Source organism: Candidatus Competibacter denitrificans Run_A_D11 (assembly GCF_001051235.1).
Lineage (GTDB): Bacteria > Pseudomonadota > Gammaproteobacteria > Competibacterales > Competibacteraceae > Competibacter_A > Competibacter_A denitrificans.
On record NZ_CBTJ020000040.1, the window covers coordinates 1 to 57,671 of the forward strand.

The 57,671-nt window shown below is 59.1% G+C and carries 49 protein-coding genes; 23 read left to right on the forward strand and 26 right to left on the reverse strand.

What is annotated here, in order from left to right; translation table 11 throughout:
• Window positions 1-374 precede the first annotated feature (374 nt).
• The 6 genes from BN873_RS08375 to BN873_RS08395 all read left to right on the forward strand — a co-directional run bounded on the left by BN873_RS08375 (window position 375) and on the right by BN873_RS08395 (window position 7,432).
• On the forward strand, window positions 375-2,315 hold the full coding sequence (locus BN873_RS08375; protein ID WP_048672821.1) for a DUF4178 domain-containing protein: 1,941 nt from the start codon (window positions 375-377) through the stop codon (window positions 2,313-2,315).
• A gap of 27 nt (window positions 2,316-2,342) precedes the next feature.
• Entirely contained in the window at window positions 2,343-2,483 is a 141-nt protein-coding gene (locus BN873_RS20370; RefSeq protein WP_171820440.1) for a hypothetical protein, read from the forward strand.
• 221 nt (window positions 2,484-2,704) lie between these two features.
• Window positions 2,705-4,192 carry an efflux transporter outer membrane subunit gene (locus tag BN873_RS08380; RefSeq protein ID WP_048672824.1) on the forward strand — a complete coding sequence of 496 codons (1,488 nt, stop codon included), beginning with the start codon at window positions 2,705-2,707 and terminating at the stop codon, window positions 4,190-4,192.
• Between the two features lie 2 nt (window positions 4,193-4,194).
• Window positions 4,195-5,505, forward strand: a complete 1,311-nt coding sequence (locus BN873_RS08385) for an efflux RND transporter periplasmic adaptor subunit (RefSeq protein WP_048672827.1) — start codon at window positions 4,195-4,197, stop codon at window positions 5,503-5,505.
• Window positions 5,502-6,224: an ABC transporter ATP-binding protein gene (locus tag BN873_RS08390; protein ID WP_048672830.1), complete on the forward strand. Its 723-nt coding sequence runs from the start codon at window positions 5,502-5,504 to the stop codon at window positions 6,222-6,224. Before BN873_RS08385 ends, BN873_RS08390 begins: the two co-directional genes overlap by 4 nt.
• Window positions 6,224-7,432, forward strand: a complete 1,209-nt coding sequence (locus tag BN873_RS08395; protein ID WP_048672832.1) for an ABC transporter permease — start codon at window positions 6,224-6,226, stop codon at window positions 7,430-7,432. The genes BN873_RS08390 and BN873_RS08395 overlap by 1 nt, the downstream gene beginning before the upstream one ends.
• A 17-nt stretch (window positions 7,433-7,449) precedes the next feature.
• Here the strand turns inward: BN873_RS08395 and BN873_RS08400 are convergent, their stop codons facing one another.
• Window positions 7,450-8,028, reverse strand: coding sequence for a TMEM175 family protein (locus BN873_RS08400; protein WP_048672834.1), 579 nt, complete (start codon window positions 8,026-8,028; stop codon window positions 7,450-7,452).
• A 456-nt stretch (window positions 8,029-8,484) separates the two neighbouring features.
• Here BN873_RS08400 and BN873_RS08405 point away from each other — a divergent pair, with 456 nt between their 5' ends.
• The 3 genes from BN873_RS08405 to BN873_RS08415 are packed head-to-tail and all read left to right on the forward strand — an operon-like array spanning window position 8,485 to window position 11,447.
• On the forward strand, window positions 8,485-9,516 hold the full coding sequence (locus BN873_RS08405; RefSeq protein ID WP_048672837.1) for an efflux RND transporter periplasmic adaptor subunit: 1,032 nt from the start codon (window positions 8,485-8,487) through the stop codon (window positions 9,514-9,516).
• 3 nt (window positions 9,517-9,519) lie between these two features.
• The gene (locus tag BN873_RS08410; RefSeq protein WP_048672840.1) at window positions 9,520-10,764 is read left to right on the forward strand and encodes an ABC transporter permease; all 1,245 of its coding nucleotides are present in this window, start codon (window positions 9,520-9,522) and stop codon (window positions 10,762-10,764) included.
• Window positions 10,761-11,447, forward strand: coding sequence for an ABC transporter ATP-binding protein (locus tag BN873_RS08415; protein WP_048672842.1), 687 nt, complete (start codon window positions 10,761-10,763; stop codon window positions 11,445-11,447). The genes BN873_RS08410 and BN873_RS08415 overlap by 4 nt, the downstream gene beginning before the upstream one ends.
• A gap of 26 nt (window positions 11,448-11,473) precedes the next feature.
• Here the strand turns inward: BN873_RS08415 and BN873_RS08420 are convergent, their stop codons facing one another.
• The 24 genes from BN873_RS08420 to BN873_RS08535 form a co-directional block, all read right to left on the reverse strand.
• Window positions 11,474-12,007: a DUF2802 domain-containing protein gene (locus tag BN873_RS08420; RefSeq protein ID WP_048672845.1), complete on the reverse strand. Its 534-nt coding sequence runs from the start codon at window positions 12,005-12,007 to the stop codon at window positions 11,474-11,476.
• 47 nt (window positions 12,008-12,054) lie between these two features.
• Window positions 12,055-13,035: a flagellar motor protein MotD gene (motD, locus tag BN873_RS08425; protein WP_048672847.1), complete on the reverse strand. Its 981-nt coding sequence runs from the start codon at window positions 13,033-13,035 to the stop codon at window positions 12,055-12,057.
• Window positions 13,036-13,045: 10 nt separating this feature from the next.
• Window positions 13,046-13,789 carry a flagellar motor protein gene (locus BN873_RS08430; RefSeq protein ID WP_048672849.1) on the reverse strand — a complete coding sequence of 248 codons (744 nt, stop codon included), beginning with the start codon at window positions 13,787-13,789 and terminating at the stop codon, window positions 13,046-13,048.
• Window positions 13,790-13,814: 25 nt separating this feature from the next.
• Window positions 13,815-14,540, reverse strand: a complete 726-nt coding sequence (locus tag BN873_RS08435; RefSeq protein ID WP_048672850.1) for an RNA polymerase sigma factor FliA — start codon at window positions 14,538-14,540, stop codon at window positions 13,815-13,817.
• The gene (locus BN873_RS08440; protein ID WP_048672972.1) at window positions 14,537-15,421 is read right to left on the reverse strand and encodes a MinD/ParA family protein; all 885 of its coding nucleotides are present in this window, start codon (window positions 15,419-15,421) and stop codon (window positions 14,537-14,539) included. The genes BN873_RS08435 and BN873_RS08440 overlap by 4 nt, the downstream gene beginning before the upstream one ends.
• On the reverse strand, window positions 15,414-16,736 hold the full coding sequence (flhF, locus tag BN873_RS08445; RefSeq protein ID WP_048672851.1) for a flagellar biosynthesis GTPase FlhF: 1,323 nt from the start codon (window positions 16,734-16,736) through the stop codon (window positions 15,414-15,416). The genes BN873_RS08440 and flhF overlap by 8 nt, the downstream gene beginning before the upstream one ends.
• Window positions 16,737-16,796: 60 nt before the next feature.
• Window positions 16,797-18,878 carry a flagellar biosynthesis protein FlhA gene (gene flhA, locus BN873_RS08450; RefSeq protein ID WP_048672854.1) on the reverse strand — a complete coding sequence of 694 codons (2,082 nt, stop codon included), beginning with the start codon at window positions 18,876-18,878 and terminating at the stop codon, window positions 16,797-16,799.
• Window positions 18,879-18,890: 12 nt separating this feature from the next.
• Window positions 18,891-20,012, reverse strand: coding sequence for a flagellar biosynthesis protein FlhB (flhB, locus tag BN873_RS08455; RefSeq protein WP_048672856.1), 1,122 nt, complete (start codon window positions 20,010-20,012; stop codon window positions 18,891-18,893).
• Window positions 20,012-20,791, reverse strand: a complete 780-nt coding sequence (gene fliR, locus BN873_RS08460; protein WP_048672858.1) for a flagellar biosynthetic protein FliR — start codon at window positions 20,789-20,791, stop codon at window positions 20,012-20,014. Before fliR ends, flhB begins: the two co-directional genes overlap by 1 nt.
• A gap of 5 nt (window positions 20,792-20,796) precedes the next feature.
• Complete coding sequence (fliQ, locus tag BN873_RS08465; protein WP_048672860.1) at window positions 20,797-21,066, reverse strand: flagellar biosynthesis protein FliQ; 270 nt, start codon at window positions 21,064-21,066, stop codon at window positions 20,797-20,799.
• Between the two features lie 15 nt (window positions 21,067-21,081).
• A complete protein-coding gene (gene fliP, locus BN873_RS08470; RefSeq protein WP_277921589.1) occupies window positions 21,082-21,861 on the reverse strand; it encodes a flagellar type III secretion system pore protein FliP in 780 nt (259 codons plus the stop codon).
• Entirely contained in the window at window positions 21,842-22,243 is a 402-nt protein-coding gene (gene fliO / locus BN873_RS08475; RefSeq protein WP_048672861.1) for a flagellar biosynthetic protein FliO, read from the reverse strand. The genes fliP and fliO overlap by 20 nt, the downstream gene beginning before the upstream one ends.
• A gap of 14 nt (window positions 22,244-22,257) precedes the next feature.
• On the reverse strand, window positions 22,258-22,602 hold the full coding sequence (fliN, locus tag BN873_RS08480) for a flagellar motor switch protein FliN (protein WP_082161177.1): 345 nt from the start codon (window positions 22,600-22,602) through the stop codon (window positions 22,258-22,260).
• Window positions 22,603-22,642: 40 nt separating this feature from the next.
• The gene (gene fliM, locus BN873_RS08485) at window positions 22,643-23,674 is read right to left on the reverse strand and encodes a flagellar motor switch protein FliM (RefSeq protein ID WP_082161178.1); all 1,032 of its coding nucleotides are present in this window, start codon (window positions 23,672-23,674) and stop codon (window positions 22,643-22,645) included.
• Window positions 23,675-23,678: 4 nt separating this feature from the next.
• Window positions 23,679-24,263, reverse strand: a complete 585-nt coding sequence (locus tag BN873_RS08490; RefSeq protein ID WP_048672865.1) for a flagellar basal body-associated FliL family protein — start codon at window positions 24,261-24,263, stop codon at window positions 23,679-23,681.
• A 423-nt stretch (window positions 24,264-24,686) separates the two neighbouring features.
• Window positions 24,687-25,244 carry a YiiX/YebB-like N1pC/P60 family cysteine hydrolase gene (locus BN873_RS08495; RefSeq protein WP_048672867.1) on the reverse strand — a complete coding sequence of 186 codons (558 nt, stop codon included), beginning with the start codon at window positions 25,242-25,244 and terminating at the stop codon, window positions 24,687-24,689.
• Between the two features lie 25 nt (window positions 25,245-25,269).
• Window positions 25,270-25,662: a hypothetical protein gene (locus tag BN873_RS08500; protein ID WP_048672869.1), complete on the reverse strand. Its 393-nt coding sequence runs from the start codon at window positions 25,660-25,662 to the stop codon at window positions 25,270-25,272.
• 383 nt (window positions 25,663-26,045) lie between these two features.
• Window positions 26,046-26,534 (reverse strand): hypothetical protein, encoded by a 489-nt coding sequence (locus BN873_RS08505; RefSeq protein ID WP_048672870.1) that lies wholly within the window; start codon window positions 26,532-26,534, stop codon window positions 26,046-26,048.
• Window positions 26,535-26,627: 93 nt separating this feature from the next.
• Window positions 26,628-26,996 (reverse strand): response regulator, encoded by a 369-nt coding sequence (locus BN873_RS08510; RefSeq protein ID WP_048672873.1) that lies wholly within the window; start codon window positions 26,994-26,996, stop codon window positions 26,628-26,630.
• 67 nt (window positions 26,997-27,063) lie between these two features.
• Window positions 27,064-27,900: a CheR family methyltransferase gene (locus tag BN873_RS08515; protein ID WP_048672874.1), complete on the reverse strand. Its 837-nt coding sequence runs from the start codon at window positions 27,898-27,900 to the stop codon at window positions 27,064-27,066.
• A gap of 30 nt (window positions 27,901-27,930) precedes the next feature.
• On the reverse strand, window positions 27,931-29,106 hold the full coding sequence (locus BN873_RS08520) for a protein-glutamate methylesterase/protein-glutamine glutaminase (RefSeq protein ID WP_048672876.1): 1,176 nt from the start codon (window positions 29,104-29,106) through the stop codon (window positions 27,931-27,933).
• A gap of 44 nt (window positions 29,107-29,150) precedes the next feature.
• Window positions 29,151-31,412, reverse strand: coding sequence for a methyl-accepting chemotaxis protein (locus BN873_RS18755; RefSeq protein WP_053085272.1), 2,262 nt, complete (start codon window positions 31,410-31,412; stop codon window positions 29,151-29,153).
• Between the two features lie 72 nt (window positions 31,413-31,484).
• Complete coding sequence (locus tag BN873_RS08530; protein WP_048672878.1) at window positions 31,485-31,946, reverse strand: chemotaxis protein CheW; 462 nt, start codon at window positions 31,944-31,946, stop codon at window positions 31,485-31,487.
• A 3-nt stretch (window positions 31,947-31,949) separates the two neighbouring features.
• Window positions 31,950-34,391: a chemotaxis protein CheA gene (locus tag BN873_RS08535; RefSeq protein WP_048672880.1), complete on the reverse strand. Its 2,442-nt coding sequence runs from the start codon at window positions 34,389-34,391 to the stop codon at window positions 31,950-31,952.
• A gap of 984 nt (window positions 34,392-35,375) precedes the next feature.
• Between BN873_RS08535 and BN873_RS18760 the strand changes: the two genes are divergently transcribed.
• Genes BN873_RS18760 through BN873_RS08590 form a run of 11 tightly spaced genes read left to right on the forward strand, consistent with a single transcriptional unit; the run spans window position 35,376 to window position 47,046 of the window.
• Window positions 35,376-37,373, forward strand: a complete 1,998-nt coding sequence (locus tag BN873_RS18760; protein ID WP_053085273.1) for a methyl-accepting chemotaxis protein — start codon at window positions 35,376-35,378, stop codon at window positions 37,371-37,373.
• 9 nt (window positions 37,374-37,382) lie between these two features.
• Entirely contained in the window at window positions 37,383-37,667 is a 285-nt protein-coding gene (locus tag BN873_RS08545) for an STAS domain-containing protein (protein ID WP_048672882.1), read from the forward strand.
• 41 nt (window positions 37,668-37,708) lie between these two features.
• Window positions 37,709-38,074, forward strand: coding sequence for a response regulator (locus tag BN873_RS08550; protein WP_048672884.1), 366 nt, complete (start codon window positions 37,709-37,711; stop codon window positions 38,072-38,074).
• Window positions 38,075-38,081: 7 nt separating this feature from the next.
• Complete coding sequence (locus BN873_RS08555; RefSeq protein WP_048672886.1) at window positions 38,082-40,127, forward strand: chemotaxis protein CheA; 2,046 nt, start codon at window positions 38,082-38,084, stop codon at window positions 40,125-40,127.
• A gap of 8 nt (window positions 40,128-40,135) precedes the next feature.
• Complete coding sequence (locus BN873_RS08560; protein WP_082161179.1) at window positions 40,136-40,699, forward strand: chemotaxis protein CheW; 564 nt, start codon at window positions 40,136-40,138, stop codon at window positions 40,697-40,699.
• A gap of 53 nt (window positions 40,700-40,752) precedes the next feature.
• Window positions 40,753-41,586 carry a CheR family methyltransferase gene (locus BN873_RS08565; RefSeq protein WP_242434398.1) on the forward strand — a complete coding sequence of 278 codons (834 nt, stop codon included), beginning with the start codon at window positions 40,753-40,755 and terminating at the stop codon, window positions 41,584-41,586.
• A gap of 11 nt (window positions 41,587-41,597) precedes the next feature.
• Window positions 41,598-42,260, forward strand: coding sequence for a chemoreceptor glutamine deamidase CheD (gene cheD, locus BN873_RS08570; protein WP_082161180.1), 663 nt, complete (start codon window positions 41,598-41,600; stop codon window positions 42,258-42,260).
• Window positions 42,260-43,354, forward strand: a complete 1,095-nt coding sequence (locus BN873_RS08575) for a protein-glutamate methylesterase/protein-glutamine glutaminase (RefSeq protein ID WP_048672890.1) — start codon at window positions 42,260-42,262, stop codon at window positions 43,352-43,354. Before cheD ends, BN873_RS08575 begins: the two co-directional genes overlap by 1 nt.
• Window positions 43,351-44,421 (forward strand): methyl-accepting chemotaxis protein, encoded by a 1,071-nt coding sequence (locus BN873_RS08580; RefSeq protein ID WP_048672892.1) that lies wholly within the window; start codon window positions 43,351-43,353, stop codon window positions 44,419-44,421. Before BN873_RS08575 ends, BN873_RS08580 begins: the two co-directional genes overlap by 4 nt.
• A gap of 42 nt (window positions 44,422-44,463) precedes the next feature.
• Entirely contained in the window at window positions 44,464-46,029 is a 1,566-nt protein-coding gene (locus tag BN873_RS08585) for a methyl-accepting chemotaxis protein (RefSeq protein WP_048672894.1), read from the forward strand.
• 42 nt (window positions 46,030-46,071) lie between these two features.
• Window positions 46,072-47,046, forward strand: a complete 975-nt coding sequence (locus BN873_RS08590; RefSeq protein ID WP_053085274.1) for an extracellular catalytic domain type 1 short-chain-length polyhydroxyalkanoate depolymerase — start codon at window positions 46,072-46,074, stop codon at window positions 47,044-47,046.
• Here the strand turns inward: BN873_RS08590 and BN873_RS08595 are convergent.
• Window positions 47,035-48,519: an aminotransferase class V-fold PLP-dependent enzyme gene (locus tag BN873_RS08595; protein WP_171820441.1), complete on the reverse strand. Its 1,485-nt coding sequence runs from the start codon at window positions 48,517-48,519 to the stop codon at window positions 47,035-47,037. The two genes, BN873_RS08590 and BN873_RS08595, sit on opposite strands and share 12 nt — an antisense overlap.
• 215 nt (window positions 48,520-48,734) lie before the next feature.
• Here BN873_RS08595 and BN873_RS08600 point away from each other — a divergent pair, with 215 nt between their 5' ends.
• From BN873_RS08600 to BN873_RS08610, 3 genes are read left to right on the forward strand one after another with little or no spacing between them, the layout of a single operon-like run.
• Window positions 48,735-51,929 (forward strand): response regulator, encoded by a 3,195-nt coding sequence (locus tag BN873_RS08600; RefSeq protein ID WP_048672897.1) that lies wholly within the window; start codon window positions 48,735-48,737, stop codon window positions 51,927-51,929.
• Window positions 51,892-55,170 carry a poly-gamma-glutamate biosynthesis protein PgsC/CapC gene (locus BN873_RS08605; RefSeq protein ID WP_048672899.1) on the forward strand — a complete coding sequence of 1,093 codons (3,279 nt, stop codon included), beginning with the start codon at window positions 51,892-51,894 and terminating at the stop codon, window positions 55,168-55,170. Before BN873_RS08600 ends, BN873_RS08605 begins: the two co-directional genes overlap by 38 nt.
• On the forward strand, window positions 55,167-57,662 hold the full coding sequence (locus BN873_RS08610) for a hypothetical protein (RefSeq protein WP_048672901.1): 2,496 nt from the start codon (window positions 55,167-55,169) through the stop codon (window positions 57,660-57,662). The genes BN873_RS08605 and BN873_RS08610 overlap by 4 nt, the downstream gene beginning before the upstream one ends.
• The last annotated feature ends 9 nt before the right edge of the window (window positions 57,663-57,671 follow it).

Below are 57,671 nucleotides of genomic sequence, written 5' to 3' on the forward strand. Positions count from 1 at the left end.
TTTACCGGTTGACTTCTTATGGAAGAAATTTCTGGGGCTTTACCGATAGCTTTGGCCTGTGCCCACTTGTGTTCGATGGGACGATAAAACTGCCATCCATGTTGAGTATTTTTTGATCAATTTGTACCTTTGATATCAACCTGCGGTTTTTTCTGGTCGTCCCGGTTATGGTCTAGTGCTCGCTGTAGAGTTATCCACAGTTTTTGTGGATAACTTGTCACCCTCCTCCCGATGCCTTGATGTGATTTTCAGGTGACGACCGGGATTTTGGCTGCTAACTTTCCCTAATTGCTGGGCTTTGGTTAGATTGGTATAAAGATGATGATATAAAATCTACATTTCCTTAATTGACTCCCTGCTATGTTGACCTGCTTATGAAAACCGCCAACTGCCCCTCCTGTGGGGCCGCCGTCAACTTCCAGTCAGCGGTTTCGCTGCTGGCAATCTGCGCCTACTGTAAAAGCACGCTGATCCGCCACGATCTGGAGTTGCAAAACATCGGCAAGATGGCGGAATTGCTCCCCGACAGTTCCCCGATCCAGCTTGGTACGGAAGGCGTTTATCGCAAGGCCCGGTTTAGCGTGGTCGGCCGTATCCAACTGCGTTACGGCCAGGGGATTTGGAACGAATGGTATCTGCTGTTTGAGAATCAGCGCGGCGGTTGGCTTGGGGAAACCTTGGGCAATTATGCCCTGACCTTTATTATTCATCCCCCAGAGCCACTGCCGCCGTTTTCCGAGCTACGCGCCGGGCAAAACGTGACCCTCAAGGGCCGTTTATTTCAGGTCAGTAACATCGAAACCGCCCGCTGTATCGCCGGCGAAGGGGAATTACCGATTCGGGTCGGCGCGGGCTACGAGGCGCCCGTGGTTGATCTGCAAGGTCAGGGCAACATCTTCGCAACGCTTGATTACAGCGAAGATCCGCCGCTGGTGTTTGTGGGTAAGCAGGTGCCTTTCAACGACCTGCAATTGACGCATCTACGCCAAGTGATGCCCGCTGGCTGGGAACCCGATCAAGGGATTGCAGCCGAGGCGTTCCAGTGTCCGGGCTGTGGCAGCTCGCTGACTGTCCGGGCCAAAGGTCATACCGAGTCCCTGGCGTGTGGTACTTGCGGGGCCATCATTGATATTACCGATAATAACTTTCGGATTCTCTCGACCTTCAAGGCGCAAATCAACTATGAGCCGGTCATTGCGCTCGGCACCCACGGACGCCTGGAGGATATCGATTATGAAGTCATCGGCTATCTGCGCCGCCGGATTAGCGTCGATGGCATCCATTACGAATGGAGTGAATACCTGCTCTTTCACCGTGAACAGGGCTTCCGTTGGTTGGTGGAATATAACGGCCATTGGAGTTGGGTGAGCACCCTCAACGAGCCGCCGTTAGTAACCGGCTACGGCGCCAATAGCCGCGCGTCTTTTCACCAACACAGCTACCGGTTATTCCAAACGGCTGAGGCTGAAGTCAGCTATGTGCTCGGCGAGTTTTACTGGCGGGTGCAAGTGGGAGAGCGCTGCCTGATCAGCGATTACATCGCCCCGCCCTTTCAGTTGAGCCAGGAACGCACCGATAAGGAAATGGTCTGGTCGCGCGCCGAATACCTCGAGCCGGAGACGATTCAAAAGACCTTTCAGATCGCAGAAACCCTGCCGGTGCGGATTGGTATTGGAGCCAACCAGCCTTCGCCCTACGAAGCGCAACGGCCCAAGTTTCGCCGACTCCGCTGGCTGTTTTTAGGCTTGCTGATCATTGGCCAAATCATCGTGATCAGTTTGTCCAGCAATGCGCGCATCCATCAACAAACCTTATTGTTTGATGCCAGTACGCAGAATAAAGCGCTGACCAGCGAACCGTTTACCGTCAGTGGCAGAACGAGCAACATCGAGATTCGTACCCAGACCAATCTCAATAACAATTGGATCTATCTCGAAATGACCCTGATCGAACGCGATAGCGGTGCCAGTCATACCATCAACCAGGAGATCAGCTACTACCAGGGGATCGATGAAGGCGACGCCTGGTCCGAAGGCAGTACTGAGGATCTGGCGGTGCTTTCAGGCATTCCAGCCGGTACTTATTATTTGAGCGTTGAGGGTGAATTAGCGCCCAACTCCCCCACCGTCACCTGCACCTTTACCTTCTTCCGCGATACCCCAAGCTGGAGCAATTTCTTTTTCGCGTTACTCGCTTTGCTGATTTTTCCGCTGATCTTTAGCTGGCGGGCACGCGCTTACGAACGGGCGCGCTGGGCGGACAGCGATCCGATACCCTCCAGTAACGATGAGTATGACAGCGATGATGACGATTAATCGGCCGGAAAGGGAGCGGGTGAAACCATGCTATACCGCAGCTATCTAATCAGCGGCATTTTGATCCTTGCGCTGTTTGGGATTGCGCAATATCGAGGTTGGAGCCTGGTTGGCACCAGTGAGGCCAAAAGCCCAGCAGGGATGGGCCAGGGTATTTATCACAAATAATCTCCCCGTTACCAACCGCAGGACACCGGTAAAAAACCGTTGGGATGGCATATCACTATCCTACTCGGCAGCGGCTCGGCAGCACTCCATCCTACAGCTCGCGGCGAGGGTACGCACCATTGCCGATAGATAGTTGTCTTCATATTCAGCCTCCCCTCACGGAGCATGGCGAATTATTCGGCTGAAATTGGCCCGTCTATCCGCAATCGGAGCAGCGTATATTGAAAACAGCCGTTGGCTGGCGGTCAGCCACTAAACCTGCCGCATTATGGCAGCGCGATACGGTGTTATTAGTTGCAATTGCTGGGCTGCTGGGTGGCTGCGCGGCAGTTGGGCCGAACTACAGCGCACCCGTTCCGACCGCTCCGGCGACATGGCAAAGCGCCGCAGCGGCGCGGGTCGGGCTTGTTCGGGCCACGCCAGAGGAATTGGCCCACTGGTGGCGCCAACTGGACGATCCGGTGTTGACTGAACTGGTCGAACAGGCGTTGCAAACCAGCCTCGATCTCCGTACCGCTCAGGCCAAACTGCGCGAAGCTCGCGCCCGCCGCGCGCTGGTCGTAACCAACCGCTTTCCGACCGTCACCGCTTCCGGTACGGCCAATGTCTCAAAAGGCAGCGCCGAGACCGGCGCCGGTAAAACCCGCGAACTGTACAGCGCCGGTTTCGACGCCAGTTGGGAGCCGGATGTATTCGGCGGGCTGCGACGCAACGAGGAAGCCGCCCAGGCTGATCTGGAAGCCACGGCGGAGAATCTCTACGCCGTACAAGTCTCCCTGACCGCCGAAGTGGCGGTGAATTATGTGGAGCTGCGCGCTTATCAGGAGCGGCTGGCTATCGCTCAGGCCAACGTCGCTTCACAGGCGGAAACTCTGCAACTGGCGCAATGGCGGGCGCAGGCCGGTCTGGTTTCCACGCTGGACGTGGAGCAGGCCCGCGCCAATCTGGCCCAGACCCGCGCCCAAATCCCGACGCTCGAAACCGGTTTCGCGCAAGCCCAACACCGGCTGGAAATCCTGCTCGGCCAAACCCCCGGCGCACTGGCGGGGCGGCTGACTGAGGCGAGAAACATCCCGCAAGTGCCGGCGCGGGTGACCGTCAGCATTCCCGCCGACACCCTGCGCCAACGACCGGACGTGCGCGCCGCCGAACGCAAATTGGCGGCGGAAACGGCGCGGATCGGCGTGGCGCAGGCGGCCCAATATCCCAGCTTTAAGCTCAGCGGTTCGCTGAGCCTGGACGCTTTAAGCCTCGGCGCGCTGGCCGGGGCTGACGCGCTGGCGCGTGGGATCGTGGGCAGCATCGCCGCGCCGATTTTCGACGCCGGGCGCATCCGCCAGCAGATCGAGATTCAAACCGCCGTGCAGGAACAAGCCTTCATCGCTTACCAGTCCACAGTACTGAACGCATTTTCCGACGTGGAAAACGCCCTGACCGCCCTGGCCAATACGCGGCAACGGCAGCGGCATTTGGTGGATGCCGTGCAGGCCGCGCGGCTGGCCGCAACTCTGGCCCGGCAACGCTATAGCGCCGGGATCATCGACTTTCAAACCGTGCTGGATACCGAACGCAGCGTGTTGAATCTTGAAGATAATCTGCAATCGAGTCAGGCTGAACACGCTTCCGCCCTGATCCAACTGTACAAGGCGCTGGGCGGTGGTTGGTCGGCTTCAGCCGCGACCGTCGCCACGTCGGCTCAAGGACACTGATCGTGAATCTCCCGCTCAATACCGCCGATGCTGAATTGGCCAAAATCATCGGCGTGGACACTCCGCAAAGCCGCGTGGGCAGCCTCATCCGCTGGCTGCTGGCGCTCGGCGTCCTCGCTGCGCTGGCGCTCGGTGGCTACTACTATGTCCAAGCCCAGGCCGACAGTCAGGCCGCGCCACCCTATCAAACCGAACCACTGACTCAGGGCAGTCTGCGGGTTACGGTATCGGCGACCGGCAAGCTGGCCCCGGTCAATGAAGTCGCCATCGGCAGCGAGCTGTCCGGCACTATTGAAGCGGTGTTCGTCGATTACAACGACCGGGTGAAAAAAGGCGAGGTGCTGGCCCGGCTGAATGTCGCCAAACTCACCGATCAAATCGCCAAAGCCAAAGCCACGCTGGCCTCGGCCGAAGCCAAAGTGTTGCAAGCCATCGCCACCGTCAAGGAAACCCGCGCCAATCTCGGCCGCTTGCGGCAAGTCGCCAAATTGAGCGGCGGCAAGGTGCCCGCGCCCGCCGAACTGGAAGCCGCCGAAGCCAAACTGGAGCGCGCCATCGCCGATGAGGCCAGCGCCAGGGCAGCGGTCGAAGAAACCCGCGCCACCCTGCGCACCACCGAAACCGATTTAACGAAAGCCTCAATCCGTTCGCCCATCGACGGCGTGGTGCTGACCCGTTCCGCCGATCCCGGCCAGACCGTGGCGGCGTCCCTGCAAGCGCCGGTGCTGTTCAAACTGGCGGAAAATCTGGCGCAAATGGAATTGCAAGTCGATGTCGATGAAGCCGATGTCGGCCAGATCAAGCCGGAGCAAGCCGCCACCTTCACCGTGGACGCCTACCCCAGCCGCCGCTATCCGGCCCGCATCGATCTGGTGCGCTATGGGGCGGAAACGGTCAACAACGTAGTGACTTATAAAACCATCCTCAAGGTCAACAACGACGATTTGAGTTTGCGCCCCGGCATGACCGCCACCGCCGAAATCGTCACTGCCGAGCGGGAAAACGTGCTGCTGGCTCCCAACGCCGCACTGCGCTTCACCCCGCCGCCGACAGAGGTTGAATCGAAACCCGGCGGCGGGCTGCTGGCCAGCCTGATGCCGCGTCCGCCACGCGGGATGGGTGGGCGGCGCAGCGGGCGGGTAGCATCCGACAAAAAAAGCGGCCCGCGCCAGCTTTGGGTGCTGCGCGACGGTCAACCGGTCGCGGTGTCGGTCACCGTCGGCAGTTCCGATGGCCGGATGACCGAAGTCTCAGGCGAGGGGCTGGCGGTCGGTACACCGGTCATCACCGCCAGCCTGAGCAGTGCAAAATGAGCGCATCGGCCGCAGCCGAGCCGCCGCCGCTGATCGAATTGCAAGCCGTCACTAAGGTTTACGGTGAGGGCCAGGCGGCGTTTCAAGCTTTGCGCGGGGTGGATTTACGAATCGATCAGAGCGATTTTGTGGCGGTGATGGGGCCAAGCGGTTCCGGTAAATCCACCGCCATGAATATTCTCGGTTGTCTGGATAGCCCCACCGCAGGCGCGTACCGCTTTCGCGGGATGCACGTTGAACAACTGTCGCGCAACCAGCGCGCCCTGTTGCGGCGGCATTATCTCGGTTTCGTATTCCAGGGTTTTAATCTATTGGCGCGAACGACGGCGCTGGAAAACGTCGAATTGCCGCTGGTCTACCGGGGTGAGGCCCGCGCCGCCCGCCACGCCAGGGCACGCGCGGCGCTGGATGCGGTCGGCCTGTTGCGCTGGGAAAAACATACGCCCGCCGAGCTGTCCGGCGGCCAGCAACAGCGGGTCGCCATCGCTCGCGCCATCGTCACCGATCCCACCGTGCTGCTGGCTGATGAGCCGACCGGCAACCTCGACAGCCAGCGCAGTCACGAAATCATGGACTTGCTGGTGGCGCTGAACCGCGACCGGGGCATTACCGTGCTGATGGTCACCCACGAGCCGGAGATGGCCCACTACGCCAAGCGGATCATTCACTTTCGGGATGGCCGGGTCGATACCGACCATCGACACCGCGAGGACACCTGATGTTTTGGAGCAGCCTGTTACTGGCCTTGCGCGCGATCCGCCGCAACTTGCTGCGCTCGTTTCTGACCATCCTCGGCATCGTGATCGGAGTCGGCGCGGTGATCACGATGGTCACGCTCGGCAACGGCGCCACCCGCGTGGTCGCCGATCAGATCGGCAGCCTGGGCAGCAACCTGATCATCATTCGGCCCGGCCAGCAGCTCGGCCCGATGCGCGACGGTTCCGCCGCCCCGCGTTTTAAGGTGGCTGATGCCGAAGCGATTGCCGGGCAGATCGGCGGCATCAAAGGGGTCGCGCCGGTTGCCACCCGCTCCTCCACGGTGGTGTATGGCGCGAATAACTGGGCGACCAGCATCACCGGCAGCACCGAATCGTATTTCGCGGTGGCGAACTGGCGACTGGCGAGTGGGCGGCTGTTCACCGAGGGCGAGCAGCGGGCCGGTAAGGCCGTGTGCGTGATCGGCGAGACCATCCGCAAGCAACTGTTCGGGCGGGGATCGGCGCTGGATAGCCAAATGCGGGTCGGCAATTTTTCCTGTGAAATCATCGGTGTGCTGGCGTCCAAGGGCCAATCGGCGATGGGTACGGATCAGGACGACATCACCGTCATCCCACTGCGCACCCTGCAACGGCGGCTGACCGGCACGCAGGATGTCAACAGCCTGATGGTGTCGGCGCAGGACGGCGCGGACACCGATCAGGTCATGGCCGATCTGCGGCTGTTGCTGCGCGAGCGGCGCAAGCTGGCGGAAAACGCCGACGATAATTTTTCCATCCTCGACACTCGCCAGATCGCAGAAACCATGACCGGCACCACCAAAGTCCTGACCGGGCTGCTGGGTGCGGTCGCGGCAGTCAGTTTGCTGGTCGGCGGTATCGGCATCATGAACATCATGCTGGTATCCGTGACCGAGCGCACCCGCGAAATTGGCATCCGGCTGGCCATCGGCGCGCTGGAGCGGGAAGTGCTGCTGCAATTTCTGGTGGAAGCGGTGGCGCTGGCGGCGCTGGGCGGACTGGTCGGCATCGCGCTGGCGGCGCTGGCCTCGGTCGGCTTAGCGCAAGTGATGCGGGTGCCGTTTTTGTTCGATCCCTTTATCAATCTGTTGTCGTTCGGGTTCTCAGCGGCGATTGGCATTGTCTTTGGCTATTTTCCGGCCCGCCGCGCGGCCCGACTTGATCCGATTGAGGCGTTACGACATGAGTGAGCACGAAGCAAATAGCGTCAGTCCTCAGTCAGCACTTTCTCAACCCGCGTATCCGGTATCAGCCAGAGCAGCGCAACTCCCAGATAAATGACCTGAGCAATCGACTGATGGACGAAGGCCAGGGGAATCGCCAGGGCGTAGGCAACCACCGACCAATTGCCTTTACGGTCTTTGCCAATCGCTTTGGCCAGCAGCGAATCGGGACCATCCGCCACGATGATGGCCTGGGTCAGAATCCAGTAGGCAATGGCCGCCATCAGCAATACCACGCCATACAGGGCTGAAGGAAGCGCCGAGAAGTGGTTTTCGCCCATCCAGCCGGTGACGAACGGCAGCAGCGACAGCCAGAACAGCAGATGAAGATTGGCCCATAGGACGCCGCCCTTGACCCGCTTGACGGTGTGCAGCAGGTGGTGGTGATTGTTCCAGTAGATACCCACGTACAGGAAGCTCAGCACGTAACTGAGCAAGACCGGCGCAAGCGGGTATAACGCTTCAAGTCCTTCTCCGTGCGGTACTTTCAGTTCCAGCACCATGATCGTGATGATGATGGCCAGCACCCCATCGCTAAACGCTTCCAGACGGTTTTTTTGCATAAATGCTCCCACAGTTGCCATGAATTGGCAGAAAACGCTCAGACTGTTTAGCTTGGATCAAGGCAGAATGGTCAGTCTGATGATCCTCTGAGTCTAAAGATGAGTCTTAATATTTCAGCCCAAGTCTAGTGGGAAGCGCGATCAACTCAAGGAGGCGGAGCGATTGACTGACAGCAAAACATAGTTAAAAACGCCTCCTAGATTTGAACCTTGGAGGCCCTAGCGAGAAACAATCTCCAAAGGCTGCGTTGTATAGGTGCTTAGGAGATCCATCAATGACTAGACTTCCGCATAGACAGTACACTTTTTTAGGAATCCCTTTGCCTTCCCTTCGGCGCAAGCAACTGATTGTTCTGGTTGTAACTTCATTTTTGGCAATCGCAGCTTACTGGATTCCGCCCCCTTGAAAATGCTCTCGTAAGTAGCGGGTAGCCTTAAAACAGTTATCATGGCCGGATGAAACGGCACCCCTTTCTTTTGATACTCATCACGCTGGGCATATTGGCGGGTGGCGGTTTCCTGGCGTGGCGGTTCATTGGGCCGATCACCGTGGAAACCGCCCACCCGACCCGTGGTCCGGCGGTGCGCGCGGTCTACGCCACCGGCACGGTGGAGCCGCCGGTCATGCTCCCCCTTGCCCCCCGCAGCGCCGGGCGGTTGATGGAGCTAAAAGCGGACGAAGGCGCACAAGTCCGCGCCGGTCAGGAACTGGCCCGGTTGGAAGATGGCGATTTGCAGCGTTCAGTCGATGAGTTGGAGGCGCGGGCGCGTTTCGCCAAAACCCAAGTCGAGCGGGCGCAAACTTTATTGGATCGTGGACTGGGTACGGTATTGGAGCGCGACCGGACCCGTTCGGAGTGGCAAGCCGCCGACGCCGCCGTGGCGCGCGCCCGCGCCTTACGCGCCTTCATGACCTTGACCGCGCCCGCCGACGGGCAAATCCTGCGCCGCGATGGCGAAATCGGCCAACTGATCCCGGCCAACCAGCCGGTTTTTTATTTCGCGCGCCGCGAACCGCTACGGGTCGAAGCGGAAGTCGATGAGGAAGACATTAGCCTGGTGCATCCCGGCCAACGGGTATTGATCCGCGCCCCGGCTTTGCCGGATCGGGTGATCGACGCCCGTCTGGCGGCGATCACCCCCAAGGGCGATCCGGTCAGCCGCAGTTTCCGGGTACGGATCGAACTCGACGATACCTCACCGCTGCGCATCGGTATGACCGCCGAGGTCAATATCATCGTCACCGAGCGCGCCAACGCCCTCCTGGCGCCCGCCAGCGCGGTAGTCGATGGCCATGTCTGGGTGGTGCGCGAGGGCCAGTTACACCGCCAGCCGGTGCAAACCGGCATCAACGGTGAAAAACGCATCGAAATCCTGTCGGGTCTGGCGGAAACCGACTCGCTCGTGATCCGGCCCGTTGCCGAACTGAAAGAAGGCTGCGCGGCGCGCAGCCAACCGACGCCCGATCCAGCCGCTAAAGCCAGTTGAGCCGTGTCGATCCAACTCGGCATCGCCCTGACCCATCTGATCCATCGCAAGCGATCAACCCTGGTATCGCTGATCGGTATTGTGCTGGGGGTCGCGTTCTTTCTGGCAGTGTCGTCGCTGATGCGCGGTTCCGAGTACGATTTCATCAAGCGGCTGGTCGATAACAGCCCGCATATCACCCTTTCGGATGAATACCGCAACCCCGCCAGCCAATCGGCGGTCTCGCGCTGGCCAGACGGCGCGGTCGAAGTGCGCCGGGTCAAGCCCTTGAACGAAGTGCGCGGCATTCGCGGCCATGCCCAAAAACTCGCCTTCATCGAATCGCTGCCAGGCTTACGCGCCGCCCCGACCCTGGTCAGTTCCGTAGTCCTCACCTTCGCCGGTCGCACCCAGGGCGTCACCCTCACCGGCGCGATTCCCGCCAAGATGAAACAGGTCTCGACCATCGAGGAAAAGCTGATCGACGGTTCGCTGGACGCGCTGGCCGCCAATTCCAACGGCATCATCATCGGGGTCGGCCTAGCCAAGAAGTTCGGGCTGAGCATGGGCAGCGTGCTGAATGTCGCCTCGGCCACCGGCGAGGTGCGCGCGCTGAAGATCGTCGGCATTTTTCGCACGGGCAACGCCGGTTACGACGAAACGCAAACCTTCGTTTCGCTCAAGCGGGCGCAGAGCCTGCTGGATCGGCCCAACCGGATCAACCGCTTCATCATCCAGCTCGACGATCCCTACACCGCGCGCGATGTTGCCGCCATCATCGAAGCGCGCACCGGCTACAAATCGGTGTCGTGGCTGGAAGCCTCGGAAGATTTGATGAGCGTGCTGTTCGTGCGCAACATGATCATGTACAGCGTGGTGTCGGCGATTCTGGTGGTGGCCGCGTTCGGCATTTACAACACCATCTCCACCATCGTGATGGAGAAAACCCACGATATCGCCATCCTCAAATCGATGGGTTTTCACGCCCGCGACGTGCGCCGGATTTTCCTGGCGGAAGGCGTCATCCTCGGTTTGATCGGCAGTGGCATGGGCGTGCTGCTCGGCACCGGCCTGATGGCCCTGCTGGGGCGCGTCGAAATCAAGCCGCCCGGCGTGAGTGAACTGGTGCATTTGCCGATTTACTGGGGTTATGAGCAATACCTGCTGGCGGCCGGTTTCGCCCTGGTCTCCGCGATGGGCGCGGCCTATCTGCCTGCGCGCAAGGCCGGGCAGGTGCAGCCGGTAGCGATCTTGCGGGGGATGGGGTGAACGCCATTTTGACCGCAGAGCAGGTCGGGCGGGTGTTGCCCGCTGAAGTGCCCGTCACCCTGGTGCAGGATGTCTCGCTGGCTGTAGAACGCGGCGAGTTCGTCGCCATCATGGGACCGTCCGGCTCCGGCAAATCCTCGCTGTTGTACCTGCTGGGCCTGCTCGATACCCCGACTTCCGGCCGCATCCTGCTGGACGGTCAGGATACCTCCGGCTTTGGCGAGGACGAACTGGCGACCACCCGCTTGCAAAAGCTCGGCTTCGTCTTTCAGTTTCATTTCCTGCTGGCTGAATTTTCGGTGCTGGATAACGTGTTGCTGCCGATGCGGCGGTTGGGCGCGCTGGCCGAGGATCTTGCCCGGCAACGTGCCGAGCATCTGCTCGACCAACTGGGTCTGCGCGAGCATTGGCACAAGCGGCCCCACCAGATTTCCGGCGGCCAACGCCAGCGGGCCGCCATCGCCCGCGCGCTCGCCAACGATCCGCTGATCATTCTGGCCGACGAACCGACCGGCAATCTGGATACTCGCGCCGGCGCCAATGTCCGGCAAATCCTGCACGACCTGACCCGCGAGTTCGGCAAGACCGTGATTGCGGTCACGCACGATCTTACCTTCGCCAAAGCCGCCGACCGACAAATCGGCATCGTCGATGGTTTGATCGATCCCAAGTGGCGGATGTAACTCAGCGCGGATCGGTTAAAGACCTGTTAACCAGCCCGCCGCGAACGGGCAAGATTCAAGGCTTCGAAAGCATCGCCGTCGTCTGTGCTGGTGCGCGGTTCGGCAAGGCGAGCGGTCAACTGCTGGATCGATTCACCGGCCACGCTGCTGGGGCTGACTTGATTGCTCGAATGCAGCATACAGATCAATTCCGCCTCGCCCCGGCCTAAACCGCACAGTTCTATGATCTCATCTACTTGAGCGCCTTGCAGCGCCAACTTAGTGGCGACTTTGAAAAATTTCTGGTCGGCATCACGATGCAGCGACAGACCTGACGCACTGCTCTGATCACGAAGCTGGCCGATCTGTGCCTCCAGTCGTGCCAGCCGCTCGCCCAATGTGGCCAGCGACAGCGCAACGCCCTTAATGTCCTGATGCAGATGGGCCTCGCCTTCCCGCCCAGCCTGACTCTCCGGCGTCGCAAAGAATCGCCGGCCCACCAAAAAACCCACCGTAACCAGCAAAACGTTACTGGCTAACAGGGCAACAAGCGCGATACCGTGGAATAAAACGTCGTTCATGGATCAATTCCGATAGGCGCTGTAAAAGTAAGGATCAACGTACCCGTTCACTTGCGTGATTTGCCGGGTACAACCGAACTCTCCGCTATTGTAGTGGAAGGCGGAGCGAGAGGTGGATCACTGGTTTTTTCCGGCTCAGATGTCGGGTAGCGGTTATCCACATTGCCCATGATCACCAACACCACCCGGCGATTTTGCAAACGGCCCTGCTCGCTACGATTATCCGCGATAGGCTGGTATTCACCGTAACCAATCGCCGACATCCGTTCCGGCCGTACCCCGCTGTTCATCAACACATGGACCACACTGGCGGCGCGAGCGGCTGATAGCTCCCAATTCGACGGGTAGACTGGCGTACTGATCGGCCGGTCGTCGGTGAAGCCTTCCACCTGAATGCGGTTGGGAATCTCGCGCAAGATATCCGCGATGGCCGCCAGGGCCGGCACTGCCTCAGGATTGACAGTGGCGCTCCCACTGGCGAACAAGATGCTGTTCTTGATCTCCACCTCCAGCCAAAACGCGCTGCTGCGCAGGTTCACCACATCGCTGCGGATCAAATCCGACAGATAATCCTGGAGCTTGGCCGCTACCTTGGCCAGATTGGGATCAGCATTGGCCTGCCGACCACTTTTAGCGGCTTTATCACCAGCCAACACCGGGGTCGGGCCACCGGTCAAGGCCGGGCCGCGCGTCATGCTAAGCATCACACGCGGCGCACGTTGGATGATCGACGCGGGCAGCGGGCGCAAATCCGGCGCCACACTCGGCGCCGTGCTCGCCTGGCCGACCGCTTGCCGGCTCGCTGTGCCGACCATTCCACCCAACTGAATCGGTTTTAAGCTGCTGGGATTGGATGAGCGAAACGCCACCATCATCGAATCGGCCAACACCCGAAATTTGCCCTCGTTAACTGAGGAGACGGCGTACATCACCACGAAGAATGCAAACAACAAGGTGATGAAATCGGCGTAAGACACGAGCCAGCGCTCGTGGTTTTCGTGGGCTTCAGCGTGTTTTTTACGGCTCATGGCAGCCTCGTCACTTCTGGGTAAAACCCTGCAAGCGGGATTCGATATTGCGCGGATTCTCACCGTGGGCAATGGCAATCACCCCCTCGATGATCAGCTCGCACAGACGGGTCTGTTTCTTGATAGAGCTTTTGATCTTATTGCCCATGGGCAGGGCGAAGACGTTGGCCAGCAGCAGGCCATAAATGGTGGCGACGAACGCGGCAGCGATACCGCCGCCGAGTTTGCTGGGATCGGCAAGATTACCCATCACATGGATCAGGCCGAGCACGGCGCCGATGATCCCGATGGTCGGCGCGTAACCGCCAACGCCTTCGAAGAAGCCGACGGCCTGCAAGTCATCTTCCTCACGAATGCTCATATCCAGCTCCAGGATATGCCGGATTTCCTCCGGCTCCTTACCGTCCACCAGCAGTTGCAATGCCTTGGAGGCGAACGGATCGGGTTCCTGCTGGATATGATCCTCCAGCCGCAACAAGCCTTCCTTGCGGGCGATGTTGCTCCACTCGACGATTTTTTCAATAGCCGACTCCATGGCGACGGTTGGCGGCAGGAAAGCCCACTTTGACCGCGCCAAGGCCCGCTTGAACACCACCATCGGGGTTTGCACCAGAACCGCGCCAATGGTGCCGCCGACCACGATCAAAAACGCCGGGCCGTTGATCAGAGAGCTAATGTGGCCACCTTCGATCAACATGCCACCGACGATGCCGCCGAATGCGACGATCAGGCCGGTTAGGGTCAAAATATCCATAGGTTCCGCTCCACCGAATCAGGGTTTACGCCGTTGCCGCCGCAACCCGCGCCCGCAATCGCGCGAGCGCTTGGCTGTGCAATTGGCAGACGCGGGATTCGCTGACGCCCAGCACGGCGCCGATTTCCTTCAGATGTAGCTCTTCGTCGTAATACAGCGACAGCACCAGCTTCTCCCGCTCCGGCAGCAGGTCGATGGCAGCCGCCAGCGATTTGAGTAACGATTCCCGGTTGACCGTTTCAGCCGGATCACCGCCGGGCGCGGGCACCCGCTGGATTTCCCCTTCCTCGTCCGGGTCGGCCTGGTCAAGCGAAAGCAACTTCTGGCCGCGCAAATCAGCCAGGGTGGCGTGATAGTTGGTCAAGCTCATGCCAAGATGTTCGGCGATGGCGCCATCACGGGCTTCGCGGCCGGTGGCGGTCTCCACCGCATGGATCGCCGCCGTAATTTCGCGCGCCCGACGATGCACCGAGCGCGGCGTCCAATCGCCTTTGCGGATTTCGTCGAGCATGGCACCACGGATACGTGGCTCGGCGAAGGTGGTAAAACTGGCACCCTGTCCCGCATCGTAACGGCGGGCGGCATCCAGCAGGCCCAACATACCGGCCTGGATCAGGTCGTCAACCTGGATCGATGCCGGCAACCGTGCCAGCAGGTGATAGGCGATCCGCTTAATCTGCGGTGCGTGTCGGGCCACCAGATCATCCGCCGTATCGCCGCCGAGAGTGGCATAGAGGGCCACGCCTTTCATGCGGCCAGCTCCTTGAGGCGGCCGGCCGGATCAATCAGGCGTTCAATAAAAAACTGGAGATAGCCGCTGGCATCGCGCGGGATCGGCCAGCGGCCGATGATCTGCGCTGAGAGCCGATGAAAGGCTTCCGCCGAGCGACTGTTGGGAAAGGCTTCCACCACCGCTCGTTGGGCGCGGACGGCTTTGCGTAACTGGGGGTCTTCCGGGATAAAGCCGCAAAAATTCAACGCGACATCCAAAAACCGATCCGACACCCGCAGCAGCTTGTGAAACAGTTCGCGGCCTTCCTGCGCACTCGCCACCCGGTTGGCCAGAATCTGGAAGCGATCCATGCCATGTTCCTGGCTGAGCAATTTGATCAGGGCATAGGCGTCGGTGATCGAAGCCGGCTCGTCACAAACCACCACCATTACTTCGTGAGAAGCGCGGCTAAAGGTGACGACACTCTCGGAAATACCGGCGCAGGAATCGATCAGCAGAACATCCAGCGAATCGTTCAATTCGCTGAACGCGCCAACCAGGCCAGCGTTTTCTTGCGGGGTCAGCTCCGCCATGCGCTTGATGCCGGAACTGGCCGGAACGATGCGAATGCCGTTCGGGCCGCTCACGATGACTTCTGCCAGGCTTCGCTCCTGACTGATGACATGAGAAAGGTTGTAAAGCGGCCGCAAGCCGAGCATGACATCGACGTTGGCCAAGCCAAGGTCGGCATCCAGCAGCATGACGCTTTGGTTTTGCAGACTCAGCGCCAGGGCCAGATTCACCGTGACGTTGGTCTTGCCGACGCCGCCCTTGCCGCTGGTCACGCAGATGACCCGCACCGGCCGGCTTTGGGCTGGTTGCCGCGCGTCACCGACTGGATAATGGACAGATTCAGGCATGAACATGAGCGGTCAACCTCTTCCCGAAGGTCAGCGCGAGGGTATCGTCGGGAACGAGTGCATCGCGCGGCCCGGCGAATTCCTCGCCCAACCGGATCAACGCATCGACCTGAGCGGACTGGAGATCTTCCGGCACCCGTTGGCCATCGCAAAGGTAGGCTACCGGTAGTGCCTCGCCATGCACGGCCGACAGCGCCGCGCCCAAGCGGGCGGTTTCATCGACCTTGGTCAGGATGGCGCCGCTCAGCGGCACACGGGCGAAGGCGGTCATCGTCTCTTGCAACACTGCGTGCTGGGCGTTGGCGGCCAGCACCAAGTAGCTGCGTATCTTGGTGGAATCGCTTAACAAGGCAAACTGTTGCGACAGGCGCACATCACGCTGCCCCATGCCCGCCGTGTCGATCAATACCAGATCCTTGTTGGCGAAGGCTTTGAGAGCTTCTTGCAATTCCTGCGCAGTCCGCACCAGCCGCACCGGCGCATCCAGGATCATGCCGAAGGTGGAAAGCTGCTCGAAGGCGCCGATGCGGTAGCTGTCGGTCGTGATCAGGGCCACGCGATTCGATCCGTGACGCAGGTTATAGCGAGCAGCGAGCTTGGCGATGGTGGTAGTTTTGCCGACGCCGGTGGGGCCGATCAGTGCCACCACCCCGCCTTGGGTCAGAATGTCGTCACCCGTGACCGATAGGCCGCGCCCTAAAGTGTTCAGCGCCAACCGCCATGCCCGCGCCGGATCACTCTCAGCGGCGGCGGCATCGGCCAAGCGCAAGCAAAGCGTGGGGTGGCAACCGAACTCCAGGAGGCGACCCAGCAAGTCGGCCCGATGGGGCTGCTGGCGCCCTAGCTCGCCCCAAGCCAACCCAGAAAGCTGCTGCTCCAGTAAGCCGTGCATGACTTGCAACTGGTGGCGCATTTCCACTAATAACGGATCTTGCGACCAAACCACACGGGCCTTGTCGGTGGCCGGTGGGATCGGGGTCATCGGCTCGGTGTTTGCAGCCGGTCGCGGCTGGACGGTGGGAATAACTGAGCGAGGCGCTGGCGCTGGACCGGCTGGCCGGGCCATTGATTGGGGTGTTGTCTGCTCGGTCGCGTTGGTTTCCGGCCTTGCCGTCGTCGGCTGGCGTCCGGTATCGGCCACACTGGGCGGCAGCATCTCAGCCAGCAAGCGTTCGTCGTAATCCACGGCCGCGACAATCTCAAGGCCGTTGGCAGAATGCTGGTTGGACAAGATCACCGCATCCGGGCCTAATTCCTCCCGTACTTTCCGCATGGCTTCGCGGATATTGGCGGCGTTCAATCGTTTGATCTTCATCGTTTTCATTCCCGCTATGATCGCGGCCTATGGGTCCGAGGCAAACCTTGCTGGCTTCGCTCACTTGCCGACCGTGGCGATAACCTTGAGTTTCTTATCCTCAGGCACCTCGCTGAAGGCGAGGACATGGAGATTGGGTACACCGTGGCGCACGAACCGCGCCAGCATCACGCGGATCACGTCTGGAACCAGCAAGATCGCCGGTTGACCCAACACCTCCTGTTTCTGGGCTGTTTCAAGCAGGGTACCGTGTAAGCGTTCGGCTAATCCCGGCTCCAGGGGGGCCTGCTCGTCCTTGCCCATTTGCAAGGTACGGAGCAATATCTGTTCCAATTCTGCGGGCAGCGTAATAACAGGCAATTCTTCGTCCAAGCCATTGATATTTTGAATAATAATTCTCCCTAGTGCGATACGAACCGCAGCGGTCAGGCTGTCAGGGTCCTGACTCTTGGCTCCATGCTCCGCCAAAGTTTCGGCGATAGTCCGCATATCCCGAACCGGCACTTTTTCCAGCAGCAGGTTTTGCAGCACACGCGCAACCACCCGCAGCGGCAAGGTTTTCGGCACCAGGTCCTGAACAAGGCGCGGCGCGTTTTGCGCCAGCCGATCCAACAGTTGTTGCGTTTCCTCATGGCCCAGCAATTCGTGAGCGTGGGCCAACAGAATCTGGTTGAGATGGGTGGCAATCACGGTGCCGGCATCGACCACGGTATAACCCAGTGTCTGGGCCTGTTCCCGTAAGCCAGGTTCGATCCAAATAGCCGGCAATTTGAAAGCCGGGTCTTGGGCGGCGATGCCGGGCAAGGTGCTTTGCGCATGACCGGGGTTGATCGCAAGCTGGCGGTCGGGGAACACTTCCGATTCGGCAGCCGTCACCCCCAGCAGGGTAATCCGGTACAAAGTCGGTGCCAGATCGAGGTTGTCGCGGATGTGAACCGGCGGAATCAGAAAACCCAGTTCCTGCGATAATTTCTTGCGCACGCCCTTGATGCGACCCAGCAACTGACCGTTCTGGTTGCGATCCACCAGGGCGATCAAGCGATAACCCACTTCCATGCCGATGGTATCCAGCGGCGGCACATCGTCCCAGCCGACTTCACGGTTATCCGCATTGTCGGTCTGACCGGCAGGCCCAGCGTCGCCACCCTCGGTCGGCGCAGGAGCCGTCCGCCGCTTTTGCGCCAGGCGCCAGGACAGATAGCCCGCGCCGCCGGCCAGGCTTAAAAACACCAGGTTGGGCATTCCCGGAATTAACCCCAGCATCCCGATGATCCCGGCCGTCACGCCCAAGGTTTGCGGACTGCCGAATAACTGCTGGGTGACCTGCTGGCCGATGTCCTGCGAACCGGAGGCGCGGGTCACCATGATGGCGGCGGCCGTCGAGAGCAGCAGCGACGGCAGTTGCGCCACCAGACCGTCACCAATCGTCAGCAGCGTGTAAAACTCGGCAGCCTCGGCTATCGGCAAGCTGTGTTGAAGGGTACCAATCGCCATACCACCGAGCATATTGATGAACAGGATCAACAGGCCGGCGACGGCATCGCCGCGCACGAATTTGCTGGCGCCGTCCATCGAACCGTAGAAATCTGCTTCCTGCACCACCTCGCCCCGCCGACGCTTGGCCTCCACCTGATCGATGATCCCCGCGTTAAGATCGGCGTCGATGGCCATCTGCTTGCCGGGCATGGCATCCAGGGTAAAGCGAGCGCTGACTTCCGAGACCCGGCCTGCGCCTTTGGTAACGACGACAAAGTTGATGATGGTGAGGATGGCGAATACCACCATGCCGACGGCGTAGTTACCGCCGACCACAAAATGGCCGAATGCCTCGATCACCTTACCGGCCGCATCACCACCCTGGTGGCCATGCAGCAGCACGACGCGGGTTGAAGCCACATTGAGCGCCAAGCGCAGCAAGGTGGTGACCAGCAGCACGGTGGGGAATACCGCAAAATCCAGCGGCCGCTCGCTGTAGATGGTGGCCAGCAACACCACCAGCGATAGCGCGATGTTGAAGGTGAAGAACACATCCAAAGCGAAAGGCGGCAGCGGCACCACCACCATCGCCAGAATGATGATCAGCAGAAGGGGTGCGCCCAGCCCGGAGCGGGCCATGCCGCTTAACGTGGCGGTCAGGTTCATTGACGATTTTCCCTATTCAGTACGCAGTTCGGCGGGTACCGGCACGTCGGTCATCACGATTGCCTCACCGGTTAACTCGCCATCACGGCGTAAGCGGTAGACATAGGCGAGCACTTGCGCGACCGCCTGATAGAGGCTGACGGGCACCGGCTTATCGAGCGCACCGTTGTAATACAAAGCGCGGGCCAACAAGGGCGATTCCACGCGCGGAATCTTGTGCCGCCCGGCCACTTCGCGGATACGCAGCGCCATCTGCTCGACGCCCAACGCCACGATGACCGGCGCCTTCATGGTCTCCGGCTTGTATTGCAGAGCCACCGCGTAATGGCTGGGGTTGGTGACGAGAATATCGGCGGTCGGCACGTTCTCCATCATCCGCCGCTGGGCGAATTCCTGCTGCAAGCGGCGGATGCGGCCCTTGACCTCCGGCTTACCCTCGGTGTCCTTCAATTCGTCGCGGATCTCCTGCTTGGTCATCCGCAAATTGCGCAGAAAACTCAGCAGTTGAAACGGCACGTCCACCCCGGCAATCAGCAGCATCGGCAGGGTGAGCATCAGGAAGGTCCAACCAAGGGTCCGGGCGGTGTGGGCCAGCGCCGATGCCAGCGGTTCCTGACCCAATTGCAGTAACTCGGCTTCACCCCGCCACAGCAGAATCACCGCCACCCCGCCGACCACCAAAAATTTAGCCAGCGCTTTGGCCAATTCCACCAACCCATGCCAGGAAAACAGCCGGGCCAGGCCCTTCAAGACGTTGAGATGTTCCCAGCGTAATTTTAAGCTGAAGGTCCAACTGCCGAGTGCCAGCGGGGCGCACAGCGCGACCACCACCATCAGGCCCAGGAATGGCGCCAGCAGCAGCACCCAATCGAAGAAGGCTTGACCGAGCACAGCGGTCATCTGGCCGGGATCGGTTATCTTTCGGGCATCCAGCGTCAACCCGGCGCGCATCTGTACCGCTAAGCCCTCCAGCAGGCTCGGTCCCAGCATCAGCAAACCTAAGGCAGCAGACAATAGCATTGCCAACGTAGTCAGCTCGCGGGAGCGGGCAACCTGGCCCTGCTCGGCCGCTTCCTGTTGGCGTCGCGGTGTTGCCTCTTCAGTACGTTCCTGGCCGTCCGCATTTTCTGCCATCAGCCGCTCCTTCCGGTCATTTGGCCAATCACCAGAAACGCCTGGTCAAACAGGCTGTTGAGTTGATCGAACAGGGTGGGCAGATTGTAGAGTATGACCAGTAGACCCAATACCAGCGTCACCGGGAAGCCGACCGCAAAGATGTTGAGCTGAGGCGCGGCGCGCGTCATTACCCCGAAGGCGAGATTAACCACCAGCAGCGAAGCGATGGCCGGCAAGGCGATCAGCACCGCCCCGGCAAAGGTATGCCCCGCCCAGACGACCAGGCCCCACAACAGCTCACGCCCTGCGCCGGTCGGGGCCGGCGGCAACGTGATAAAGCTATCGGCCAACAACCCGATCAGCAGCAGATGGCCGTTCAAGGCCAGAAAAATCAAGCTGCCGAGCAGCGTATAGAATTGGCTCAGCAGCGTGCTTTGGGTGCCGTTTTGTGGATCGATCAGGCTGGCAAAACCCAGCCCCATCTGAGTGGTGATGATTTGGCCGCCTAACTCCAGCGCACCGAACACCAGCCGCAGCGCAAACCCCATGCTCAAACCGATCAGGATTTGCTGGGCGACCACCAGGATGCCGGCGGGGCTGATCGGCTCAATCGCCGGCATCGGCGGCAGCAGCGGCACGATGGCCCAAGTCAGCGCCAATGCCAGCATCAACCGAACCCGGCGCGGCAAAATCCGCGAGCTGAGCACCGGCGCGACGCTCATCAGGGCGGCAACTCGGGCCAACGGCCACAGGAAGCTACCGACCCAGGCGGCAATTTCAGCGGTGCTGATCTCCATGGCCTTTAGCCGATCAGATTTGGGATATCTTTCAATAAATCCCGAGTGAAATCGACCAGAAGCTCCAACATCCACGGCCCGGCCAACAACAACACTGCCACCAGCACCAGCAGCTTGGGCACGAAGCTCAGGGTCATTTCGTTGATCTGGGTCGCCGCTTGAAACAGGCTGATCAAGACGCCGACCAGCAAGGCCGCCAATAACATCGGCGCCGAGACCAGGATGGCCAGTTCCATGGCGCGCTGGCCGAGGGTGATGACGGTTTCCGGGGTCATGGCGTACTCCAAGAGTCAAGGCAGGTAGAAACTGGCTGCCAGCGTACTGGCCAGCAACGTCCACCCATCGACCAAGACGAACAGCATCAACTTGAGCGGTAATGAAATCATCATCGGTGAGAGCATCATCATGCCCATCGCCATCAACACGCTGGCCACCACCAAATCGACGATCAGAAAGGGAATAAACAGCATGAACGCGATCTGGAACGCGGTTTTCAGCTCGCTGGTGATGTAGGCGGGCACCAGCAGAGTAAACGGCACTTGATCCGCTGATTCCAGCTTCTCCCGACCGGACAGGCGCACGAACAACGCCAGATCGCTCTCGCGGGTCTGCGCCAACATGAAAGCCTGCAACGGTTGGCGGGCTTCCTCCAGCGCCTGCTGGAAGGTGATCGTCTCTTTGAGATACGGGGCGATGGCCCGGTCGTTGATGCGTTCGAACACCGGCGCCATGATGAAGAAGGTCAAAAACAGCGCCAACCCGATCAGGATCTGGTTGGATGGGGTCTGCATGGTGCCCAATGCCTGCCGCAGCATGGCCAGGACGATGATGATCCGAGTGAAAGCGGTCATCATCAGCAATGCCGAGGGCAGCAAGGTCAGCGCGGTCATCAGCGCCAGGATTTGCAGGCTCAGTGACCAGGTTTCACCGCCGCCCGCCGTCTGCGTCACCGTTACCGCCGGTAAACCCGGTGCAGCCACCAGCACCGGCGCCCACAGCAGCAGCATCAGGATCAATCCCCAGCCAATCCTGCGCTTTAACGGCCGACCTTCAAGGTTTTGCAGCATCATTCGGCAACTCCGGCGTGAGGGGCGCGAGCGAGAATGGAAACGGTTCAGCCGGTTGGGTGGACGGCGCGGCCAGCACATGCAGGGTTTGAATCTGCTGGGGCGTGATGCCGATCAGCAGGCGGGTTTGGTCTATCTCGATGACCAGTAGCCGTTCCCGATTGCTCAACGGCAGTCCGCCGATGACCCGGATCAGTCCATCCTTGGGCAGCGCGTAACGGCGTGCCAGCCAACTCAAGCCGACCGCCACCACCAGCACCGCCACCAGGCCCAGGCTCAGTTGGCCCAGCATCGCACTCCCCGGCAGCGCCGTCACTGCCGCTTCCGGTCGCCCGATTTCGGCCCCTACCGCCAACCCTGGTAAGGCTAAAAGAGCGGTCGCCATCGTGTATCGTCCGCTCATCGTAGCCGCCGGACCCGCTCTTCCTGGCTGACGATATCGGTGATCCGCACGCCGAAGCGGTCGTTGACCACCACCACTTCGCCGCGAGCCACCAGGCAACCGTTGACCAGGATATCGAGCGGGTCACCGCCGGGCCGATCCAGTTTCACCACCGAACCCTGGGTGAGGCGCAGCAGTTCGCGGATGCTCATTCGGGTATGGCCCAGCTCCAGCGACAGGTTGATGGGAATATCCAGCACCATGTCCAGATTCTGTCCGGTCTTGCCACCGAGTAGATCGGCCCCCTCACCCAGTGCGGGTGTGGCTGGCGCGGATTCGAGGGTATCGGCTTGCGCATTCATCAAAATACACTCTGGGGTAATGGGTTTGTGGAAATCAGGCTTAGGGCGCCGGCGCGAATGGCGCGAAATCAGGCGGTGTTAGGCGACTCGCCCAATCATCGGGCGCGCTGAGGGCCTGATCGATCTTGAGCGCGCTCCAACCCTGCGCGATCCCGTAATGACCGCTGTAGAGCGGCACCTCTTCGACCCGCAACACGGCGGTCGGCGGGATATTGACCGGAATCACGTCACCGACCCGCAAAGCCAGCAAATCGCTGAGACTGAGTTCAAATCCGGCCAACGCGCAGCGCACCTCGACCTGGCTTTCCTGTAAGCCGTCGTGCAACCGCTCGGTGAGCGCCGGGCTGGGGTTTGGGTGCTCTTGGCAGAGGCTGCTGAGCAGGGTTTTGCGGATCGGTTCCAGCAGGGAGTACGGCAACGCCAAGTGCACGTTACCGGCAATGTTGTCGCGGCTGATCTGGATGGTACAGACGGTCAGCGGTTCGTTTGAATTGAGCGCGGTGATGAATTGCGGCCTGTTTTCCGAACCGATCCGGTTGCACTTGAGCGCCACGAACGGCTGCCAGGCTTCTTCCAAGCAACTGAAGCACAGATCCAGCAGGCGCTGGATGAAACGGGTTTCAATGGTGGTGAAATCCCTGACGCTGGTGGATTTGTACATGCGTCCGGTGCCGCCGAAAAAGGTATCGACAATCATAAAAATCAGCTCAACATCAAACACCAGCAGCGCCGGGCCACTGAGTGGACTTAACTGGATGATATTGGCGCTGCACGGTGCGCCGAGTGATCGGGTGAAATCGGGATAAGCCCGCCGCTCGACCGATTTGGCCGTGACGGTCAACTCGCGGCGCACCAAATCGAATAAGCCGATTCCCAAGCGGTGGGCGAAGCGTTCGTGAATGGTCTCCAGCACCGGCAGCAAGCTGCTGATGGCGTAGTCCTGACCGGCCAGGTCGTATGGTAGGGCGCTTTCTTGATCCCCTACCGTCTCGACACCTGAACAACCGGTTTCCGACACGACTTCCATCAGAGCTTCTCGCTCGTCCGGGCTGAGGAGTTCGTCGGTTGACATGACGTTACTGCATCACGAATGCGGTGTAGTAAATCGCTTCAATACCCGGCTCGCCAATCTCCTCGTTCAGCACGGCTTGGATCTGTTCCAAGGCTTGCGTGCGTAACCGCTCTCTGCCCTCATTACCGTTGAAGGTTTCCAATTTCTGGCCACCAAACAGCAGAATGAGGTTATTGCGAATTTGCGGCATGTTGTTGTTGACCGCATCGATAATCTGCTGCTCTCTGGCCATCACCGACAGACCAATTTGCAAGTAGCGCAATACCCCTTGATCTTCAAAGTTGACGATGAATGGCGGATCGAGCGCCTGATAGATCGGCGCGCGGGCGGCGGTCTCGCCATGACCGCCAGCCTTGGCTTTGCGCTGGGCCTTGGCCGGTTTGCTGCCGTGTCCCTCAGCCGCTTTGGGAGCGGGAGGCTCTTCCTCCTCCTGGGCAACCTCGGCGGTTTTATGCAGCGCGCCGGTGTAATAGAGGGTCGCGCCCACAGCGCCGCTGACCAATAAAACAGCGGCCAACAGGAGGAATAGAATTTTCATGATGCCGGCGCCTTTTTTGGCCGGTGCCTTGGCCTCGTCTTTCTGAGCCATACGAGTTCCTAAAGTCTGGAGAGTCGATAAAGCCTGCTTGACGAGCGTTTAGCAAATAACGCGCCATCACTCGCTATTTGAAAAATTTTTATTTTTTTCAAAGAGCTATTGATCAAGAATGGGGATCGTCGAAAAACCGGCAGTACCGATTTTTAGCCAGCCGCCAAAGTTCTGGCGCGGGAATAGTCGTGCGATAGGATGGAAGCAAGGATCAGTGAGGAAGAGATGCGAGTGGCAATGGCTCGCCTGCCACCTGAACAGACGAGCGGATGGGATGAATTCACACATACCCGCTCGGTCGCCCGTACAGCCTCACGGGCCGTACAGGTCTGGGATAGTACAGCCGGATCTATCCAGTAGGATAAGGACAAAACGTGGTAGCCATCCCTCAAACTGGCTCCGGCCTATGTAGCTGATGCGCTATCAAGTCTTTTTCAAATCGCCGATATAGTTCAAAACGTGAGAGCGAGAAATATCCGCCGGGGTGGTGCTTGCCGCGCCAGAGCCTAACGGGACGGCGGCTTTTTCGAAAGCGATAGCCACCAACTCGGAACAGTAAAACGCGGCTTCCGGGTTCATTCGGTTATACAAATCGGCGGCCACACCGGCACCAATGACTATAGGACTAAGAAAAATACCGATGAGGAAGCCTGGCCCTGATGTGACACCACCGCCAAAAGCCCCAACATAGTCGTATTTTTTGCCAATCTGCTCCTTTGCGTAGCGAATGACTTGTAATCCTTGTTCATCTGACATACGCAGCCGTCGATACACCGACACCAACGTGTCATCACTCATGGCGTCTTCCAAGCTTTGTAAAGTCACTCCGCTGCCGATAGCCTCAATAATCTGGCTCTTACCAATGTAAAGCGCGGCATGGCTGTAACGAGACATCGTGCCGCCACGGATCACCTTGGACGCTTTCGCCTCGCCAGTGGAAAGGAGGATATCAGCGGGTTTGAGATCACTGATAGTTAGCATGAAACATCTCCCTCTATGAGCTGTTCTAGTAATTTGTGATGCAAATCCACATCACCCGACCGCCTTGCAGGGGTTGGTCGGAACGCAAGCGCACACTCGTAAACGCCATACCTGATGGCAACCGGGAGGCACTGGGGCTAGGGTCTTGAGGACGACGCGAAAATAAAAGTCCTTGACCTAGACCGACTGAATCCAAAATAAACCGCGCCCCGTCAGCGGCGAGGAGTTCCACTTCAATCTTGATGGGTGTACCACCCGGCATCACAAAGGAAGCGCTTTCCGGGCGAATTTCCCAATCGGGTAGATTGGGCATGGCAATGGCGATGCTTTGGACCTGTTCACTGACCACCAAGGGTGGCGTCGGCTGGAGTTCGGTCCACTCTTTACCGAGTTGAATAGAATCTGCAATTTGCCGCATCGTTGGTTTCACACTGCACCCCGCAAAAATAAAAAGAACTAAAAGACAAATAGCTGTAGCGGATTTGGCCATAAGCGAAACACCGTAGGGGTTGGCTATTTTGATTACCGAGTTTTTACTGTGGGACTTTCCGCTTAACTACAATCTAGGGAGGCGATTTTCAGAAATAGCGCGAAATCCCCAAGCTTATAGATGTCCCATAAATAGTATGGCCCAAGATCGCAGGGGTAATAGCCCTTATTTTAGATTTTCATAGCATTTGGCAAGCGCCAGCGATCCGCTGACCTATCCAAGAAAAGCGGTGGAAACAGCCCTGGTTCGGGAGGGGAGTTCGAATAATTAACCAGGGCTGAAAAAATAATATAAACAATGGTTTTTATGGTTTAAACGGTCAGCACTGACAAGTTGCCATTCCCATAGCGCGGCACGTTCACACTAAAATCCGCGCGTCCTTTAGCGGCTCCCAACAGGGCCTTGGCTTCCGGTGGCAGTTTGCCAAGATCAGGATGCAAATCCGCCAGTTTCAAATGTGGGGTACGCTCGTTCATCAGTAGAGTCGAGAGAATATTCATCACCTCGTACAGATTATCGAGCATGGTCTGTTCCAGTTTCTTGGCCTTGATGGTGTCTTTGGCGGCGGCGGGCGGCAGCATCGACAGCGCACAGCCGGCATTAGCAGCGAAGGGAACATCGCAAACAGCGGCGGCGACGACTTTGCCATCATCACCGACATAAGTCGCTACCAGATTACCGCTGCCGGCTTTGGTATCCAGCGGTTTGGCGGACGTAACCGGCACATTGCCCCCGAACAGCATTTCAAGGGTTTTGGCCATGCTGGTCGCATTAGGTAAAGCGAATGTGGTCGTTGCCATAAAAATATCTCCAGATTTTATCAATATAAACAAACGAATGGGCACGCTGTCACGCTGACCGGCAAGCCCGTGATGACCAGGATGCGCGGCTGCCTAACCTTTCTTGAGGAAGGCATCGAGAACCTTGGCAAAGATTTCGGCGGTGAACGGTTTTGTGATCAAAAATTTGGCGCCCGTCTGGGCAGCCCTGGCCCGCATTTCAGCCGAGGATTCGGTGGTGACGAAACCGAAGGGGATTTTGCAACCCTCTTCATTGAGAGCTTCCAACAGCTCGATGCCGGATTTATTCGGCATATTCCAATCCGAAAAAATCAGGTCCGGCGGGTCTTTGTGGATGGCGGCTAACGCTTCGTTGCCGTCCCCCGCTTGCAAGACCTCAAGATTCCCGTAACCCGCCTCGCGCAAGGTCCGGCGGACGATCATGCGCATGGCGCTGCTGTCGTCAACGATCAAAACTTTCATGTGGCTGACTCCTGTTCAAATAAAGTTGTTTTGCATCGAGAAGACGAGTTCCAGGGGCGTGGCGGCCTTAGCGGGAACTGGTCTGGCTTAACTGATAGCAGGTGGTTTTACCCAAAGTAATCGGCTCGAAGGCGGCGCTCAGATTGAGCGTGGTTTCCGAAGCCCCCAAAAACAGGTAACCATCCGGCTTCAATGCACGACGCACATTGTTCAAAATCTGTTTCTTGGTTTCTATGCCAAAATAAATCAACACATTACGCATAAAAATCACATCCATCAGCGGCAGATTCGGCCACGCGCCAGCGAGGTTGCTCTGTTGAAAATCCACCATCCGCCGGATTTCTGGCTTGATCCGCCAGCACAGACCCTGGCGGTCGAAATACCGGGTGAGTTCGGTCGCAGGCAGGCCCCGGTTTACTTCGATCTGGCTGTATAACCCTTCCCGCGCCCGTGCCAGGATCGCTTCCGACAAATCGGTAGCGATGATCCGCAAGCGGCCCTTGACCAAGGTCGGGAAATGTTCCCGCGCCAGCATCGCCACGCTGAACGGTTCTTGCCCGCTCGAACACGCCGCGCACCAGATCGCAACATGCTGGCTCGACGAACGCCGCGCCAGTAGTTCCGGCAAAATCCTGGCTTTGAGCGTTTCAAACGGATGGCCATCCCGGAAGAACGAGGTTTCGTGCGTGGTCATCGCTTCGACCACCTGATGCCGAAGGCGAGGATTACCATCGACCCGCAATGAGGCGAGCAGCGCTTGCAGCGACCCAAAGCCGGTTTTGCGCGCCAGCGGGGTCAGGCGCGTCTCGACCAGATAGGCTTTTTCCGGTTCCAGCACGATGGCCGAAACACGCTTCACCAGGTCGCGCACGTAGTTGAAATCGGTTTCGCTGATCGCGTTCATCGGCAGAATCAAGGGTTGAAGTTGGGGTATCTAGCGACCCACCCGTAGGCGGCTGAGCAGTTCACTAGCGAGTTGCGATAACGGGATTTGTCCGTCCGCCAAGCCCGCTTTCGCTATGAAACCCGGCATCCCCCACACCACGGAGCTGGCTTCATCCTGCACCAGGACTTGGCCCCCCGCCTTACGGATTGCCTCACAGCCACGCAATCCATCATTACCCATGCCAGTCATCACCAAAGCCAAGGTATTACCGCGATAAATTTCGGCAGCCGAGCGAAACAACACATCAGCGGCGGGCCGACAGGAATTCTCAGGCTCACCCTGATGTAGTTGCAGACGCACTTGGGTTCCCTGACGCTCCAACGTCATATGCGAACCGCCCGGCGCGACACGCACCACACCAGGCCGCACCGTCTCACCGGCCACGCCCTCGGCGATGTTAAGCGGGGATTGCGTGGCCAGACGTTCCGCTAAGAGTCGAGTGAAGATCGGCGGCATGTGCTGAACGATCAGGATCGGCACCGGCAGCGTGGCTGGTAATCTCCCCAGCAACGTGGTCAGCGCTGGTGGGCCACCGGTGGATACGCCGATAACCACGATATCCACTCGTTGGCGCAACTGGGGTAAAACCGGAGCCATCGGCCGGCTCACTGGCCTGGGCGACACGAGTGGCTCGACCGACGCCCGGCCGAACGGCACCCAGCCGGCCGACCGTGCCACCGTCGGCGCCGATGCCGATGCCGATGCCGATGCCGATGCCGATGCCGACACTGCCGAGGGGATCGTCAGATGACGGCAAAACGCCTTGATCCGTGGGATCAGATCATCGCGCACGCGCTGTAAAGCGGTCGCCATGTTGCCGGTGTTGGACGGTTTGGTGACGTAATCGTTGGCACCACGCGCCAGGGCTTCCAGGGTCACAATCGCGCCCCGCTCGGTGATCGAGCTGAACATAATCACCGGCAGGCGCGGCTGGCGTTTGCGGATTTCCGTCAACGTCTCCAAACCATCCATTTCCGGCATTTCCACATCAAGGACGATCAGGTCAGGATTGAAGACCGACAGCTTTTCCAGGGCGACCCGGCCGTTGGGGGCCTGACCGACCACTTCGAGCATCGGGTCGCCGGTCAACACGTCAGCCAGCAACCGGCGAATTAAGGCCGAATCGTCTACCAGCATCAGGCGAATTTTGGCGATCCCGTTCATTGCGATATGTCCATCTTATTGAATCAAGTGATATGGCTGAGATCTCAAGTCACCGCTCGAATGACACCACGCCCTGGCCGGTAGTTGGCCGGCGCGGCGGGTTCGTAGCGGAATCGGTCAACCAGTTGGTGCAGTTCCGCCGCCATGCGCGCCATTTCGCTGGAGGCGTTATGCACATCGTTGGCACTGCCGAGCGTGCTTTGCGTCGCTTGGGCGACGTTGGTGATGTTTTGGGCGATTTCGGCCCCACCCCGAGCGGCCTCGACCACGCTGCGACCGATCTCGTTGGTGGTGGCGGTCTGCTGCTCAACAGCGCTGGCGATGGTGATTTGGATATCGTTGATCTGATTAATGATCGTGCTAATTCCTCCGATGGCGTCCACCGCACTGCCGGTGTCCATCTGGATCGCTTCGATCTTGCGGCCGATTTCCTCGGTGGCCTTGGCGGTTTCCTTGGCCAGTTCCTTAACCTCGTTAGCCACCACGGCAAAGCCCTTGCCCGCCTCACCAGCACGGGCCGCTTCGATAGTGGCATTCAGGGCCAACAGGTGGGTTTGTTCGGCAATGGAGGTAATCACCTTAATGATGTTGCCGATGCCGGCGCTGCTTTCCCCCAGCTTGCGCACGGTGGCGTTAGCGCTTTGCGCCATGGTGACGGCCGAGGCCACCACTTTGGCGGCTTCAGCGGCATTCAGGGCGATTTCACGGATACTGGCGCCCATTTCCTCGGTGGCAGTGGCCACGGCTTCGACGTTGGCGCTAACCTGGTCGGCCGTACTAGACGCCATGACCGCTTTATGCGATGCGGCCTCGGCATTGCCGCCCATCTGCTGACTGACTGCGGTCAATTCCTCAGCGGCCCCGGCCAGAGTTTGCGCGGTCTGGCCGATCCGCCCCATGCTGTCGCGGAACGTGGCCAATAACTGGCCTAGTCCCAGCGCCAAGCGGTCGATGGTTTCGTTGCCGCCGCCAGCGACCTCTTGCGTCAGATCCCCGGCGGCAGCGGCGCTGACGGCCTTGAGGATGCGATCCGCTTTGGTTTGCAGCAGATAACTCTGCTCTTTTTCCCGCTCGCTGGTTTCCTTCTCCCGCTCGCTGGACTCTTTAGCGGCGCGTTCGACGCGGACTTTTTCAGTGACGATTTCCCAGGTGATCATTGGCCCCAAATAGGCACCGTCCGGGTCATGGATCGCGCTGAAATGCAGTTCGCAGGTTTCATTGCCCAGCGTGACCGTTGCGGTGTGAGGCAAACGGCTGGGGTCGGCGACGATGCGTTTCAGGTCGGTTTGACGCGGGTACAAGACCTCGACCGGCTGGCCCAGCAACCCGGTGACCGGCACCGATAATTCCGGCTCTAACCGCCGCAGCGTGCGCTCCATTGCCGGGTTCATATAGCGCATCCGCAAATTGCGATCCGCCACCAGGATACCGGTCGGCGCGCTCTGAACCATGGCCAGAGCCTGTCCGGCGCGCTTGCGTTGTTCGGCCAGTTCGGCCCAATCGACTTTTTCAGCTTGCAGCCCGGCATGGAGGCTATCGAGCGCCTGGTTGAGCGCCTGCGTCACCGTACCGAGTTCGTCCTCGGCCACGATGGGCGCCCGCCGGGACAGATCACCGCCAGCCAAACGACGCGCCAATTCTACGACGCCGCCCGTACTGGCTTGCAGAGTACGGCTGATGCGGAAAAATAACGCGGCGAGGGGGAGAATGAAGATCACCGCGAGCAGCCCCTCGCGCAGGAGCAAGCCCCACAGATCACCGCTGGCTGCGACCGTGCGGGCGCTGGCCATCAGCGTCCAGCGCCAGGGCGCAAACTCGCGGGCGTAGCTGACCTGCGATCCTGCCCCGTCAGCGCTCGATGACCCCTCATGGGCCACGAAGCCCCGGCCATCGCGCCGGGTGAGCGCTATCAAGTCGCCCGTCGCTGCGGCCAAACCACCGGCATCACGGGCATTCTGGAGCGGCTGGCTTTCCAGATCGGGCCGGGCGGCGTGCAGCAGCAGCCGTTGTTCTTGATCCAGCACCACAAAATACAGTTCCTGGTAACGCATGTTGCGCAGCGTTTCCAATGCCAGCTTTTGGGCCTGCTCACGAGTGAGGGCACCGGCCTGCTCCTGTTTTTGGTAGCGATCAAGGACGCCGGTCGCCACCTCCACCACACTGAGCACCACGGTTTTCGGCCCTTCGTGGGTATCACGCCAGTGCAGGGCGAGTGACGACACCACCAGGAGCAACAGGCCGGCAACAGCCCAGCCGAGCATCAGCGCCAGCTTGCCGCGCAGAGTCAAATTCTTCATCATTTTCATCGGTTTCAATCTCCTCCTGGCGATCTTATGCGGAGTGGCCCACGCCAGGCCGGACCCTCCCCTCTCTCGCGCTCAGGCATCGGCCATCGGGTGGCCGCGATGCAAAATTTCCGGACTGAACAACTTGGCAATGTTCAGAACCAACAACAGGCGGCCTTGCAATTTGTAAGCGCCCCTGATCAATTCCCGCGCAATCCCATCCAACGTATCCGGTGGATGCTCGAAACTGTCTTCGTCCACTTCCAACACATCCCCGATCCGATCCACCAGCAAGCTAAAAATCCCTTGCCGGGCGTGCATCACGATGTTGATCGGCAAGCGTTCGTCGGCCCGATCCTCCACTTGCAGCAACCGCCGCAAATCGATGGCAGTGACGATCTGGCCGCGCAGGTTGATCAGGCCACGCACCACGGCCGGCGCCAGCGGCACCGGGGTCACGGTCTGGTAGCGGATGACTTCCTGGACCCGCTCGACTTCGATACCGAAAAAGCGCTCTTCCAGGAAAAATGTACAGAGCTGACGCTGGTCGGCCATGGCTTATACCTCCTCTACCAGCGCCAGCAGCGGAGCCACCCGGCGCAGAAAACTATCCACATCGAACAGCTCAGTGACTCGCCCTTGAATCACCAGCGTGCCCGATACCCCGTTACGGGTCGCGCGGCCCTTGACCTCAAACACATCCTGGATGATGTCGAGGATCTCATCGACGATCAGGCCCACTTGCCGAACCCCATCGCCGAAGACGATGGCTTGCAACAAGTTCGTATCGGCCGCCGCCCCGCCCGCTTCCGCCAGGCGATTGAACGAGCGCCGCTCGCTGAGAATGTCCCGCAGATGGATCAACGGCAGGATCTGGCCGCGATACTGAACCACGTCCACATCGCCGGCGCTTTCAACCTGATCGACTGGAATCTCTTCCAGTCGGGAAACCGGCGCCAGCGGGATGGCCAGGCGGCTGTTGCCCGGCGAACGGACCAGCAGCAGGGTCTGGCGTTCGGCAGCGCGTGCCCGCGCCTCGCGCAATTGAGCGGAAATGCCTTGGTCGTGGCTTTCGCTGAGGATGTGGGCCTGCTGGGCGATGCCCAGCACGTCCAGGATCAGGGCCACCCGCCCATCGCCCATGATGGTGGCGCCGGCGAACACCGGGATGTCCTGCAACACCTTATCGAGCGGCTTGACGACGATTTCCTGGGTGTCATTGATTTGATCGACCACCAAACCAAACTGGTGCTGGCCAGCTTGTAACACCACGATATTGATGACGCCGGTCGCGCGGGCGGGAGCCAATCGTAATTCCCGATTGAGATGCACGATGGGCAGCAGCTTGCCGCGCAGCCGATAGACTGGGTTGCTGTGAACGTACTCGATAGCGGTGCTGCGCTGCTCCTCGTTGATGCGGATCAGCTCCAGCAAGTTGACCTGGGGAATTGCAAAGCGCTCCTTGCCGCTAGTGATGATCAGCGCCGGCACGATGGCCAGGGTCAACGGGATGCGGATCTTGAAAGTCGTCCCGTGGCCAAGCTCGCTTTCCAGGTCGATGACCCCACCGATTTTCTCGATGTTGGTCTTGACCACATCCATGCCGACGCCACGACCAGAGATATTGGTGATCTTTTCGGCGGTGGAGAACCCCGGCAGGAAGATCAGGCGCCGGATGTCCTGATCGGTCATGGTGAGGGCACGTTCGGCGGTAATCAGCCCTTTTTCCAGCGCCTTGTTGCGCAGCTTGCCGGGATTGATACCGGCGCCGTCGTCACCGATTTCGATGTGAACCTGGCCACCTTCGTGATAGGCGCGCATCGACAGCCGGCCTTCCTCGGGCTTGCCGTCCGCCCGCCGGATCGCCGGTAGTTCGACACCGTGATCAATGGCGTTGCGGATCAAGTGGGTTAGCGGATCTTTCATCGCCTCAATCAGACTTTTATCGAGTTCCGTCTCCTTGCCTTCCATTTCTACCCGGACCTGTTTGCCGCAACTGACCGACAGATCGCGCACTACGCGGGGAAATTTGGCCCAGATGTTGTTGATAGGCTGCATCCGGGTACGCATGATCCCTTCCTGAAGCTCGCTGGTGATCAGATTCAAGCGTTGTGAAGCCGCCAGCAGCGGTACGTTTTCCTGAAGGGTGCTGTATTCGAGGATTTGGTTGCGTGCCAGTACCAGTTCTCCCACCAAATTCATCAGCTTATCCAACAGCGGCACATCGACCCGGATCGAGCTTTCCGCGATGGTGGGTGCTCCATTGCTCGGTGCAACGGGTGCGGGACTGGCTCGCTCCGGCGGTGGGGAAATCGGTTCAGCAGGTGGTTGAGGTGCCGATGCGGTGGGCATGGGCGCGGTGGCGGCGGGTTCAGGCACCGATGGAGCCGGTTCGGGCACTCCAAAGAAGATCAGATTATCAAGGGCGGGTTGCGATGCCGGGCTGAAGGTTGCTTCAGCATCGGGCGGGGTCTTCTCCACAGCGTCGAGCAGCACATCAGCCGCAGGCGCGAGCAAAAACTCGCAGTGCGCACCCGCTGGTGCCTCGTTGATCGGTGATGCTGGGATCTCTGGCGCCGGTATCGTCACCGGGCTGGCCGCTGAACCAGCGGAGGCGCTGGCTCCTCCGGTCTTGAGCCGGTTCAAGGTCTCAATGAGATCGGCATAGGATTCCTCGCCATCCCCTCCAGTGCGTTCCACTTCGCCCAACATCGTGCGCACCGCATCCAGCATATTCAGCAAGGCGCTGGCGATTTCCCGACTGAATTGCAGCTTGCCGTCCCGCAGTAGCGACAGCAGATTTTCACCAGCGTGGGTCAGCTTTTCGAGATGGCCAAAACCGAGAAACCCGCAGGTTCCCTTAATCGTGTGGACCGTGCGGAAAATGCTGGCGAGCGTATCCCGATCTTCTGGATTTTGTTCCAGTAAGACGAATTTGGTGTCGAGCTGATCCAAGCCTTCAAGGCTTTCGGTCAGGAATTCTTTAAGGATGTCGTCCATAGCCGATAGGGTTGCTCAGACAGTGAGGCATGAGCCTTCAGTCCGTGGTCAATGGAAAAAGAACCGGTGAGGTTCAATAACACGGGGGGTTAAGCAATAACCGAACCAACCTCATCATTCAAATATGGATCAAGCAGTTAATGGGTATTTGCTTCCCCTGTGGTCACATAAAAGAGAGTGAAAGTGGAGTAAGCGACAGCGAATTGACTGGGCGTGGAAATGGCATCGCCAAAATATTGGCATCTTCGGTGGTTTGAAAGACATTCTGCCGATAGTGGGTCGTTAGCTACCCGCAACCCACACGGTGCACCAAAAGACAGATACCAGGATCAGCAGCACAACAAATTTATAACCTATTAATAATATTAATTAATATTTGTCATTTAATGTTACCGACTGACCGGCAACGAACATCTGCTGAAAAAAAATTTAACGATTGGCATTGATATTGCCCTTACGCCGACCAACCGGACTAATCCGCCAGATGATAAAAAATTGCAGTCCATATCATCATTTCTGAAGCTATTAGCGGACCCATGAAATGGAGTAAAGCCGTGGAAGGTTAGGGATAGTCGCTGCTCTAATGAGCTAGAGTATCGCGCACCATCCCATTAAGAGAGAGCAGTTCGTTTAGGAGAAGGTTCTTTAAAGTAGTTTAAGGATTATAACTTGGTTTTATCGTTCGCTTTGGTTAAGGCAACTGGTTGGCGATGTTTAAAATTTAATCGCCAGCCAGTCAGCCAAAGTCCGAGGTAGCTACTTAAAAAAGAATGATAGCTTCATTTATTATCGGCCAAAAAATGCCTACTACCAAACATGCTAAAGTAGGTTGCTTTCTCTAAATAAGAAGAAGCCTTCCTAAGAAAAGGCCAGATCTAATCTAGCTGTGTTTTACCTCCCTGATGGCTGAGGAGACCCTAGCTGAAAGTTAGGATTTTCATTTCTAAAACATCATTCTCTATCTGAAACTTAGGAGATTTTTCTATGAAAGAAAACAATGAAAAAAAAGGCTTGCGGATGAATATACGGTTGAAGATTTTGCTGGGTGTGTCGGTGGTGCTCGCCATCCTTCTGGCCCTGGGAATTACTGCGATCTTCAACCTCACTCAAATCCGTGGTGAGTTCGATGGCCTGGTCGAGGCCACTCAAGTTGAGCGTTATGCCTTGAATGCACGGGTACATGTCCGGGATTTTCGTCTTGGCGACTATGAGGCAGCCGACAAAGTTCATAATGACCTCAAAACGATTATCACCGCATTAGAAACGATTGATAAGGCGTCAACCAACACTGATTTGCTGGAAAAATCCAAAGCTGCTCGCACGGCCACCCTGGAGTACACCAAGGCTTTTGATGGTTTCCTTGAGGCTATGAAAAGCAATAAGGTAGCCGTGGCAACGATGGTCAACCAAGGGCAACAAGTGATTAAGCTGGCGAAGGAATACTACGAAAATAGCCAGAAGGAAGCCGCCTTGTGGGTTTATATCAATGCGCTAGAGATCATGAAGAGTGAGAAGGATGAACGTCTCTATAAAAACCGTGATTATTATAAAGACATGTTACAAAAGCGCGGGGAACTGATTCGCTATTTCAACCAGATGGATGGATCTGGGACTGATGAGAAAGTCAACCAAGCCCGTAAAGCCACCGAAGAGTATTTCCAAGCAGCGGCGAGCTGGATCACGAACGATACCAAAGTCGAGAAAGAGATAATCCCGCAAATGACCGAGCGCGGCGGTGAAGCTGTCCGCTTGGCTTATGACGCAGCGAGCAATGCTGCCAAAAGCATGATCTCGACCGAACAGCTCAGCATTACCACCATCAGTATTGGCATCATTATCGCGGTCATACTAGGAATCATCATCGCCCTCGTCCTGGCCAACATGGTCGCCCGTCCGCTCACTTACGGTGTCGAGTTTGCTAAGACGATTGCCAGTGGCAACCTGGGCCAGCGTATTGAGCCGCAGTATCTGCGGCGCGGTGATGAAATCGGTGATTTGGCTGAAGCGCTCGATGATATGGTCGGTCAACTCAAGGGAATGGTCGGGAGCGTCAACGAAGCGACGAGCCAAGTGGCCTCTGCCTCATCGGAGATTGCGCAAGGGAGCAGTGATTTAGCCCAACGCACGGAAGAGCAAGCCTCAGCCCTGGAAGAGACCGCTTCCTCCATGGAAGAACTAACTGGAACGGTTAAGCAAAGCGCTGAGAACGCCGGTCAGGCCAATCAATTGGCCGGGGCCGCCCGCACCCAGGCCGAGCAAGGCGGTCAGGTGGTCGATCAGGCCGTCGCCGCGATGGGAGCCATCCATCAAAGCAGTAAGAAGATCGCCGATATCATCGGCGTGATTGATGAGATTGCCTTTCAGACGAATCTCCTGGCACTGAATGCCGCCGTCGAAGCCGCCCGCGCCGGCGAACAAGGCCGTGGCTTTGCCGTGGTCGCCGGCGAAGTCCGTAAGCTCGCCCAGCGCAGCGCTGATGCCGCGAAAGAGATCAAAACCCTGATCACCGACAGCGTGGCCAAAGTCGAAGATGGCGGCAAGCTGGTCGATAAGGCCGGTCAGACCCTCAAAGAGATCGTCACTTCCATTAAGAAAGTCAGCGATATCGTCGCAGAAATCGCCGCCGCCAGTCGGGAACAGGCCGCCGGCATCGAGCAGGTCAACAAAGCCATCCTCCAGATGGATCAAGTCACCCAGCAGAATGCCGCCCTGGTCGAACAAACCGCCGCCGCCAGCCACAGCATGGGCGATCAGGCCCAGGAACTCCAACGCTTGATGGGCTTCTTTAAATTGGATCGCACCAACCCCACCGCCGGGACCACCGCAACCTCCGCCAAAGCCCCGACCCCGTTGCGGCCTGTCCCAACCACCGGCTCACGACCCACCGTCGTGAAAACTCCCGCAAAACCTCGTCCAGTCGCAGCCGCTAGAAAACCCGCCGCTACCGCCGCTGCGACCGAGCAAGAGTGGGAAGAATTTTAGGAGAAACCGATGACACTGATCGAATGCCAATCCGAATTGGATATCGCCCTGGTGAGCGATTTACGCCAGCGTTTACTGGATGCCTTACAAGCGGGCGAACCGCTGGAAATCGAGGCCAGCGCGATACGCCGAGCGCACACCGCCGCTCTACAAGTGTTCCTTAGTGCATTCGTCGAAGCCCGTTCCTTGGGCATATCGATCAGTTGGCGCAACCCCTCCCCAGCTTTGCTGGAAGGCGCCCGCTTGCTGGGGCTGGTGGATGGCTTGGGGCTTACCGACACCGACGCGGCTTGAAAGATAGGTTTTTAGAATAAACACATTGGAGAATCAACAAGATGGCAAACATACTCGTGGTAGACGACTCCGCGTCGATGCGGCAGATGGTGGAGTTCACTCTCAAGGAAGCTGGCCACCAGGTCACAGTGGCCGAGGATGGGCAAGCGGCGTTAGCAATCGCCAAGGGCGGTCTGACCTCCGATCTGGTCATCACCGATGTCAACATGCCCAACATGGACGGCATCACACTGATTCGGGAATTGCGGAGCCTACCCGCTTATAAATTCACCCCGATTCTCACTCTGACCACCGAATCCACCACCGAGAAGAAGATGGAGGGTAAGGACGCAGGGGCAACGGGCTGGATCGTCAAGCCGTTCAATCCAGAAAAACTGTTGGCGACCGTCAACAAGGTCTTGGGATAACACTCCCATGGCTATTGATCTCGCTCAGTTCATCCAGACCTTCTTTGAAGAAAGCTTCGAGGGCCTGGATGTCATGGAGGCCGGCCTGTTAGCTCTGGAACCCGATGCGGCAGTTGACCTGGAGCAAATCAACACCATCTTCCGGGCAGCCCATTCGATCAAGGGCGGCAGCGGCACGTTCGGTTTCAAGAACGTCACCGATTTCACCCATCTGATGGAAACCCTGCTCGATAAGATGCGGGAAGGCCGGATGGCAATTAGTCGGGCTGCGGTCAATACCCTGCTGGAATCTGTCGATTGTTTGCGGGAAATGCTCGTCGCCGCCAGGGAAAATGCCCAGGTCGATGATGAGCGCGTCCAGGCATTGCGGGATCGATTGATGCAGTTGCTGGAATTGAAGCAAACCGCACCGACGGCCACGCCAGCCAGTGATGAACCCACACCGCCGCAGACGCTGGGTTGGTGCATTCAATTTCAGCCGTACCCGCAGATGATGCATAGCGGCAATGACCCGGTGCGGATGTTCCGCGAGCTTGCCGAGTTGGGCGAGCTGACAGTCCGTCCCGATGTAGCTCGACTGCCCCGGCTGGCGGATTTACAGCCTGAAGATTGCTATCTGTCATGGGAATTGGAGCTAGTCGGACTCGCGCCGCACGATGCGGTCGCCGAGGTATTTGCCTGGGTGGAAGGCGATTGCGAGTTAACCCTGACACCGCTGGTGGAAGCGGTGACGCCAGTATCCGCCGCGCCGCCGTTGCCAAGCCCGGCCGTCCGGCCCGGCACCGCTGAAGAAGGTCAACAGGGTGAGCTGTTGCTGGAACGGCGCCAGACCGAGGATCGCCGCAAAGGCGACCGCCGCGCCAGCGCGGTGACCACGCCCGACGGCGGTTCAATCCGGGTCGGCATCGATAAGGTCGATGCCGTCATCAACCTGGTGGGTGAATTGGTCACCACGCAGTCGATGCTCAGTGCCTTGGGCGAAGGCTTCGACATGAGCCGGCTGGATAAGCTGCATGAAGCGTTGGATCAACTGGACCGCAATACCCGCGATTTGCAAGAGCACGTCATGCGCATCCGCATGTTACCGGTCAGCTCGGTGTTCAGTCGCTTCCCCCGGCTGGTGCATGACATGAGCGGCAAGCTGGGCAAGGAAGTCGATCTGCGGATCAACGGCGAACAGACCGAACTTGATAAAACCGTCATCGAAAAAATCGGCGATCCGTTGGTCCATCTGATCCGCAACAGCCTTGATCACGGCCTTGAGCCACCGGATGAGCGGGTGCGAGCTGGCAAACCGGCCACCGGCGTCATCAGCCTGGATGCCTACCATAAAAGCGGTAGTATTTTCATCGAGGTCGGTGATGACGGACGTGGCCTGAACCGTGAAGCCTTGTTGCGCAAGGGTTTGGATACCGGGCTACTTAAAGCGGGCGAGGACTACAGCGATGAACAGATTTACGAGTTGATCTTCCATCCAGGGTTATCGACCGCCAAACAGATCAGCGACGTGTCCGGCCGGGGCGTTGGTATGGATGTGGTCCGCCGCAACATCCAGGATGTCGGCGGCAGTATCCAAATCACCAGCCAGCCGGGGAAAGGAGCGCGCATCACCATTTGCCTGCCGCTGACCCTGGCGATCCTGGATGGCCAACTGGTCAGCATCGGCCAGGATTGTTACATCATCCCGCTGCTGTCGGTCATCGAATCGGTGCAGATCCGGGCTGATGCCGTCAACCGGGTGGCCGGCAAAGGAGAAATCCTGCGGTTTCGCGGCCAACCGTTACCGATCTTGCGCCTGTACGAGCTATTTGGGACGGAAGACGCCGTAACCGATTTAGAAAAAGGACTCCTGGTGGTGGTAGAGGCGGATGGCCGGCAGGTCGGTCTGTTCGTCGATGATTTAGAAGGGCAGCAGCAAATCTCCATTAAATCTTTGGAAAAAAATTTCCGGCGGGTTTCCGGCGTGGCGGGTGCCACGATCCTCGGCGACGGTCGGGTCGGTTTGATTCTCGATATATCCGGATTGATCCGGGTCAATAACCCAGTGCTGTGAGGTAGACGATGAACACGAAAACGACTGATTTAGCCACTTTAGGCCCACGGGGCCTGTCCAAGCGCGACGCCACGGCGGAAGGCTTGCAATACCTGACTTTTAGCTTGGCGGGCGAGGAATACGGCATCGACATTTTGAAGGTGCAGGAAATCCGTGGCTGGGCACCGGTGACCAAAGTGCCCAACGCGCCACCCTTCGTGCGCGGGGTGATGAACCTGCGCGGCGCTATCGTTCCGGTGATCGATCTGCGCTTGCGCTTTGGTTTGGAAACAATGGCCTATACCAAGACCACGGTGGTGATCGTGGTCACGGTGCAATCAGCCAGCGGCAGTCGGATCATCGGCACGGTGGTGGACGGGGTATCGGATGTACTCAATCCGAACGCCGCCGACATCCAGCCACCGCCGGATTTCGGCACGGCCGTCCACACCGAATTCATCAGCGGCCTGGTCACCATTGAGGCGGGCATGGTGATGTTGCTGGATGTGGATCGGCTTTTGAGTGTGGAAGAAATGTTTGCGCTGGAGACGGTGCGGCCCGCCAACGAACATGGCATCGCGCAGGCGGCGTAAGCGTCGTCGCAGGCCAACAGGAAAAGATTAAAAAATCCGGGAGCAAAACGGCAGTGAACGGCGAATTCGAATTTTCCGAGCAGGATTTCCAGCGAGTCCGCCGGATCATTGGTGATATTGCGGGTATTTCTCTAGCAGACGGCAAACGCGAGCTGGTGTACAGCCGACTCTCCCGGCGCTTGCGCCAGCGTGGCCTGCAACGCTTCGAGGATTATTGTAACTTGCTGGAAACGCACGAGGATACCGATGAGATGGGCGAATTCGTCAATGCGTTGACGACCAACCTCACCTCTTTCTTTCGGGAAGCTCACCATTTCGACTACCTGGCCCGCGAGTTACTACCCGCCTTGGTGCGGGCCGGTCAGTTCGGCAGCCGCCGCCTGCGCATCTGGTCGGCCGGCTGCTCGACCGGCGAGGAACCCTACTCCATCGCCATGGTGGTCCGGGAAAGCCTGCCCTCGGTCGGTTGGAATGTAAAAATTCTGGCGACCGACTTGGATTCCAATGTACTGGCCACCGCCGAGCGCGGCGTCTATGACGCCAGTCGCATTAAGGATTTACCGGAAGCGCGCGTGCGGCGCTGGTTCCAGAAAGGCCGGGGCGCCCAGGCCGGTCAGGTGCGGGTGGCATCGGCGCTGCGTGAGCTGATCACGTTCCGTCGGCTAAACTTGATGGAAGATTGGCCGATGCGCGGCCCGTTCAACATCGTATTCTGTCGCAACGTGGTGATTTATTTCGATAAGCCTACCCAGCGAATTTTGTTTGACCGCTTCGCCAACGCGCTGACCGAGGCGGGGCATCTGTTCGTCGGTCACTCCGAATCCCTGTTCAAAGTGACCGAGCGGTTCGCGCCGCTAGGCAAGACCATCTATCAACGCTGCCTTTGAGGTGCGCGAACATGAGAGCTGTCCCAGCCGGCCAAAAAAGAATCAAACATTTACGCCTACCCGAATTCACTGATGCCAAAAGCTATTGGGACCCAATCCAAAACGTGGAGGTGGTCAGAATTCTGGCAGGGGAATACTACGTGACCCACTGCGAGGAAATGATCACCACAGTGCTCGGTTCCTGCATTTCGGTCTGCATCCGCGATAAAGCCATCAACATCGGCGGCATGAATCACTTCATGCTGCCGGAAGAAAACCGCTCCAACGGCGACGATAGCCCACGTCGGCTGACCGCCGATGCCGCCTACGGCAGCTACGCCATGGAACGGCTGATCAACTGCATCCTCAAGTACGGCGGCCGCCGAGAAAATCTGGAGATCAAAATCTTCGGCGGGGGCCGGATCATCGGTGGAATGACCGATATCGGCCAACAGAACATCGCGTTCGTGCGGAGTTATTTGCGTACCGAACGTCTGGCAGTCCTCGCTGAGGATGTCGGCGGCGACTTACCGCGACGGATGGCCTACCTGCCGGTGTCCGGCAAAGTCCTGGTTAAAAAACTGCGCAACATCCGCAGCGAAACGATCATCAAACAGGAAAATGTTTACCGGGAGGATCTGCGCCGGAGCAGCAGCCAGGGCGGTGACGTCGAACTGTTCGGAGATTTTGGCTAATGGCTGACAAAATCAAAGTTCTCATCGTCGATGATTCTGCCTTAGTCCGGCAGATTCTCGCCGAAATTCTCGATCAGGACCCCGGCATCCAGGTCGTAGGGGCGGCGGCTGACCCTTACGCTGCGCGGGAAAAAATCAAGCAACTCAATCCCGATGTCCTGACCCTGGACGTCGAAATGCCCAGGATGGACGGCCTGACTTTCCTAAGCAATTTGATGCGGTTGCGGCCCATGCCGGTGGTGATGGTGTCGTCGCTCACCGAATCCGGGGCAACAGTGACCTTGCAGGCGCTGGAACTGGGCGCGGTCGATTTCGTCACCAAGCCCAAGGTCGATCTGGCCCACACCCTGGATGATTATGCGCTGGAAATCCGCGAGAAAGTGCGGATGGCCGCGCGCGCACGGGTGATCGAACGCCGCTCGCCGCCCCCGACGACCAAGCTGCCGGCGGCGGGCGAAAAATATTCCGCCGATGTCATCTTGCAGCGGGAAGAGCGCGCCCGGCCCTTCAAGACCACTGAAAGCCTCATCGCTATCGGTGCCTCGACCGGCGGCACCGAGGCGATCAAGGAAGTGTTGATCCGTATGCCCCTGAGCTGTCCGGGTATCGTCATCACCCAGCACATTCCCGAAGCCTTCAGTGGGCCGTTCGCCCGTCGCATGGATTCGGTGGCGGCGATTTCGGTGTGTGAAGCGCGCGACGGTCAACAGATCTTTCCCGGCCATGCCTACATCGCCCCCGGCGACCGCCATCTGATGCTGGTGCGTGACGGCGCCCGTTACGTCTGCCGCCTCAACGACGGGCCACCGGTCAACCGCCATCGCCCCAGCGTGGACGTGCTGTTCCGCTCAGTTGCCGCCAACGCCGGCCAGAATGCGGTGGGTGTGATCTTGACTGGCATGGGTGATGACGGGGCGCGCGGCATCAAAGAAATGCGCGAGGCCGGCGCGCCCACTCTAGCCCAGGATGAGCAGACCAGCGTGGTGTGGGGAATGCCAGGGCAAGCCGTCAAACTGGGCGGAATCGATAAGATTCTGCCCCTGGAAGCCATCGCCGCGCACATCATGCGGCTTGCGGAGGAGCACTCGCGATGAGAGGGGACAGCAGCGTGCGTGCGGTGGAATCACCAGCGCCCGACCTGGACGAGACGGCGCGGCTCGGCACTAAAATTCTGGTTTGCCTGCGCGATATCCTGGCTTCGAAAGATGTCAAGGTGCATGAAGATATCCGGCGCGGTAAAACCATCATCAGCGATGCGGCGGTCAAGCTCAGCAATAGCTTCAACGGCCTCAACAGTCAGACCCGCGCCCAGCAACAACTGGTGGCCTCGCTGATTGAGGAGGTATCGCAAAAGAAAGCGGGCGGAACCAACAACAATCGCGCCAGTGTGCGGGAAATCGCCGACGGCATGTCGTTGATCCTGCAAGGCTTCATGGATACCTTGGCCCAAGTCAGCGCCCAGAGCAGCGGGGTGATCGCCAAGATGGAAGCGATGACCGAAGTGGTCAATCAGACGTTTTCCCTGCTCAGCAACGTCGAGATGATCACTAAGCAAACCAATTTGCTGTCGCTGAATGCGTTCATCGAAGCGGCCCGCTCCGGTGAGGCTGGCCGGGGATTTCAGGTAGTCGCCACCGAAATGCGCAATCTTTCGCACAGTTCGGCACGCCTTAACGAACAAATTCGCGTCCAGGTCGAACAATCGAAAAAAATCGTCCACGAGACCCGCGATGTGGTCAATCAGATGGCGATGCGCGATACCACCTCATTGATCGAAGCGAAAGACCAGGCCGATATCCTGTTTGCCAAGCTGGGGGTGATGAATGAGTACATCTCGGAAAATCTCGGCCAGGTATCGGACTTGAGCCAAGGCATCGACCGCAGCGTCGGCTTGGCGGTGCAGTCCTTGCAATTTGAAGATATCGTCGGTCAGTTGCTGTCGCACGCGGATCGGGAATTGAGCGAACAGGAACAAGTGTTGAGCGAATTGCGCAACCGCTTGCGCAGCTTCGCCGAGAGCACGCAAAACGGCGGCGATACCCGTGAGGCGCTGCTGGAACTGCAAGACAACCTGCACGCTTTGCAACGGTCGGGGCTATGCCAGAAAAGCAAGACGGTCTTACAGCAATCAATGGACGAAGGGGACGTGGAACTCTTTTGACCCTCTCCTCCGCCACGAGCCAAGCCGATCAGGACTAACCCCATGCGCAACAACCTTCCCGTCACCGACACCGAATACGTGCTCCCCGACCAGATTGCACTGGTCTCAATGACCGGTCTCGACAGCCGGATCACCTACGCCAATCCGGCGTTTATCGAGACCAGCGGCTTCACGAAGGATGAGCTGCTCGGCCAACCGCACAATCTGGTGCGCCATCCCGACATGCCTCCCGAAGCCTACGCCGATCTATGGCGAACGATCAAAGCCGGCCAGCAATGGACGGCGCCGGTCAAGAATCGGCGTAAGAACGGGGATTATTATTGGGTCAAGGCCAACATCACGCCGATTATCAAAAACGGCCGTCCGGTGGGCTACATGTCGGTACGGGTCAAACCCAGCCGCGAGGAAATCGCCCAGGCTGATGCGCTCTATCGCGCGATACGAACCGGTGCGAATCGTCACGGTGTCTGTGCCGGTCATGTGGTCCGCACCGGCGTACTCGGCAAACTGCTCAGATGGACTCACCCGGATATCCAGACCCGCATTTGGCTTGCGCTGCTCACGTTGCTGTTGGCCATGGTCGGATTTGCGGCAATCGCACTGCCAGGATTTGGCACTGGCTTGGGCTGGGCTGGCATAGGGGCGCTGGGTGGTTTCGGTCTACTGGTGGCTGGTGGGTTGGGCTGGTGGCTGTATCGCTCGGTAGCGAAACCGCTACGCGAAGTGGCAACCATGTCCCAACGCATCGCCGGCGCTGACTTGACCGGGCGTTTTGGCACCACGCGGGATGATACGCTGGGTTTGGCGGTACGCGGACTCAATCAGACCAACGTCAACCTCTGGGGTATCGTGTCCGATGTCCGCGCCCAAGTCCACGGCGTCCATGACGCAGCCGCTGATATCGGCGCTGGCATTGAGGATCTTTCCACTCGCACCGAAGCCCAGGCATCGAACCTGCAACAGACCGCCGCCAGCATGGAGCAAATCCACGCTACCGTACAGCAAACCGCTGATCTGGCCCGCCAAGCCAACCGATTGGCGCTATCCGCAGCCTCTGTGGCTGAACAGGGTGGTCGCGCGGTTGACCAGTTGGCCGCTAATATGGCCGACATCGACGCAGGCTCGGCCAAAATTGCCGATATTATCGGCGTGATCGATGAAGTAGCCTTTCACACCAATATCCTGGCTTTAAACGCGGCCGTCGAAGCCGCCCGCGCCGGCGAACAGGGACGAGGATTCGCCGTAGTCGCAGATGAAGTGCGCAATCTGGCGCAGAAAACCGCGACCGCAGCCAGGGAAATCAAACACCTGATCACCGATTCACTGGCTAAAGTGGCATCCGGCAGTAAACTGTCCGACGAAGCCGGCAAGACGATGGCGGCAACGGTATCGGCAATCAGCGGAGTCGCCACGATCATGGGTGACATCAACCGCGCTACTGATGAGCAGGCAGCCGGCATCGCCCAAGTCAATACAGCAGCCATGCAGCTGGATCGAGCGACCCAGGAAAATGCCGCCTTCGCCGACCGGATTAACGCCGCCGCGTTGCTGTTGAACTATCAAGCCAATACCCTACGGGAAGCAGTCGGCATCTTTCATATCAGCTGAGCAGGCCCATCGCACCACGGTGGGGCCTTAAGGAGACAGGCCGTGCCGAAAGGGTTATCTATTCTGGCCAGTTTGTTGCTGATTGGAATCTTTGCGTTGCCAAACCCAGTCAACGCGACCGGTACAGCAGCGGAACGGGTGGATTTTGGCGCGAATCCCGGTCAGTTACGTCTGTTTTTCTATCGACCCGACACTCTGCGAACACCGGCTGCACTGGTGGTGGCTTTGCATGGTTGCCAGCAGACGGCTTTGGAGTACGCCCGGCTGACTGGCTGGTTGCAACAGGCCGACCGGTGGGGCTTCCTGCTGTTGTTGCCGGAGCAGCGGTTGATCAATAATCCCCAACGCTGCTTCAACTGGTTTCGGCCCGCACAGGTGACACGCGACCAGGGCGAAGCCGGCTCAATCCGGCAGATGATCGCCCGGTTACAGACGGAATTTCCCATCGACTCGCAACGGATCTATGTCGCTGGCCTGTCAGCGGGTGGAGCGATGGCTGCGGCGTTGTTGGCGGTTTATCCGGATGTGTTCGCCGGTGGTGCCAGCATCGCTGGAGTCCCTTACGGCTGCGCCAGCGGAATGCTCGGCGCCCTGTACTGCCAGTCCTGGGGCCGCGATTTGCGCCCCGCCGAATGGGCGGAAAAGGTGCGCCACACCGCCGCCGAGGCGAACCTACACCCGCAACGCTGGCCGATCCTCTCCATCTGGCAAGGTCAGTCAGACTGGGTGGTCGATTCCACCAACGCCCGCGAGTTGGCCGAACAGTGGAACGCACTGCACGGCCTGCAATCGAATGCGGCCAGTGAGGAAACCGGCCAAGGCTACACCCACCGGGTTTATCGTGATGCCACCGGCCAGCCGCGCGTCGAAAGCTACTTGATCGCCGCCATGGGCCATGGTCAACCCATCGATCCAGGATCGAGCGCTGCGCAATGTGGCACTGCGGCCGATTACGTGCTGCCGGTTGGGATTTGCGCCAGCGAGCGCATCATCCATTTTTGGGGATTAGCACCGTAAATCGCCCAAAATCCGCGTCAGTTCCGCTTCAGGATCGAACAAGCTCTCAGCCGAGGCCGTGAAGGTACGATGGACGAAATTTCCATCGGCGGTCGTCTGGTATTGCGCTCGATAATACGCCGGCCGGGCCAACAGATCGCCGACACCGGCCAAAAGAGCCGCCACATCATCCGAGCGGCTGTATAACCCAAGGCTGGCGCGCACCATGCCCTGCTGACGCTTCAGCGTGGCCACTGCGTCCTCGGCATCTGGATCAAGCTCCAGCGCCCACAGCTCCGGTTTCAGCAGTTCCCGCACGTAAGGATGCGCGCAAAAGCACCCGTTGCGAACCGCAATGTTGTGATAATCGTTGAGAGCAGCGGCCACCAGCCCATGCTCCAACCCCGCCAGATTGAAGGCGACGGTGCCCAGTCGCGGACTGCGCGCCAAATCCAGATCACCGTATACCCGCACGCCAGGCAAAGCGGCCAACCCGCCCAGCAAATCGGCCAATAATGTCTGCTCAGCGGCGTGAATCTGCGCCATCCCGACCCGTTGCAGCACATTGAGCACCGCGCCGAGCTGGACCGCACCCAGGATATTGGGCGTGCCGGCTTCTTCACGGTCGGGGAATCGACTGGCGATTTCATAGCCGGCCAGATGCACGTCTTCCACCATACCGCCGCCGACCTCATCCGGCTCTTGCCCTTCCAGCAACGCCCGCCGTACCACGGCCACGCCCGGCGAACCCGGCGCATAGAGCTTGTGGCCGGAGAACACCACGGCATCCAGCGCCCGTTCGGGAGCGCCCGTATCGCTGCAAGCCAATGGCGCGTGAGCCAGTGCTTGGGAGGCATCGACCACCACCCAGGCACCGTGGGCGTGTGCCAAGGCCGCGATATCATGCACCGGGTTGATGATTCCGGTCACATTGCTCGCCGCCGAAATGGCGATATAGTTGACTTGCCCAGGGTGCTGTTCCAGTACATCTGCCAGCGCCGCCAGATCGACCGTCCCCAGCGCGGGAGATGCTCCAGTCAAAGGGATATGGACGACCCGACCGGCCTGTTTGCGATGCGGCAGATCGTTGGCGTGATGCTCCATCAGTGACACCAGCACCAGCTTGCACTCTGGCCGACGCGCTGCCAGTCCCCGCGCCAGTCGATTGAGTGCGGCGGTGCAACCGCTACCGGCGAAAAAGGCTGTGTAATCCACTGGATCAGCGCCTAAGAAGCGCAGTACCTGGGCGTGTGCCCAATCAAGGGCATGGCTGGCAATCCGTGCGGAAAAATGCAGTTGGCTATGGCTATTGGCATAATGCGGCAACAGCACGTCCGTTAGCCGCCGCGCACACCCTAACGCCAGGGTGGAGGCCGCCGAGTCCAGGTAGTGCCGACGCACGAAACGGCCATCGGCCAACCGATAACCGGTATCAAGCCCGTTGAAATCTTGCTGGATCGCCGACAGCGACACGGTTTGGGCATGTTGGTTCACTCGAAATCGCACCTGGCAAAGGCCGCGCTGGAATCTTGGACTCGACCAATCCCCTTGAACACTACAATACTCGACTGTACTCGACTGTACTCGACTGTACTCGTTAATTTGTCGTTATACTACGATCTTCTCTACATTGTTAAATTTCATGCTACATATACGGTATGATCAGTTTTATGCAATACCTCAACCATGAGCGAGAACATGCCTAGATCATGGCCGTTCTCAACGTAATCGAGACACTACGCCTTCATTATAAAGGGGCGTTTGTTGCTGCTGCGCTAGCATTTGGCATCTGGGATGCTCAGATCGTCGGCTTTTTCGCTTGGCCCGACGCCGTGATCTATGACTTGGCCATGCGCCACGCACCCGCCAGACCAGGTACCCCCCGCGTGCTGGTCGTCGGGGCTGACCCGCAAGATCGCGATGCCGGCGATTCCTACTGGCTGCGTGCCCTGGAAACCTTAGCCAAACTGGACGCTCGGCAAATCATCTTTACATTCCTGCCGACCAAGGCGTCGTCACGCTTTTACCAGCAGGCCACCAGTGCGGGTAATGTTCTCTTCGGCCGTGGCCTGATCGCCGATCCGACCAACTCGACTGAGGGCGTTCAGCTAGAACCTTGGCCGTCTGCTGTCGGTACGCTCGGCAAACAACCTGCCTTCGGGGTCGTGACACTACCGCCCGCCAGCAACGGCATCTACCGCCATCAGTATGCCTGGCACACCGTGCAAGGGCACCGTTATCCGGCGCTGGAAAACCAAGCCGCCAGCCAATGGGCCGTTAACCAGCCACCGCTGCCAGAGACACCGTACTGGGTCAATTTTCGGGGTGGCAGTGCCTATCTGCCGACCGTCGAGCTGGGACGGGTTTTGCGTGATGGGTTGATCCCCACCGTAGTAAAGGGGCGCAGCGTCCTGATCGGTTTACTACCATCACCCCGAACGCCGGGGCTACACACGCCGCTTGATCCAGCAGATGGCCCCGGCATGTCGCTGCTGACATTCCAGGGTTACGCACTGGAAACCTTGCTCAATGACCAACCGATCCAGCCGCTGGCCACCGCGCTAACGCTCGCCCTCCTGGTGATCGCGGTGGTCACCAATATCATCCTTTACCAGTGGGGGTGGCCACGCTTAGGACCGTGGCTCACCGGCGCTGTACTGGCGATCTACGCAGCGGCGGCTTGGCTGTTGCCGCTCTACGCGCAATTATGGCTACCGCTGACCGCGTTGGTGGTGGCGCAGGCAGGGGCCTTCGTGACGGTTTTCTGGTACAAGCTGCTGGCCCAAGATAGAGCGATCCGGTCACTCGCCATCGACTTGTCGGCACGCTCACGCGAACAGGCGATCCCGCCCGGCTTTTACGCCGCATCCGAACCGTGGAATCAGGTCGTCGATCTCGTCCGGCAAACCCTAGACTTGACCTGGCTGATTTTTCTGGAGCGTATCCCGAACCAGTATTATGTGCGGGAAATCGCCGCCCTCAATTGTCAGTTCGCTGACATCAACGAGCGCCGCCGAGATTATCGACGCTTACCTTACAGTGAAGCCGTCGCCGAGCGGCGCACCGTGCGTCTGGTGCAGCGCTTATTTTTAAAGGCCGAATCACCCGGCGAGCAATATATGACCCCGTTGTTGTTCGGCGGTGAGCTGTTAGGCTTCTGGGCGATGGGCGCCATGCCCGATAACGTGGCGGCCAACCCGGGTTTTTTCGCTCTAGTGGAAAACTTTCGCGACCAGATTGCTGAAATGCTCTATCACCGCCTGCAATGGCAGCAACAACTGCCGGAACGTGGCGGCCACACCGTCCGCTACTTGCGCTTAGAGGGTGGCGAAAGCCACGATCACGCCCTCCGCCAAGCCCTGTTGGCCTTCGAAAGGCGGCTTTTTCGACTAGAGCAGGTCTTTCAGGGTCTGGAAACGGCAGCAATTTTCTATAGCCCCTTCGGCCGGGTGTTACAAACCAACGAAGCGATGACGGCGATCCTGCGGCGTGGCCAGTTGCCTGCTTACGAGATGACCGCTCTGGATTTGCTGAGCACGCTCAGCGGCATCAGTCTTTCTGAAGGCCGCCAGACCCTGCAACGGGTCTTCGTCAGCCATCAACCAGTAACTCTGCTCGCCAAACTACCGGGCGAACCGGAACGGCGGTACACACTACGAGTTCGACCGGTGCTGGCAAGCGACAGTGCCCGGCCGCCGGGCGAAATGGCTGAAGCACTGCCGTTTCAGCTTCAAGGGGTGCTAATCGAATTGATCGACGTAACGGCCTTGCATAATCTCAGCTTGGTCAAGGTAGAACTAACGGATCGGGTCCACCAACAACTGCGTGACCATCTCCAAGCGATGCTGTTGGCAATCGATTTACACCTGGAACCGGCCCAGGAAGAGCGCCGTAGAATCGACCGGCGCCAATCCTCGCGCGGCATTCTGGAGCAGCAGGTTAAAATAGCGGTCGATTTGCTCGACCGGGCGGAGCAGTATCTATTGACCGATTTGGCCACGCTCCAGCAATTCGACCGCTACCCAGTTGAGCCACGGACACCGCTGCGCGCAGCCCTGGAACGACTGGCCAACCAGGCCGAGGAACGCCAAGTACGGTTGACAGCGGAAATGCCAGAACTGCTCAACTTGGCCATGGCCGATGCCGATATCTTGCAGGATATCCTTCATACCCTGCTGGCGGTGTTGCTCGATGATGCGATGACCGACAGCCAGCTAGCCGTCACGCTGCGCGAGCAGGAAGGCTGGGTCATTTATGAATTCCGCAACCAAGGTTTCGGGATGCCCGATGACCGGCTGCAAGCTTGGCTAAGCCGCGACGACAGTGAGGCCACCCCACTGTTTCGGCGGTTACGGGTTGCCCGCCATCAGGTGATCGGCTGGCACGGGGTCTTGCAAGGTTACAGTGCGTTAGGCGAAGGCATCCGCTTCGTTATGCGTTTGCCCAGTTTCGGCCAGACCCTGCAACGCGAGGAACTCACCGCACGTAGTCAACGCCATCTGCCAGGGACAGCGGCGCAACGCATTTTGGTGGTCGATGACAGCGAAGTCATCCAACGTTTGATCTGTCTCTCCTTGGAGGCAAAGGGTTACCAAGCTCGTGCCGCCGCCGATGGCCAGCAAGCGATTGCTGTCCTACAAGGTTGGTTGCCGGATTTGATCGTGCTCGACATGATCATGCCCGTCATGAACGGCTTTGAGTTTTTGGAGTGGCGCAACCACGAATACCCCAACGTGCCGGTGCTGGCACTGACAGCGCTGGAGCGTTCTGGAAGCGACGAGCCGATCCTGGCTGCTGGTGCCAACGCCGTGCTGTTCAAGCCGATTCAGGTACCGGATTTGCTCGCCGAAATTGAGCGGCTGCTGCGTGAGCGCCCGATTTCGGCGCCTGTGGCAGCCGTTTGACGTAGAGCCGGGCAACGTGTTCAGCTTGCCGCTGTTTCCCGAGAGTCTGGCCAGCTCCGTCACCACCACAGTTTGGGTTGGGGTCACCGTGGCTGTGCTGTTCACTTTGCGCTTCGGCTGGAATCTATCAGGACTGGTCGTGCCGGGTTATCTGACGCCACTCCTACTGGTTAAACCGCTCTCGGCAGCAGTGGTCGTGATCGAAGGCATTCTCACTTATCTGCTGGTGTATGGGTTTTCCGAGCGCTGCTCCCGCTATGGCTGGTGGAGCAGCCTGTTTGGCCGTGACCGCTTCTTCGGCTTGGTACTGGTTAGCGTCGGCGTGCGCCTGGGCGCCGACGGCTGGTTGTGGCCGGAAATCGGCGCCTTGTGGAATGAGTATTTCCGCCAAGACTTCGATTATCGCAGCGACCTCCACAGTTTCGGTTTGATCGTCGTCTCCCTGATTGCCAACCAGTTCTGGAAAACTGGGGTCATCCGGGGGTCGGTGCCGGTGTTCACGACGGTGGCCCTCACCTACCTCATCGTGCGTTACGGGCTGATGGAATTCACCAATTTCAGCATCGGTAACCTGGGTTATACCTACGACAATCTGGCCGCTTCGCTGCTGGCAACTCCAAAGGCTTACATTGTACTGTTGACCACGGCTTTCCTCGCCTCACGAATGAATCTTTACTACGGCTGGGAATTTAACGGCATCCTGATTCCTTCGTTGCTGGCGCTGCAATGGTACCAACCGGCCAAGATCCTCAGCTCCTTTCTGGAAGCGTTCCTGATCCTTGGCGTAGCGCGCTTGCTCCTGCGTGTTCCTCTGGTCGCCGCCTTGCATTTGGAAGGGCCGCGTGAGCTGCTGTTTTTCTTTAACTTGGGGTTTTTCTACAAGCTGGCGCTTGGGTGGTTGTTGCCTCTGGTTTGGCCAACGGCTCCGATCATGGATATTTATGGCTTCGGCTATATGCTCACCACCTTGATCGCTATGCGGATTCACGACAAAGAGATCGCCGCCCGCCTGACCCGCGCAACGCTGCAAACCTCGCTGGTCGCGGTCGGCATCGCCAGCATCGCTGGATTCGCGCTCACCTTGCTGCCGGAAAATCGGCTGTGGTTGGCACACCCTCCGAGCGAAACGGGCGCAATAGTGCGTTCGCTAACGCGCCCGCTAGCTGAACTCTTGAACGAAGACAATGTAGAAATTCAACGCTCCCGCTTGCGGACTGGCGCGCTGGTACCGCTCCTTGGGGAGTTAGAAGCCTTTCGGACAGGTTTGGAACAAATACAAGCGCACTTGCACGGCGAGCCGGGGGCATTGGAGCAGGCAGCCCAACAACTGGCCGCCGCCCGCTACCGGCTTTATCACATTGGGGGGCGCTATCTTTACCTCAGAGAGATGGAACCGACCAATGGTTGGGGAATTTACGTCATCGATACCCGCGCCAGCGGTAACCTGCTAGTCGAAGTGCCGGCCCCATTGGATGAGCAAAATACCTTGGCCGCTGGCAGCGGGCTGTTCCAGGCATTGAGCGGTCGGGCATTGGCCATCGCCGGCACTCCGCGCGCTATCAATCCTGACGGGTCACTGGATGTATTGCGCACCCGTCAGACGCCGTTTCACATTTTCCATCAGGTCATGGCACGCCGGGACGTGCTGCAAGTGCGCGCTTATACGGCGCGGAACAGCGCAAAGTTGGCCAGCGTCTCGGCTGACGCATTCCGTGCCGGCACGGAGGTGCCGCCCACTGCACTGTGGATACGAGCCACTTTGCCGCCGGGAGTTGATCTGGTGACGTTGCAACGCTTAGCGGGTGACTTGCAAGTCCGTTGGGCCATAACACCGCTGGCCAATCTGCAACGCGATATCACCGAGAGCGGTTTTGCCGAACTGGTGCTCAACCGCCCCGACCTGCGTCAGTTACTGGCGCGGGCACCAGCCACCGCCAGCCCGGTAGCGACCCCCTTAGAAATCGGTGAAGCTCGGATCGACGGTTACCTGCGGGAATGGCTACTGGCCGACAAAAACCGCTTGGCTGGGCGCGGGACGGCGTTGTATCGGCCACCGCGACCAGAGGATCTGCTCTACTTCGATGAAGAAGTGTTGACACCCCTGTTAGAGTTGCTGCGCGGCACCCAGCCAAATGGCCAGTGGGAAACAACCGATCTGGTCGCTTTGCAGGCACTGACCGGGGCGGCCCAGGTCGCCGGCTATCGCTTACTGCGTTACCGTCATCGCCCCACCCAACAAGAGCATCTCATTTTGGTGGAAGACGAAACCCAGCGCGAACGCGGCTATCGTGGAACATACGTATTTCGAGCCGGCGGCGGGCAGCCTTACGTAATCGCTGTGCCACACCCGCTGTTTGAAGCCAACACGTTCGAATACGGCGTCTCACTTTATGAACAACTCCAGGCCAACGTCCTGCTGCTGGCCGGCGCCCATCCACAAGCGAATGCAGATGGAACAGCCGACGTCACCGATCCGAGCCATCCCGGCAGCCTGTTCACCTTGGTCAATGAAGTGGTACTCCGGGAAACCCGCAACACACCTTGGCTGACCACGAGTGTGCGGGCCTATGGCCTGCGCCCCGGCGGGCCGACCCCGACCGCTGACGTATTGCTGGCCTGGCACAGCGGGGCAACGCGGCAGGAATCCGTTGGTCCGCTAGGCCAGCAATTGCTAAAAACGCTGGAAGGTGATGGCCTGGATGTCCGCTTTGTTGCCGGTGCTGCGGAAACGGCAGGCTACGAAGCCAGCAGTTCTCCCCAAGCACGCTATGTCAACGCCGCTGCCAACAAAGCGTTCGCCGCGTTGTGGTTGTCGTCGGCGGTCAGGGCCACCTTTGCCCAACAAAGCGACAACACCGTGCAAGAAGCACAGTTCACAGCGCTGGGCATCACCACACGTCGGGAGGATCTTTACACTGATTTAGCCGGCCTACCGAAAACGGCCGGTGGCACTCCAGCGGGGTGGCGGGCCATCGCCCGCGCCTACCTGGAGCGCCGCGATATCGTCAGCCTACACCAATTGCGGGCTTGGCCAGGTTTGCGCTACCAGCGCTTGCTGGATCGCGATACTCAGCAAGCCTTTCTGCTGGTCTCTGATGCCTCTGGGCGGTTACGTCTTGTCGTTAATCTGCTGCCTCGCCAACCGGATAGCCAAATTATGGCCACCCTGCCGCTACAAGCGGCGACTGTGGACGAATTCAAGAATGCCCGTGCGGCTTGGCTGGTGTTCGGTGCGCCATGATCCGATTTTTGGGTCATCTACTAGGCGGCCTGCTATTTTTGTCCCTGCTGGCTGGGGCTGTTTGGCTATGGTGGCCCTGGCTGGAAAATGCGTGGCGGACTTTGGACACCGGGCGCATGGTCCAATCCGACCCGGATCGACTGATCGGTGCCGCATCCAGCGCCGTTTATCTATTGGATGTGGATCACTGGGTTGAATTTCCACTACCCGGTCAGAGTGGCGGCCTGAAAGTGGTCAGCAACGCCGGTATCGAACCCGCACAGGCAACGCAACCTGAAGCTGAGTGGCTCTATGCGCTGCATTATCAGCTATTGGACAGCTCAGGCCGTATTCTCAGGGACAGCCTCTACCACCATCGGACCCAGGTGAGCTGGTACCGACCACCGGGTTCGACCCAGCCCTTGACCGCCGCGTTTTATCCCGATGGTCACAGCGTACCAGCCGATGGTCGTTTGCTGCTGATCGACCCTGCCGAGCTGGTCGGCGCAACCCGGTTGCGCTTAGGGCTGGCCAACCAGGCGCCCAGTGTTACTGAGGTTGTCGCGCGGGTGTACACGCGCGAGCATCTGTTTGCGCCGGCCACCACGTTCCGCTGGAACCGCATCCCCCGTCGGCAGCGGGACGCTCTGGGGCGTGCCAGTGTCCACGGCCCGGAATTGCTAGGTGAGAGCGAGCAGGTGAACCTGCTGCGCCAGCGTTGGAACCCACTCGGCCCGGCTGGCGTCGCCGGCCGTGATTATCGTAGGCAACGGCTCTATACCGCACTCGATATCGAGGCCGAACCGTTACGGGTTTCGCTATTACCGGCCGGCCTGTACATCGACCGCGCGCTGCGCGCGACCCTACCGATTGCAGAACCGGGTGGCTGGGTCACATTGGAATTCGTCGAAATCCCCCCGCCACTGCCTCATTCTGACAACACCATCCCCACCGCTGGAGACGTTGAGCTGATTTGGCACAATGTACAGCCCGGTCCACCCGTCACGTATCGCGCCCCTTTGAACGGACTATCGACCACACTCTGGTCGGAGAAGCTCAAGGCCGGCCTACTGGAAGTCGTAGCCCCACGCCCGCTGGTCATTAGAGCCACTCAACACCAGACAACCGGTCCCGGTCTGGATCTGCTGCCCGAACCGGTTTATCTGCGGCTATACCGGTTGGAACCGGCCCAGCCGCTGGAATTCGCCATCGCCCATGTCGGCGATCAACCCACCCTCTGGCGGGTCGATTTGCGGCTGGCCGTGCCCGATCCGGCGGCCACCACGACGGTTCGCTATGAACTGCTCGATCAGCAGGGCACGGCACTGCGCCAAGGAACCTTGGCAGTGGCCGGCACGACGGCCCCCTACGACCGTCTGATCGGTCAGACCACACCCTTTGAGCAGGTTTCCGAACCCGCCACCCAAAGCTTCTCACTACCCGCCACCGTGGTTCGGGTGCGCCTGAGCGCAAGCTCTCCGGTATTGGTCAATGCCTACACGCGACCACCCGATTTACGCCGCGAGCTGCGGATTCCAGAGGACTACCAACCGACAGAGCGGGAAAAAGTGCGCGGGCAGCCGGTATGGTTTCCAGTTCTACCGCTGGCGGCGCAAGAGCGAACCCGTAACGGGCAAACCGCCCTGCTGGTGGTGCAAAACCGCCCCCCACAACGCGATCCCGAAATCCTTGCCGGGCGCTACGATTGGGAGGACTACTATCCCGCTGGGCCGTGGCGGGGTCGCTACGTGCTGAACCCGCGTGATCCGCTGGCTCCGCCACGCGATAGCGCGCTGGCCACAGTATTTCAACCACTGACGGCCGGAACCCCGACGCAGGTTGAGTTGCTTAACCTGCCGGGCCGATTGACAGTAGAACCTTCGCTGCTGGTGCTACGGGATACCGATCAACCCGACACTGCGCACATCAGTATCGATGGTCAACCCCTCTTTAGCAGCATCCTGACGCTGCGGCGCAGCCAGTTACGGCTGCCACCAGTGCCGGTCGGCTCACACACCCTTCTAGTGCAAACCACACGCCCCGCACGCTGGTTCATGAATTTTCTCGGCGGCGGCTCCGGTAGCCTGACCCGACGCCTGGCTTATCGGCTGGATCAACAGCCGTTGGAATTCGCCTATGCCAAGACCAGCGCCGGCGTGGAAGTCCTCTCTGGGGTGCTGCAAATGCCGGCCAGCCGGCAGCGAATCCGCTTGCGAGCCACCGTGGCAACCCCCAGCGCTACTTTGCCAGGCCCGTTTACTCACCCGACCCTTCACGAATGGCGGTACGATATCCGGCCGGACGAGCGCGACACCGTACCTGTGCTGGATACGCCCACCGAGCAGGTCGGGGTGGGGCAGCGGTTTTTCTTACCGCTGGGCGATGATGCACCCCCCGGCAATTATCGAATTCGGTTTTGGTTGGAAGAGGGTGGCGGGTATTTGACGCTTTATCGCGTCATTGCGGGCCTGCCGGCCGTGTTAGAACTATTCGGTGAGGAAACGCAACGATGAACGAGATAA

Coding starts and splice junctions, on each gene's coding strand:
- BN873_RS08430 (WP_048672849.1), bottom strand. CDS start 13,789: ATGGATATTTTGACCCTAACCGGCCTGATCGTCGCATTCGGCGGCATC.
- BN873_RS08390 (WP_048672830.1), top strand. CDS start 5,502: ATGAGCGCATCGGCCGCAGCCGAGCCGCCGCCGCTGATCGAATTGCAA.
- BN873_RS08600 (WP_048672897.1), top strand. CDS start 48,735: ATGGCCGTTCTCAACGTAATCGAGACACTACGCCTTCATTATAAAGGG.
- flhB (WP_048672856.1), bottom strand. CDS start 20,012: ATGGCAGAAAATGCGGACGGCCAGGAACGTACTGAAGAGGCAACACCG.
- BN873_RS08490 (WP_048672865.1), bottom strand. CDS start 24,263: ATGGCTCAGAAAGACGAGGCCAAGGCACCGGCCAAAAAAGGCGCCGGC.
- BN873_RS08495 (WP_048672867.1), bottom strand. CDS start 25,244: ATGCTAACTATCAGTGATCTCAAACCCGCTGATATCCTCCTTTCCACT.
- BN873_RS18755 (WP_053085272.1), bottom strand. CDS start 31,412: ATGAAAATGATGAAGAATTTGACTCTGCGCGGCAAGCTGGCGCTGATG.
- BN873_RS08505 (WP_048672870.1), bottom strand. CDS start 26,534: ATGGCAACGACCACATTCGCTTTACCTAATGCGACCAGCATGGCCAAA.
- fliM (WP_082161178.1), bottom strand. CDS start 23,674: ATGTCAACCGACGAACTCCTCAGCCCGGACGAGCGAGAAGCTCTGATG.
- fliQ (WP_048672860.1), bottom strand. CDS start 21,066: ATGACCCCGGAAACCGTCATCACCCTCGGCCAGCGCGCCATGGAACTG.
- BN873_RS08530 (WP_048672878.1), bottom strand. CDS start 31,946: ATGGCCGACCAGCGTCAGCTCTGTACATTTTTCCTGGAAGAGCGCTTT.
- fliR (WP_048672858.1), bottom strand. CDS start 20,791: ATGGAGATCAGCACCGCTGAAATTGCCGCCTGGGTCGGTAGCTTCCTG.
- motD (WP_048672847.1), bottom strand. CDS start 13,035: ATGAGCCGTAAAAAACACGCTGAAGCCCACGAAAACCACGAGCGCTGG.
- BN873_RS08510 (WP_048672873.1), bottom strand. CDS start 26,996: ATGAAAGTTTTGATCGTTGACGACAGCAGCGCCATGCGCATGATCGTC.
- BN873_RS08500 (WP_048672869.1), bottom strand. CDS start 25,662: ATGCGGCAAATTGCAGATTCTATTCAACTCGGTAAAGAGTGGACCGAA.
- BN873_RS08515 (WP_048672874.1), bottom strand. CDS start 27,900: ATGAACGCGATCAGCGAAACCGATTTCAACTACGTGCGCGACCTGGTG.
- fliP (WP_277921589.1), bottom strand. CDS start 21,861: ATGATGCTGCAAAACCTTGAAGGTCGGCCGTTAAAGCGCAGGATTGGC.
- flhA (WP_048672854.1), bottom strand. CDS start 18,878: ATGAACCTGACCGCCACGTTAAGCGGCATGGCCCGCTCCGGGCTGGGC.
- BN873_RS08580 (WP_048672892.1), top strand. CDS start 43,351: ATGAGAGGGGACAGCAGCGTGCGTGCGGTGGAATCACCAGCGCCCGAC.
- BN873_RS08585 (WP_048672894.1), top strand. CDS start 44,464: ATGCGCAACAACCTTCCCGTCACCGACACCGAATACGTGCTCCCCGAC.
- BN873_RS08535 (WP_048672880.1), bottom strand. CDS start 34,391: ATGGACGACATCCTTAAAGAATTCCTGACCGAAAGCCTTGAAGGCTTG.
- BN873_RS08400 (WP_048672834.1), bottom strand. CDS start 8,028: ATGCAAAAAAACCGTCTGGAAGCGTTTAGCGATGGGGTGCTGGCCATC.
- cheD (WP_082161180.1), top strand. CDS start 41,598: ATGAGAGCTGTCCCAGCCGGCCAAAAAAGAATCAAACATTTACGCCTA.
- BN873_RS08550 (WP_048672884.1), top strand. CDS start 37,709: ATGGCAAACATACTCGTGGTAGACGACTCCGCGTCGATGCGGCAGATG.
- flhF (WP_048672851.1), bottom strand. CDS start 16,736: ATGAAGATCAAACGATTGAACGCCGCCAATATCCGCGAAGCCATGCGG.
- BN873_RS08560 (WP_082161179.1), top strand. CDS start 40,136: ATGAACACGAAAACGACTGATTTAGCCACTTTAGGCCCACGGGGCCTG.
- BN873_RS08435 (WP_048672850.1), bottom strand. CDS start 14,540: ATGAAAGGCGTGGCCCTCTATGCCACTCTCGGCGGCGATACGGCGGAT.
- BN873_RS18760 (WP_053085273.1), top strand. CDS start 35,376: ATGAAAGAAAACAATGAAAAAAAAGGCTTGCGGATGAATATACGGTTG.
- BN873_RS08420 (WP_048672845.1), bottom strand. CDS start 12,007: ATGAACGACGTTTTATTCCACGGTATCGCGCTTGTTGCCCTGTTAGCC.
- fliO (WP_048672861.1), bottom strand. CDS start 22,243: ATGGCGACCGCTCTTTTAGCCTTACCAGGGTTGGCGGTAGGGGCCGAA.
- BN873_RS08610 (WP_048672901.1), top strand. CDS start 55,167: ATGATCCGATTTTTGGGTCATCTACTAGGCGGCCTGCTATTTTTGTCC.
- BN873_RS08375 (WP_048672821.1), top strand. CDS start 375: ATGAAAACCGCCAACTGCCCCTCCTGTGGGGCCGCCGTCAACTTCCAG.
- BN873_RS08395 (WP_048672832.1), top strand. CDS start 6,224: ATGTTTTGGAGCAGCCTGTTACTGGCCTTGCGCGCGATCCGCCGCAAC.
- BN873_RS08545 (WP_048672882.1), top strand. CDS start 37,383: ATGACACTGATCGAATGCCAATCCGAATTGGATATCGCCCTGGTGAGC.
- fliN (WP_082161177.1), bottom strand. CDS start 22,602: ATGAATGCGCAAGCCGATACCCTCGAATCCGCGCCAGCCACACCCGCA.
- BN873_RS08575 (WP_048672890.1), top strand. CDS start 42,260: ATGGCTGACAAAATCAAAGTTCTCATCGTCGATGATTCTGCCTTAGTC.
- BN873_RS08520 (WP_048672876.1), bottom strand. CDS start 29,106: ATGAACGGGATCGCCAAAATTCGCCTGATGCTGGTAGACGATTCGGCC.
- BN873_RS08440 (WP_048672972.1), bottom strand. CDS start 15,421: ATGCCTGAATCTGTCCATTATCCAGTCGGTGACGCGCGGCAACCAGCC.
- BN873_RS20370 (WP_171820440.1), top strand. CDS start 2,343: ATGCTATACCGCAGCTATCTAATCAGCGGCATTTTGATCCTTGCGCTG.
- BN873_RS08405 (WP_048672837.1), top strand. CDS start 8,485: ATGAAACGGCACCCCTTTCTTTTGATACTCATCACGCTGGGCATATTG.
- BN873_RS08555 (WP_048672886.1), top strand. CDS start 38,082: ATGGCTATTGATCTCGCTCAGTTCATCCAGACCTTCTTTGAAGAAAGC.